Below are 57,671 nucleotides of genomic sequence, written 5' to 3' on the forward strand. Positions count from 1 at the left end.
TCGCCGCGCCGCTCGTCGAGTCGGTACGCAGCGACGAGGCGCTGATCGTGGGGGGCGAAAGCTGATGGCGCGCCGCGACATCGTGCTCGATGCGATCCGCTACACGATCGCCGACGACGATCCGCTGCCGTCCGACCTGGCGGCCTGGGCGGTGCTGCGCACGCGCGTCATCGACGAGCTGACGCTGGCACCGCCGGTGAATCGCATCCGGCTGACGACAAACCTGCGGCAAGCCACGGCACGGATCGCCGACGGCGGCTACTGCGGACTCGTCGCGCGGCCCCGCGACGTCGCCTCCGCACTGATCACACCGGGCGCGCTGACCGCAAGCGTCGAGGCGGCGAACTACCTGCCCCGCGATCTGACGCCGGCGATCGAGGCCGCGCGGCGCGCGCTCAACACGGCGGCGAACGCCGGCGCGGCGAGCCTCGATGTGCTGCCGCCGGACGCCGTTCCGCCGCTGCAGTTCCGCGCGGGCCGTGGGGTGCTGCTCGAGCGCACGGCGCCGGCCGAAGCCGAGCAGTTCACGAAGGTCGCTGCGCCGCCCCCGGCGCCGGCGACGGTGCCGATTGCCGAAGGGCCGAACGTGCTGCGTCCGGCCGGTACGCGCGTGGCCGGCGTGCCGCTGGTGCTGCCGACGCAGGCGCTGCATCGCGCGGCTCCGCTCACGCTGCGCATCCTGATGCGCCGGCGCAACAGTCCGACCAGCCTCGTGCCCGCGACCGCAGCCGAGATAGGCATCGTCGGAATCTGGTGGGCCTATCCGCAGACGCAGACTTCGCCTCCGCTTGCCGGCGACTTCTGCGCCGTCGCACCGGGCTTGCGCTTCGCGCATCCGGTCGGCGCCGCGATCCACCGCTGCACGCTGACACCCGTCGGCGCACCGCGCCAGCTGCGCGCGCTCGCGCCGCGCGGCGTGACTTCTCTGGTGCTGGCCCCGAATGCGGGACTCAACCCGCTCGGCGGCGACTTGCTGCGCGTCGGCGATCCCCTGCAGCCCGAGGCGGAGATCGTCGTCAGCGCGGGCTTCGACCCGGTGGCCGACCCCGCCGCGGCGGTGACGGTACGCCTGACCGCGCCCACGGCGGCGATCCACCGCGCTGCCGAGCCCGTGCGCAACCTAACCGTCGGCGCTGCGACGCCCGCGGGCAACGTCGGCCGCGAGGCCCTGCCCGGCGACCGCGTGCTATTCGCGGCCGGCGTCGGCGGGCTGCCGACCACGAGCCTGATCGCGGTCGAGCACCTGACGCCGCACGCCGCTTACTACACCGCGACGCAGTACCCGGCCTGGGACGGTGTGAATTTCACCCATCAGACCGCCCTCGACACGACCGGGCGAACGGTGTGGCCGCCCCTCGCGCGCGTCGCGCAGCTGCGGCTGTTCGCGCGCCGCCCGCCACACCCGGACCAGCAGATCGACTACGCGCTCGAGCAGATGGCCGACAACTTCGTTTCGATCGTGTTCACCTGAAGGAGAACTTCGATGCCCGAATACCTGTCCCCCGCGGTCTATGTCGAGGAAGTCGATACCGGCAGCAAGCCGATCGAGGGCGTGTCGACGAGCACCGCCGGCATGATAGGCGTGACCGAACGCGGGCCGGCGCACGTGCCGATCCTGGTCACGAGCTACGGCGAGTATCAGCGCCTGTTCGGCCAGGGCCTCAACGCGGTGCTGTACGGCGAGCACCGCTTCCTGCCGAACGGGGTCGAGGGTTTCTTCATCAACGGCGGCAAGCGCGTGTATGTCACGCGCGTGCTCGAGATCGACCAGGCGCTGCCGGCGAACCGTCAGCTCGTCGCGCCCGACCTCGTCGCGCCCTTGTCGGCGCAGCTGATCGTGCCGTCCTCACCGACCGACACGGCGATCACGATCGATGCCGACCCGGGCTTTGCGATCGGCAACACGCTGCAGATCGGGGACGGCATCAGCGCCGAGTTCGACCAGGTGGCGGCCGTGGCCGTGGCCGCCAACACCGTGACGCTGCGCCAGCCGCTGTCCTTCGACCACGCCGCTCCGCAGGCGGTGGATCAGGTGCCCATCACCGATGCGGCGCCGCCGGCCTCGCACACGTCGTCGCTGGCCGCCCCCGCCGCCGTGGGCGCGACGTCCGTGCAGTTGGGCGCAGGCGCCTTCGCGCCGGCGATCGGCGCGGGAGACGTGCTGCGTATCGACGCTGCCGACCTGGAGGAGCTGGTCGTCGCCGCCGGGCCGGTGGCCGGCAATCGCCTCAACCTGCAGGCGCCGCTGCTGCTCGCGCATGCCGCGGCGGCGCAGGTGCGCCGCCAGACGATCGGCGCCATTGCGACGCCGCGCCAGATCGCGCCCGGGGCCGGCGCCGCGCCGGGCAGCGCGGTGGTCCTGGTGAACAACAACGCTGGCCTGACTACCGTCGGCGACGGCGTGCGCTTCGCGCACCCCGATCCCGCACGCATCGAGTACCGCCGCATCGGCGCGCTGACGCACGTGACGCTGTCGCAGCCGGCCTATTCCGACTACCCGGTCGGCACGCGCGTGTCGCGGGTGACGCTCGGCGCGACCTCGCCCGCGACCGCGCTGGCCGCCGACGCGCACCCGGCGACGACGACGATCGCCCTCCTCGACCGCACGACGATGAACGTCGGCGACATGCTGGAGATCGGCACGCTCGCCGACACCGAGCTCGTCGAGATCGTCGCGCTGCCGGCGCGCCTGCCCGCACCCGACGCCGGCAACGTCGTGCTGCGTGCGCCGCTGCGCGTGCTGCACCTGGGCGGCGCGAGCGTCGCGCGACGGGCGCCGCCGACGGCACCGGCGCTCAATACCGTCGTCGCGCTGACCGCCTCCGCCGGGGCGCCTGCAATCGTCGCTGCCCTTGGCGGCTATGCCGCGGGCAACGCGCTGCGCATCGAGCCGCCGGCCGGCGGACCGTTCTACCACCTCGTCGCCGGCGCGCCCGCGGTGGTGGCGCCGCAGACGCTGGCGCTAGTGAACCCGCTGACGCAGCCGCATGCGGCCGGCGACGCCGTCGCCCGCCGCAACCCGATGATCCTCGTGCGGGCGCTCGACGCGGGCGCCTGGGGCAACCGCCTACGCGTCGCGATGGAAGCGATGAACCCGCCGCGGGACGCGCCGCTGCTGACGACGCGCGTGCGCCAGGTGCTGCCCGGCAACCGCCTGCGCCTCAATTCGGCAGCCGGCGTGGAGACCGGCAGCGAGCTGCTCGTCACCGATTCGACGAACACGACGACGCCGCTCAAGGTGCTGTCGATCGACCGCCAGAACGACTTCCTGATCACGCTCGAAGCCTCCACGCCGCTGCCGGGGATCGTGATCGCCGGCGACGCGGTGCGAAGCCGCGAATACCGCCTGGTGGTCGAGCTGCTGCGCCAGCCCGACGCGGCCTACCCGGCGCGCGACACCGCCGCGATCGACCGCGAAGTGTTCGCCGGCCTGTCGCTCGACCCGCGCCATTCGCGCTACTTCCAGCGCGTCGTCGGGACGACGTGGAACATGGCGACGACGGCCACCGCCTTCGACGACGCCGGCCGTCCGCTGCGCCGCGCCGACCGCCGCTCCGAAGGCGAGTCGGACTACATCCGCGTGTTCGACCTGGCACCCGCGACGGGCCTGCGCCCCGGCCCGGTCGCCACCTACGACATCCGCCCCGGCGTGCCGCCGCGCCTCGTGCTGCTGCCGCTGGGCAACGGCACCGACATGGTGCCGGGCATCACCGACGCGACCTACATCGGCACGGACAGCGTCGATCCCGAGCAGCGCACGGGTCTCTTCACGCTGCGCAACGTCGAGGAGATCAGCATCGTCGCCGCGCCCGGCCGCACCAGCGTGCAGATGCAGAGCGCGCTGATCAACCACTGCGAGCTGATGCGCTACCGCTTCGTCGCGCTCGACGGCGCGCCGCCGCCGGCCGACTCGATGAGCGACATCCAGGCGCAGCGCCAGCAGTTCGACACCAAGTACGCGGCGCTGTACCACCCCTGGCTGCTGGTCCCCGACCCCTACCCGACCAACCTCGCGGCCGTGGCCGACTACCCGATCCCGCCCAGCGGCCACGTGCTGGGCATCTACGCGCGCACCGACATCGAGCGCGGCGTGCACAAAGCGCCCGCCAACGAGGTGGTGCGCGGCGTCGTCGGCCTGCAGCGCCTGCTCAACAAGGAGCAGCACGACATCCTCAACCCCTACCCGGTCAACATCAACGTCATCCGCGACTTCCGCCCCAACAACCGCGGCATCCGCGTCTATGGCGGACGCGTGATCACCAGCGATTCCGACTGGAAGTACGTCAATGTCAGGCGGCTGCTGATCTTTATCGAGGCGTCGATCGACCGCGGCCTGCAGTGGGTGGTCTTCGAGCCCAACGCCGAGCCGCTGTGGGCGCGCGTGCGCCGCGCGATCAGCAACTTCCTGACGCTGGTGTGGCGCAACGGCGGCCTCGAGGGGACGAAGGTCGAGGAGGCCTACTTCGTGAAGTGCGACCGCACGACGATGACGCAGACCGACATCGACCAGGGTCGGCTGATCGTCCTCGTCGGCGTCGCACCGGTGAAGCCCGCCGAGTTCGTCATCGTCCGCATCGGCCTGTGGACGGCCCACGCCGAAGACTAGGAGAACCGACATGCCAGCGACTGACCAGCGCAACGACCCCGTCCGCGGCTACAACTTCTCGCTCGAGATCGACAACGTCTCGCGCGGCGCCTTCTCCGAGGTCGGCGGGCTGACCGCCGACGGCGACAGCGTGGACTACCGCGAAGGCACCGACCTGCAGTCGAACGTGCGCAAGCTGATGGGCCTCAGGAAATACACCAACATCACGCTCAAGCGCGGCTACACGCAGGACAAGGAGCTGTGGCAGTGGTACGTCAACATCATGAACGGCATCCCCGACCGGAGGAACGTGACGATCGTGCTGATGAACGAGGCGCGCCAGCCCGTGCTGCGCTGGCACGCCGAGAACGCATGGATCAACAAGATCGAGGGCCCGGCGCTGAAAGCCTCGTCGAACGACGTCGCGATGGAGTCGCTCGAGCTGGTGCATGAAGGGCTGACGCTCGAGATGTGACCCGGCCACGGCCATGCGCGTGTACGAAACTCCTGGTGTCCATTACGAGCGCGCCGACGCTTCCGGCGGCGGCATCGCCGCCTTGCGCACGGATATCGCCGGCTTCGTCGGCCTCGCCCGGCGCGGGCCGCCGGGAATCGCCGTGCCGGTGGAGTCGGCGCGCCAGTTCGAGGCGTGGTTCGGCGCGCCGATCGACAACGGCTATCTCGCCTACTCGGCGCGCGCCTTCTTCGAGAACGGCGGGCGGCGCATGTGGGCGGTGCGCGTGACTTCGGACGCGGCGTCGACGGCGGCAGTCACGCTGCAGGACGCGGCCGGGCCGGCGTGGCGCATCGAAGCGTCGAGCCCCGGCGTGTGGGGCAACGCGCTGGCGCTGCGCGTGACCGAGCAGCGGCGGGCGCAGACGCGCGCGGTCGTCGACGCGGTGGACCTCACGCGCCTGCACGTCGCCGACAGCGCCGGCTTCGCCGTGGCCGCGCTGGTCGAATGCCGCGCCGGGGCGCTCACCGAGACGGCGCGCATCGCCGCGGTCGAGGCCGCGTCCAGTACCCTCGTGCTGGGCGCGCCGCTGGCGCTGCTGCCGGCCAACGCGGCGCTGCGCGTGGAGACCATCACTTATGCGCTGGAGGTGTTCGACGGCGGCCGCCTGGTCGCGCTGCACGAGGGTCTGGCGCTGATCCCTGAGGCCGGGCGCTACGGGCCGCTGGTGCTCCGCCAGCCGTGGCAGGCGCCCGATACGCGCCGCCCCGACGAGGACACGGCGCGCGCCGCGGAGGCCGACCTCGCGCTCGACTATTTCCGCGTCGCGCGGAACCGTGGCGCGGTCGCCCCGCCGGTGGTGGTGATCCGCGAGCTGCGCAGCCAGCCGCGGCGCGACGCGCTGCGCCCGCTCGTGGGCGTGGGCGGGGCGGCGCCGGCCGCGCCGGTGCCGTTGAGCGGCGGCGCCGACGGGCTCGCCGCGCTGACGGCCGACGACTTCATCGGCTCGATTGCGCCTGCCGGGACCGCCACCGACATTGCCGCCGCGATGCGCCGCGGCATCGCCTGCCTTGAGGCGATCGACGAGATCGCGCTCGTCGCCGTGCCCGACATCCACATCCAGCCGCGCGAGCCGCACGGCACCCTGCCGCCGCCCGAATGCGCGCCCGACCGCTGCCTGCCCGCGCCGCCGCCGGTGCCGAGCCCGCTGCCGCCGCCGCTCGGCGACCTGCCGCCGCGCTTCCCGCTCGCGGACATCTACCGCGTGCAGGCGGCGATGGTGGCGCACTGCGAGCGCAAGCGCGACCGCGTGGCACTGCTCGACGCGCCTTTCGACGCATGCGCGAAACTGAGCTACTCGGTCAACGAGCTGCGCGCCTGGCGCAGCCGCTTCGAGACGAAATTCGCAGCGCTCTACGCGCCGTGGGTCGCGGTCGTGGATCCGCTGCGCTCGCGCGGCGCCCGCGCGCTGACCCGGCCGATTCCTCCGAGCGGCCACGTCGCCGGGCAATGCGCGGCGATCGACCTGCGCTCCGGCGTGCACGTCGCACCCGCCAACGTCGCGCTGCAATGGGTACAGGACACGACGCTCGCCTTCGACGAGGAACGGCACGGCCTCCTCAACACGCTCGGCATCAACGTCGTGCGGGCGCTGCCGGGGCGCGGCGTGCGCGTGCTCGGCGCGCGCTCGCTGTCGTCGGACAGCGATTGGCGCTTCATCAACGTGCGCCGCCTCATGTCGATGATCGAGAAGGCCATCGACGTCTCCATCCAGTGGGCGGTGTTCGAGCCCAACGACTGGCGCACGCGCGCCAAGCTGCAGCTGGTCATCGGCTCCTTCCTGCGCGAGCTGTGGGCGCGCGGCGCGCTCGCCGGCAATTCCACCGACGAGGCCTACTTCGTGCGCTGCGACGACGGCAACAACCCGGCCGCCGCGCGCGACCGCGGCCAACTGCTGATCGAGGTCGGCGTCGCGGCGACGGTGCCGTTCGAGTTCATCGTGCTGCGCATCGGCCGCGACGCGAGCGGCTTCGCGGTGAGCGGCGAAGGCCTTGCCGCGACGGAGGGCGCATGAACCGCGATCCCGTTCCCGTTTTCCGCGCCGCCGCCATCCTGCAGAGGAGGCCCTGAGCCATGGCCCTGCTGTCCCAGACCGCGCTGCGCGCCGACCCGGTGCTCAACCACAACTTCGTCGTCAGCCTGCTCGACACCAGCAGCGTGCTGGCGACGATCGGCTCAGCGGCGCTGTCGGCCGCGCTCGATGTCGCGGTCGGCGGCTTTTCCGAGTGCTCGGGCATCGAGATGACGATGAAGCCCGAGCCCTACAAGGAAGGCGGCGCCAACGGCTTCACGCGCCAGTTCCCCAGCCGCGTCGAGTGGGCGGCGATCACGCTGAAGAAGGGCGTCGGGTCGGGCAGCACGCTGTGGGACTGGCATTACGGCTTCGTCGTTGGCAAGGGCAAGCGCCGCGACGGCCTGATCGTGCTGCTGAGCGACCTGCACGTGCCGAACAACGTGTGGTTCTTCCGCCGCGGTCTGCCGAGCAAATACACCGGGCCGCAGATGAACGCGATGCAGAACGGCGTGGCGATCGAGTCGATCGAGATCACGCACGAAGGGATCTTCCAGCTGCCTTTCGTCGGCGCGGCGACGGCGCTCGCCTCGGCAGTGGCCGGGAGCAGCTTCGGCGCGGGCGTCGCGGCGGCGGGCAGCGCGCCGGGCGCAATCGGCAACCTGTTGTGAGGCGACGACGATGGCGCCACCGCAAATCCGGATTCGCGAAGTGACGGGCACGATGCGCGTCGTGGACGGCGACTCGCTGCTGACGCCGCCCATCCTGGAACGCATCGTCGCCGCGGTGATGGCGGCGATGGAGGGCGAGCAGCGCGACCGCGAGGCGCGCCGGCGCGACACGCACATCGGCGGCGGCTGCGACGCCTGCGAGGAGAAGCACAAATGAACGAGCCGGCCAAAGCGGTGTTCCGCGTGTACTGGTTCGGCCTCGACCAACCGCAGGACATCCCGGTGCAGTACAACCCCACCGAGTATTCGTTCGACAAGTCGGCGCAGATCGGCGAAGTACAGATCCCGGGCCTCGACTCGCCGCTGCAGCAGTTCGTGCGCGGCAACGCCGAGAAGCTCACGCTCGATCTCTTCTTCGACACGACCGAGCTGGGCATGGGGGCCGGCGCGACCAGCGTGACCACCGAGACCGACAAGATCTACCAGCTGATCAAGATCGAGCCGAAGCGGCACGCGCCGCCCATCGTCGAGTTCATCTGGAGCCATGAGATGGCCGGCACGCACATCGGCGGCGCGCCGGGGAGCGTGGCGGGGGCGCTGACGCAGGCGGTGAGCGGCGCCGCCCAAGCGGCCGGGGCCGCCATCGGTGCGGCGGTGCAGGCGGCGGGCAGTGTCGGGGCGGCGGCGCAGTCGGTGGTCGGACCCCCGCTGGGCAGCCAGCGGCGCAACGGCTTCCGCTGCATCATCGAGAGCATCAAGCAGAAGTTCACGCTGTTCTCGCCGGAAGGCATTCCGCTGCGCGCGACGCTGACGGTGAGCCTGCGCGAATACAAGCGGCTGCGCGACCAGCTGCTGGAACTGCACTTGAGTTCGCCCGACCGCACGCACGTCCATCCGCTGCAGCAGGGCGAGGTGCTGGCGAGCGTCGCCAACCGCTACTACGACCGCCCTGCCGAGTGGCGGCCGATCGCCGAGAAGAACGGCATCGACGACCCGCGCCGGCTCACGCCCGGCGTGTTCCTCACGATCCCGCCCCTGACCTAGGACATCGCCATGCCCGCGACGACGCTGCAGGACGCCTCCGCGACCTTCGAGGACTTCTATGTCCCGCGCTTCGAGATCCACGCCGGCGGCAAGGCGCTGCCGCCGGCCGTGCTGCGCGACGTCATCCAGGTCAGCTACAACGACTCGACGACCGAGATCGACAGCTTCGACATCACCGTCAATAACTGGGACGACATGACGAGGCGCTTCAAGTACGTCGGCAGCGAAACGCAGGCGAAGCTCACCGGCGCCAGTCCCGAAGAGCAGGTGCAGCGCCTGTTCGAGCCCTGCCTCGCGGACTTCGAGCTGAAGCTGGGCTACGGCTCGAACCTGCTCAGCATCGTCAAGGGCACGTCGACCAGCCTGGAGCCGAGTTTCCCCGCGGGCGGCGCGTCGACGCTCACGGTGCGCGCGCTCAACGTGCTGTTCAAGCTGCGCACCAAGCAGTACCGCGACCACTGGGAGAAGAAGAAGATCAGCGAAGTCGCCGAGGACATCGGCCGGCGCACCGACAACGGCAAGAAGCGCTTCCCGCTGCCGATCCGCACCGACGCGCAGGCAAAGCGGCGCGAGCCCCGGCTCGACTACATCGCCCAGGACAACCAGTACGACATCGATTTCCTGCTGCTCGAAGCGAGGAAAGTCGGCTACGTGATCTACGTCGACCTCGAACCGCAGGGCAAGGGCAAGCCGCCGCGCGAAGTGCTGCACTTCGGCCCCTCCACCGCGAAGAATCCGCGCGTGCCCGACGTCACCTACGAGCTGAAGTGGGGCATCTCGCTGATCGACTTCACGCCCAAGCTATCGACGGCGAACCAGGTGAAGTCGATCGAGGTGCGCAGCTGGAACCGGCAGACCAACAAGGCGGTGCGCAAGAAGGCGGACCTGAAGCACCCCGACCTGCGCGTCAATACCGACCTCATCCACCTGCTCGAACCGCCCGGCTGCACACCGCGCGAGGAAGTGGTCGTCAACGAGCCGCAGTACACGCCCGAGCAGGCCGATCACCGCGCCGTGGCGCTGCTGTCGGAACGCCTCAAGCAGATGGTGGAAGCGACCGGCACGACGGTGGGCCTGCCCGACCTGCGCGCCGGCCAGCGCGTGCGCATCCGCGGCCTCGGGGCGCGCTTCTCGGGCGTCTATTTCGTCACCAAGACGACGCACACGATCAACGACAGCGGCTACCTGACCAAATTCACCGCGCGCCGCGAGAACAACGACGAGGGGGCGGTATGACCACGGGAACCGGTGTCGTCACGGCCTTCGTCGAGGAGATCGACGCCCGCCAGGGGCGCGTCAAGGTCAAGTACAAGAGCATGGATGACCGGCTCAAGTCGCCGTGGGCGTACATCGCCGCGCCGATGTCGGGCAAGGGGCGCGGCGCGCTGTTCATGCCGGAAAAGGGCGACGAGGTGCTGGTGTGCTTCGGCGAGGGCAAGTTCGGCTTTCCCTACATCGTCGGATTCCTGTGGAACGGCGAACAGGTGTCGCCGGAAACGGAAGCGCACCAGCGCGTCATCGTCACGCCTGGCGGCCACCAGCTGCGCTTCGAGGACAAGAAGGACGACACGCGCGTGGTGCTGAAATCGCACGGCAAGCATTCGCTGACCTTCGAGGACAAGGCGAGCGGCCCGCAGGTGCTGATCAGGAGCAACGGCGGGCGCGAGGTGCTGCTCGACGACCTGCAGGGCCTCGGCAAGGTGCGCATCAAGTCGGGCGGCAATGAAGTGCTCATGGACGACAACCCGGCAGCGACGAAGATCGAGCTGAAGGCGGGTTCCGGCGTCGGTGTGACGATCACCATGAACGCGACGCCGCAGCCTTCGCTGTCGATTGCCGTCGGCGCGGGCAACACCATCGACGTCAGCGCCGCGGGCGTGACGCTCAACGCCACCGGCGCGCTGTCGATCACGACCGCGGGCGCGGCCAACGTGACGGTCGGCGCCGCGGCGAACATCAGCGTCGGCGGGGCCGCGACGATCACCGCGGGGGGCGCCGTGGCGCTCACGGCGGGCGGGGCGGCGAGCATCACCGCGACTGCGCTGTCGGTCACCAGCGGCATCGCGACCTTCTCGGGTGTGCTGCAGGCTCCCACCATCGTCACCGGCTCGGTGGTCAGCCCGATCTACACGCCGGGACTCGGCAACCTGATCTAGCCGCCGCCATGTTCCCGCTCCCGCTTCCCGCGCCGCAGTTCCAGCCCGATCCGCCCGGTGGCCCGCTCGCGCTCGAGAAGGCCGTCAAGCTGCGCCTCGCGCCGCTCGCCTTCGCCGACGGCACGCCGCTCACGGGCGATGCGATCGACCGGATCGGCGTGCATCTGTATCGCGCGGCCGCCGGCGCGGACGAGATCTGGAACGAAGCCGAGCAGCGCTGGGCGCCCGCGCCGCCCGATCCCGGTGCGCTCACGCCGCTGCCGCTACAGTTCCAGGCCGGCGAGGCGCTGCCGTGGCAGGGCCTCCTCGTCGCCGCGGGCCAGAAGGACCGCAACGGCGCACCGAAGATCGTCGCGGCGGCGGGCGGCCAGCCGCGCTACCGGCTGCGCGCCTTCGTCAAGGCCCACCGCGACGGCGGCCTCTACCAGGGCCTGAGCGACGCGTCCGCCGACCTCGTGTTCGTCAGCCTCGCCGACACGCAGCGCTTCGCCGTGAGCCTGGACAGCGGCGACGCGCAGACCTGCACGCGTGTGCGCCTGCTGCTCAAGGACGGCGCGCTGACGCCGGCGGGCTACGTCGAGATCCGCAGCGATGGCGGGCGCGAAGTCGAGATCGCCAATTGCGCGCCCGGCGGCGCCGTGCGCGCGCGCATCGTGCTGCTCGACAGCGGCGACATCCGTCTGGAACCGGCCACCGGGCGCAGCATCGTGCTCGCCGGCCCGCTCGACGCCGGAATCATCCGCTTCCAGCCACATCTCGGCGGGCCGAAACAGGAACTGTGATGGACAGCGAACGCACCCCGAATCGCGAATTCCTCGGCGTCGGCTGGCGCTTCCCGCTGCAGGTGACGCCCGGCGGCCGCATCGCGCAGGCGCGCTACGAGCAGCGCATCGAGGAGGCCATCGTCATCATCCTGTCGACCGTGCCGGGCGAGCTGCCGATGCTGCCGGAATTCGGCTGCGGCATCCACAACACGCTGTTCGCGCCCAACGACTCGCGCACCGTGGCCCTCGTCGTGCATGACGTGCGCCAGGCGCTGACGCGCTACGAGCCGCGCATCGACGTGCTCGACGTGCACGCCGAGACCACCCTCGACGCGCCCAACCTGCTGCTCATCCGCATCAACTACCGGGTGCGCGAGACGAACTCGATCGGCAACCTGGTCTATCCGTTCTACATCCGGGAGTCGCGCTAAATGCCGCTGAAGGACGCCCTGCCCGTCATCGACGACCGCCGCTACGGCGACATCCTCGCCGAGATCCGTTCGCGCATCGCGCGCTACACGCCGGAGTGGAAGCCCGAGTGGAGCGACGTCAACGACAACGATCCCGGGATGATCCTGGCGCAGGTCTTCGCGTGGCTGTCGGAGATGCTGATCTTCCGCATGGCGCGGGTGCCGCAGCTCAACTACGTGAAGTTCCTCGAACTGATCGGCATCGAGCTGATGCCGGCGCTGCCGGCGCGCGCCGACGTCAGCTTCGCCGTCGACGAGACGTGGCCGCTGCCGACGGTGATCGTTCCGGCGCGCACCCAGGTCAGCGCCGCGGCCGACGAGGGCCCACCCATCGTATTCGAGACCGAGCGCCCGCTGACCGCGGTCGCCTGCCGGCTGCTCGCGGTGCAGGCCTACGACGGCGCCGTCTACGACGACGTCAGCGCGGCCAACGTCGACGTCTCGCCGACACCCGCGCGGCCCGCGCCACCCGGATTCGCGCCTTTCGGCGATGCGCCGCGCGACGACGCCGCGCTCGTCCTCGGCTTCGGTTTCCCGCCGGCCTACCCGACGCCCGACCAGTTTCCGACGCTCAGCCTCGACCTCGCGTTCTGGGCCTTCGAGCAGCCGCAGGACGCGCTGACCGTGCAGTGCGCACCGGCGACGCGCGCCTACGCGCCGGCCCGGCTCGAATGGGAAGGCTGGGACGGCGCCGCGTGGCAGCGCGTCGACGCGCTCAACGACGAGACCCTCGCCTTCACGCGCAGCGGCCACGTCGTGCTGCGCCTCGACAGCGCGCTCCAGCTCGCACGCAGCTTCCTCGGCGAGTACGACACCACCGACCCCGTCACCAAGCAGCCGCGCGAGCCGCTGTTCTGGCTGCGCGCGCGCCTCACCCGCAACCAGTATGAGCGCGCACCACGCCTCGCCGCGGTGCGCACGAACACCGTGCCCGCGCTGCAGGCGCAGACGGTGCAGCGCGAGATCCTGGGCGGCACGACCGGCGCGCGCAACCAGACTTTCCAGATCGAGAACACGCCCCTCGTGCAAGGCAGCCTCGTCATCGAGATCGACGAAGGCATCGCCGACGACGCGGCCGCGGCGCTCGGCGCCACCGCGCGCCGCTGGGCCGTCGCCGAGGACCTGTTCGGGGCGGGACCCACCGACGAAGTGCTGGCGGTGAATTGGACCAGCGGCGAAGTGCGCGCGGGCGACGGCGAGCACGGCCAGATCCCGGTCGCCAACGCCGACAACCCGGACACCAACGTCGTCGCGGTGGAATACCGCTTCGGCGGCGGCAAGCGCGGCAATGTCGCCGCCGCGGCCATCGCGACGCTGGTGTCGCCGATCGACGGCCTCGACGGCGACAAGACGACGAACATCTTCGCCGCCTACGGGGGGCGCGACGAGGAGCGCTTCGAGGAGGCGCAGGTCCGGGCACGTCGCACGCTCCGGGCGCGCGAGCGCGCGGTGAGCGTGGACGACTTCGAGCTGCTCGCGCAGCAGGCCGGCAACGTCAAGCGCGCGAAGGCGCTGCCGCTCGCGCACCCGCGCTTTCCCGGCGTGGCCGTGCCCGGCGCGGTGACGGTGATCGTCGTCCCCGACGCCGAGGGCCCGAATCCGCTGCCGAGCGACGGTCTGCTGCGCACGGTGTGCGAGTACCTCGACGCGCGGCGGCTGCTGACCACGGAGCTCTTCGTCGTCGCGCCGCGCTACGTCGCGGTCGCGGTCGATGCGCAGGTGGTCGTCGACGACCGGGCCGACCCTGCCGCGGTGAAGCAGGCCGTCGAGAACACGCTGGCGAGCTACCTGCACCCCTTACGCGGCGGCGACGACGGTAGCGGCTGGCCGTTCGGCGGCGCCTTGCGCTACTCGAAGATCGTGCAGCAGGTGTTTGCCGTCGCCGGCGTGGACAGCGTGCCGCGCCTGGTGCTGACGGTGGAAGGGGATGAGCAGCCGGAGTGCCGCGACGTGGCGATCTCGGCGTTCGCGGCGAATGCGCTGGTGACGGTGGCGGGCTTGCGGGTCGAGGTGCTGACGGCGTTCGAGTTCGAAGGAGCGCAGCGATGAGCACCGACGTTTCGCGCGCTGCCCCGGTGCCGGCGCCGCCCCACGACCCTTATTCGCTGCTCCTCGCCGGCCGCATCGGCCCGCGCCCGGCGCTCGGCTGGCGCCTGCGCCGCAGCGAGCGCGTGGACATCGACGGCGGCACGCGCGCCCTCGTGCTCGCCCCCTCGCCCGCGGCCGCACGCTGGCTCAGCGAGGCCGACGGCAGCTTCGGCGGGCTCAGGCCGCCCCCCAACGTCGCGCGGACGCCCGGCGGCGATGTCCTCCTGCTCGATCCGGCGACCGGCGAGCTCGAGCGCTTCGACCCCTGCTGCGGGCGCTTCAAGCCGCTGCCGTGCACGACGCAGAGGGTCCCCGATCCGACCGGCTGCCTCGACCGCGGCGCGGCGGGCGTCCCATCCGCCCCGCCGGTCCCGCTCAACCGCCTGCTCGACGCGCGAGCCATTGCGGTATGTGCCGGCGAGCTGTTCATCGCCGACCGCGGGCATGGCCGCGTGGTCCGCCTGAGTCTCGCCGGCTGGGTGCCGCGCGGCGCGCTGCGCCTGCCGCCCGCCCAGCAGGCGGCGCTGACGAGCCCGCCGTGGCAGCCGGCCGGCCTCGCCGTCGACGGTCACGGCATCCTTTACGTGTCCGACCCGGCCAACGGCCGCGTCGACCGCTTCGGACCGCGCGGTCAGTGGCTGAGCGCGGTCGCTGCGGGCCTCGGCGTCACCCACCTCGCGCTCGACTGCCGCGACCGGCTGCACGCGGTCATTTTCGAAACGACGGTACTGTCGACGGCGGTCGGCGCGACCACCGTCGCGCTGCAGCTCGACGCGCTCGCCGCCGGTTTCCACTGGCACACGCTGAAGCTGAGCGTCCCGCTTCCCGGCGCGCGCTTCGCGGTCGCGCTGGACGCGGGCGATGCGCCGTGGACCCTCGCCGAACTGCACAACCCCGCGAACCCGCGCTGGACGCCGTGGCTCGGCGCCGCCGAGCTGCCGCGGCTCGCCGATCCGCTGCCGCTCGCCGGAGTCGTCGGCCGCTATCTGCGCCTGAGGCTCGCGCCCGCACCGGGCCATGCCGCGACCCCGCCGTTCGACGTGATCGCCGCCGGCGCGCGTGTCGTGCGTATCGTCGGCGAGGCCGTCGAGCCCCTGCCCGCGGCGCGCGCCGATCTCGTCACGTGCTTCCCGCCGAACCCGATCCACATCGATGCGCGCGGCCACCTGCACCTGTGCGGCGTCTGCGGCCCGGAGGTCTTCGACAGTCACGGCCGCCCGGTGCCGGCGGAGGAGCGCCTCAACGGAGAGCGCTATGAGCGCGCCGGCCATTACCTCTCGCACGCGCTGGATGCGGGCATCGACGGCTGCCAGTGGCACCGTGTCGAGCTCTCCGGCGCCATTCCGCCGGGCGCCGCGGTCGAAGTGCGCACGACCACGGCGGCGATCGAGCTGTCGTCGGCGGAAGTCGATGCGCTGCCCGAATCAGCGTGGGCGACGCGCCTCGTGGCGACCACGATGGCGCCGCCCGACAAGGCCGCGCCGTCGTCGTGCACCTGGGACTGCCTGGTCATGAGCCCGCCGGGGCGCTTCCTGTGGATCGACCTCAAACTCGCCGGCGACGGCCGCGTCACACCCTGCCTCTCGTCCGCGCTGGTGGAATACCCGCGCATCAGCCTGCGCCGCTACCTGCCGGGCATGTTCGGCTTCGATCCGGTCGGCGCCGACTTCACCGACCGGCTGACGGCGATCTTCGACGCCACGCTGCGCTCGATCGAGGCCCACGTCGACCGCGAGGCGATGCTGTTCGACCCGCTGTCGGCCCCGGCCGACGCGCTGCCGGGCCGGATCGACTTCCTGTCGTGGATCGCCGACTGGATCGGCGTGACGCTGTCGCACGACTGGCCGCTCGAACGCCGCCGCCATTTCGTCAAGCAGGCAGCGAAGCTCTACTGCCGCCGCGGCACCCCCGACGGCCTGCGTAGCCAACTCCTGCTGCTGCTCGGCTTCGACCGCGCCTATGCGGAACATTGCCTCGCCGAACGCCGGCAGACGCGCTGCGTTCCGCTGCCGAGAAACTGCGGCCCGTGCCCGCCGTGCACACCCGCCGAACCGCCTCCGCTGATCCTCGAACACTTCAAGCTCCGACGCTGGCTCTATGCATGCCACGGCCGGCTGGGCGACGACTCGGTGCTGTGGGGCAAACGCATCCTCGACCGTTCGCAGCTCTCGGGAAGCGCCGCCTCCGCCAGCCCCGAACATGGGAATGCGCAGGTCGGCGTCACGCGTCTCGACAGCGTTCCCGACCCGCTGCGCGATCCCTTCCACGTCGGCGCGTACAAATTCAGCGTCTTTGTGCCGGCGCGCATCCGCGACTCGGCGAGTGAGAAGCGCGCGCTCGACGACCTGCTCGCGCGCGAGGCGCCGGCGCACACGGCAGTCGACGTGCGCTACGTGGAGCCGCGCTTTCGCGTCGGCGTGCAGGCGACGATCGGACTCGACGCCGTCATCGCGCGCACCCCGTGCGGCGTGCGGCTCGACGAGGCGCGGCTGCGCCAGGGCACGGTGTTGTCGGGCGTCCCCGGGTCGCCGGCCGGCGCGCGCCCGCCGTCGCTCGAAGTCGGCCGCTCGCGGGTCGGCACATCGACCCGGCTGGCATAGCGACCGGCATAGGCACTCTCTGGAGAGGACCCGACCATGGCTCATCACAACCACGCGCACCCGGAACCACTATCCGGCCCGTTGGGCTGTCCGCAGTGCGAGTTCGAGCCTTTCGTGCGCAACCATTTCTTCACCGGGAAGATGATGGGCGCGGGCGAATTCGTCACCGAGTCGCAGTACCACGCCGAGAAGATGCGCCACCACAACGTGCGCCTGCACGGCTGGGGGGTGGTTTGCGGGCTCGCGGTGCACCAGCACCCCTCGCCCGAATGCCGCAAGCGCTACGTGATCGTCGAGCCGGGCACGGCGATCGACTGCTGCGGTCACGAGATCCTCGTGCCGCAGCGCAAGATCGTCGACGTCGCGCAACATCCGGCGGTGCAGAAGATCGCCGGCGACGGCAAGCTGCATACGCTGCAGCTGGCGATCTGCTACCGCGACTGCCCGACCGAGGACGTGCCGGTGCTGTACGACGAGTGCGGCTGCGACGACACGCAGTGCGCGCCGAACCGCATCCTCGAGTCGTTTGCCTTCGACGTGCTGGTCGATCCGCCGCTGTCCGCGAACCCCGGCGCCGCGGCGGCGCTCGCGGCCTTCGTCGCCACCGACCTGCACGGCGCGGTCGGCGCGATGGGGGCGACGGCCGCGGGCAAGCTCGCCGTCGTCGACCCGGGCAACGCCACGCGCGCCTTCGTCCTCGACCCCGCGCATCGCAGCCTGATCAGCGTCGCCTTGCCGGCCGCGGCCAAGGCGATCGCGCTCGCGGGCGACGGCGCGCGCTTCTTCGTCGTCACCGCGCCGAAGGCCGGGCCGGAATGCGAAGTGCATGTCTACGCGCTCGCCGACGGCGCCGAGGTGGCGACCGTCGTCGCCGGCGCCACGCGCACGATCCCCGGAACCACGGCGGCGAGCGTGCTCTTCGCGGCGGCGAGCGCGGCCGCGGCGAGCGCGCTGCTCGTGCTCGACCAAGGCAGCGGCAAGCTCTTCCGCTTTGCCGCGGACGCGACGCACGGCATCGCCGACGCCGACGACGGTGCACCGATCGCGACCCCCGCCGGCAGCGGCGTGCTCGCCGCCAACACGGACGGCAGCTTCGCGTACGTCGTCGACCCGGCGGGCAAGGTGCAGGCCGTCAACCTGACGACGCCCGGCGTCGCGCCGCTCGGCGGAGTGCCGGCAAGCGCGAAACCGGTCGCGCTGGCGCCGTTCGTGCTCGGAACGAGCGGCATGGTCGGCATCGCGAGCGGCAGCGAAAAGCGCGTGTATGTCGTCGACCAGGGGGCCGGCACGCTCAAGGCCACGATCGACGTCGCACACACGCCGCGTTTCCTCGCCGCCAGCGGCGGCGCTGCCGCGCCGTGGCTCACCGTCTACGAGGAGGACGCCGGGCACGCCCGCGTGCAGTCGCTCGACCTCGCCCCGCTCGCGAGCGGCAACCCACCGCTCGTCGCGGCGCCGCGCGCGCTCGGGCCTGGCGTCCGCCACATCGTGCTGATCCTCGCCAACGGCCAGCTCGCGACGCTCGACGTCACGACGCTCGCCGACAGCGACTGCGCGGATCACCTCGTGCACCAGATCGACGGCTGCGCCGGCTGCGACGTCGCCGACTGCGTCGTGCTCGCCACCCTCGCCAACTACATGCCCGACATGTCGCTGCTGGATCTGCCGGCCGCCGCCGACGACATCGCCCAGGCCATCGCCCGCATCGACAACCTCGCCGGGCGACGGCTGCTGGCGACCACGGCGACGCTGCAGGCGTGGCTGGAATGCCTGCAGGTGAAGGGCGGCGTGCCCGGCCCGGCCGGCCCGCCGGGGCCGCCCGGAAAGGATGGCGCCGACGGCCAGGACGGCGCGGACGGTCAGGATGGGCAGGACGGCGGCCCGGGCGTCATCGACGTCGCGCTGGAGGTCGGCGACTGCTCGACCCCGCCCTCGCTGACGCTCGCCAACCAGGTGCTCACGCTGACGCTGCCCAAGTGCTGCGACGGCGAGCTCGTGCACATCTGCCGCATCAACTGGAAGCACGCCGACGTCGTCGCCGAACAGGACATCCCGTTCATCGAGATCGCCTTCGACGGCGACCTCGAGCCGACCGACCTGAAGCAGACGATGCTCGAGCAGTCCTTCGTCGTCGAGACCCGCCACGGTGCGCCCGACGAGCGCGAGCGGCAGCTCGACTGCTGGTGCCAGCTGAGGGGCAAGTACGAGCGGCTGCGGCTCGACAAGCCGTGCGAAGGCGGCGAGGAGATCCACGGCGTGCCCAACACGCTGCGCTTCCACCCCGAGCCGCCGCTCGTCCCCGGCAACACCTACCGCGTCCGCCTGCACGGCGACCTCCTCCGCGACGCCAAGTGGCAGCGCGGCATCGACGCCAACCACCTGCCGCCGTGGGTATCGGGCGGCCGCAGGAGCGGCGACTGCATCGAGGGCGGCACCTTCCTCAGCTGGTTCGAGGTCGCCAGGCGCGGCTAATTCTCGCCACGTCCGGTCCCACTTTTCGTCCGGAGATTCGTCATGTCGCACGACTTCCTGTACGACGCCACGCAGCGTCTCGACGCGGCCGACCCGTGGGCGCCGGCGCGCCAGCGCCCCGACCCCTGCGCCGAGGACTGCACGCCGCGCTGCCCGGCCTGCGGCGGGCTCAAATGCCTGTGCCGGCCGCGTTTCTTCCCCGGCCAACTACTGACCGACGACGATCTCAACCGCCTCGAGCAGTACGTGATCGACAAGAACCGCCTGCACAACCGCTACCTGCACGGCTGGGGCGTGGCCTGCGGCCTCGAGGTCGGCTGCGACCCCTGCGCGCCCGGGCATGTGATCGTGCGCACCGGCTACGCCGTCTCGCCCTGCGGCGACGACATCGTCGTCTGCGCCGACCAGTCCGTCGACATCTGCGCGCTGATCAACACCTGCGCCCCGACGCGCCAGCCGGTGTGCGACCCGCCCTACGACACGCCGCCGCAGGACTGCAGCGGCAAGGCGCGCGAGTGGGTGCTGGCGATCTGCTACGACGAGCGGCCGGTGCGCGGCATCACCGCCCAGCTGGGCATGAGCGACACCCCCTGCGGCACGCGTTGCGCCTGCGGCGGCTCGGGGAGCTGCGGCTGCGCCGGCTGCAACGGGACCGCGACGGGCCAAAGCGGCGACTGCAGCTGCGCGCCCAAGACGGCAGCGACGCCGCCGCCCCGGCGCAAGACCTACGCGCCGCAATGCGAGCCGACGCAGGTCTGCGAAGGCTACCGCTTCGTCGCCTACCCCGCGCCGAAGCCCGCGAAGATGCCCGACCCTGCCGGCGGCCGCTCGGGCGAGCTGATCTGGGCGTGGCTGTACGCCAACCGCGCGCGCTTCGGCCCACTGCTCGAACGGCTGCTGTGCTGCGTCACACGCGCGATGGAGCTGCGCGCGGCGATCCGCGAAGGCCAGGCGCTCGACGTCACCGCCTCGCTTTCCGTGTACACGGACTACGCCGCCGCGCTGCAGGAATTCGCCGCCGACTTTTCGCTGCACCGCTGCACCTTCGTGTCCCGCGTGCAGCGCCAGTACGACGACGCGCGCGACTTCGTGCACCGCGTCGGCCAACCGAGGGCGCTCACCAAGAACCAGGTGCAGCAGCTCAAGGGCCACGTCCTCGCGCTCGACAGCACCTGGCTCGACATCCTCTCCGAGTGTTTCTGCTCCGCGCTGCTACCGGCGTGCCCGCCGCCTGCGCCCGACAACTGCGTGCCGCTCGCCGTCGTCACCGTCGGCGGCGACACCTGCCGCGTGGTCGAGATATGCAACTGGGAGGCGCGCAAGATCCTCGTCACCTGGCGCACGGTGATGTACTGGCTGTCATGGCTGCCGTGGCAGCGGCTGCGCAAGTGGATTGCCGACCTGTGCTGCGGCGACGAGCGCGAGCGCAGCGTCTACCGCCTGCTGATGCTGATGATCGGCGTCGCCTTCTCCGGCCAGCAGGCCGCGGCCGCGCCGCGCATGGCGCGGATGGCGAGGATGGCAGGGCCGAGGGGGGCGGCCGGAGCGGCCGCGGAAACGGGCGGCGACCCGCTCGCCGACGCGCTCGGCGCCGACCATCTGCTGGACTTCATGCTCAAGGACTACGCGTCGCTACGCAGCGAAGGCGCCGCCTCGACGCAGCACCCGCTGTGGGCCGCGCTGCTCGCTCGCGCCTCGGACGCCTCCGCGCTGGCCCCGCTCGCGGGGGCGCCCCCCGAGGTCGGCGACCTGTCGCGCAAGCTCGCCGAGCTGGAGCGCCTCGTCGCCGCGCAGCAGAAGCAGATCAACGAGCTGAGCAAGCGATAACCGCGGCGCTCGCAGCCGGCGCGCGCGCCATTCCCGAGCCACCCCCAGGAGCACGCCATGGGCGCCCAGGACCAACGACCCCGCTTCTTCGAAGGCCAATACCTCGGCGCCGACGACCTGACCGCGATCGTCGACGCGCAGCGCATCGGCGACGCGCGCCATGCGCTCGGCGCGCATACCTGGGGCATCGCCGTGGGCCTGACGCTGGGCGAGCGCGCCGCGCCGGGCGCGCCCAACCGCGTCGACGTGACGCTGCAGCCGGGGTTCGGCTGGGACGGCTTCGGTCGCCCGATCGCCGTGTCGCGGCCGACGCGCCTGCCGGAAACGCTGTTCGCGCAGATTCCGTTCAGCCCCGCGCTCGACGACCCGAACAACGGCCCGGGGCGGCTCGTGCCGGTTTGGATCGCCTACGACGAGATCGCGACCGGCAATCCGCAGCCCGGTTTCGAGACCTGCGCAACCGACGACCAGAGCGCGCGCATCGGCGAAACCTTCCGCTTCGTCGTCGGCCAGCAGCCCCCCGCGCAGCAGCGCTCGCCGATTACGATCGGCACCGCGACCGTGGACGCGCTCGACGCGCTGACGCAGTTCGACCCGACGGCGGCGAAACTGTGGGACACCTCGGTGCCCCACCAGAGCTTTCCCGCGGGCAAGCCGCCACGCTGGCTCGTCCCGCTCGGCTTCGTGCGCTGGATCGCACGCGACAACGCGCTCGGTTACTTCGCCAAACGCGACCTCGTCGCCGCCGACGAAGTGGGCGGGCGCATCGCGGGCTTGCGCCGTTATGCCGGCGTCGTCGCCGAACGCATCGAATCGGCCGGGCGCGTGATCGTGCTGCACGCGCGCGGCGAGGACCCGAACGCGCTGCACCGCTACGCGCGGCTGCTCGGCGACCCCGCCAAGGCGCTCGCGCTGCAGGACGACCTGGTGTGGGTCGAAGGCAACCTGCGCGTCGGCGGCGACGCCAAGCTCAACGGCGGCAAGCTGCATTTTCGCGACGGCGACGGCGAGGAGCGCAAGACGCCGCTGTACATCGCGCGCTTCGGCGACGACGCGGGCGGCGACGGCAAGCGCGAGCTGCGCGTCGCGATCGGCGACACCAGCCAGATCGACAACCGGCTGGTCGTCGGCCCCGTCGAAGCGGCCGGCACGCTCGCGCCGCGGCTCGTCGTCGTCAGCGGCGCCGCGGCCAACGCCGCCGAGGGCCGCGTCGGCGTGAACACGGCGACCCCTGCTGCGGCGCTCGAAGTCAAGGGCGACTGGGCCGGCAACGAGGACGGCGCGCTGCGCCTGTCGGGCGCGCAGGCGACGCTGCGCTTCGACGGCGGCGTGGGCGGCGAGACCTGGATCGCCCAGCTCGCCGCCGCGCCGGCCGGGGCGCTGCGCCTCGCCCACCGCACCGGGCCGGGCACTTGGCGCAACGTCGTCCTCCTCACGCCGGACCACCGCGTCGGCATCGGCGCCGACGCGCCGCGCAATCCGCTCGCGGTGCGCGCCCAGCCGGGCGCCGCAGCCGATTTCGACGAACTGGTGAGCTTCGAGGACAGCGGCGGCGCGGGCAAGTGGCACCTCAATCTGCACAAGGATGCGGCCGGCAAGGCGCTCAACTTCGCCGAAACCGACGTCGCCGACGGCCGCCTGTACCTGCAGCAGGGCGGCAACGTCGGCATCGGCACGCTGCAGCCGGCGGCGCGGCTGCACGTGCAGGGCAATCGCGTGCGCGTCGAGAACGTCACCGGCGCGCCCGGCTCGCGCGTGCTCGAACTGCGCACCGACGGCAGCGCGGTCGACGTGCAGTCGAACACCAGCCACCTGTACCTGCGCAGCACGCACCCGGGCGGCCCCGCCGACCGCCACATCGTCATGAACCCGAGCCCCGGGGGCGAGCCCGACGGCCTCGTCGGCATCGGCCTGGTGCCGAACGCCGAGAAGCTCGAAGTCAAGGGCAACATCCTCTTCGGCGCCGTGCCCGACCTCTTCGCGGTGGGCGCCGGCGCGGCGATGCGCATGGTGTTCGGGCGGATCGAGGCGAACGGCAGCTTCACCGGCAGCGGCTTCGTCGCCGCCCGCAACGGCGTCGGCTCGGGCGACTACACGGTGGGCTTCGCACCTGCCTTCAGCGGCGTGCCCATCGTCGTCGCCACGCCGATCGACTCGCTCAACGACGACAACGTCCTGACGCTGGGGGGCATCACCGCGGCCGGCTTCGCCGTACGCGTGCGCGACGTCGTCGATGCAGCGGCACCGTTGCCACAGGACACCGCGTTCAGCTTCATCGCGATCGGCGCGCCGTGAAAATGCCGACGACCTGCATCATCGACCGCCTGCACCTGTCGGTCGTCGCCAGCGCCGCACCGGCGCGCGCCGACGCGCTGCTCGCCCGCCTGCGCGAAGTCGCGGCGCGCAAGCTGGGGGAGGCGATCGCCGCGGGCCTGCCCGATGTCGCCGACGAAAGCGTCGTCTTCATCGACCGCCTCGACTTCGACTGCGCGCTGAACGCCGCGTGGGACGACGAGCAGCTTGCACGCGCCTGCGCCCGCGACTTCGTGCACGCGCTGACGGCGCAGGCCGACGCTGCCGGCGTCCGCCGCTTCGCCGACCGCGCCGAGTTCGTCGCCAGCTTCGCCATCGCGCTCGCCGACGGCGACGCCGAGCGGTGCTGGTGGTTCGACGAGTTCGAGGGACTGCGCCTGTTGCCGCGCTCGTCGGCGCTGCGCACGGTGCTCGGCGGCGAGGGTGCGGCCGCATGGGCGGCGCTCGCACGGCTGACCGACGCCGCCGCGCAGCGCGTGCTGCAGACGCTGACACCCGCGGATGCGCGGCGCCTGATGTCCGCACTCGGTCGCGCCGACGGCGGCCTCGCGCCACCGCTCGCCGGCCTGCGCCGCGCGCTCGCCGCGCCGCTGGCCGAGCGCGTGCCCGGCGCTGCGCATCGCGTGCTCGCGGCCCTCGTCGCACTCGCCCGCGAGGAGCCAGCAAGCATCGGCGCCCGCGCCGTGGATGCGCTGCAGGCCCTCGCCGCCTTGCACACAGCAGCGGCCAGCGGCGCGCTCGCCACCCACCTCACCGCCGACGCGTCGCCCCGCGTCGCGCTCGCCCGCTGCTGCGCAGCCACGGGCATCGCGCCGGATGCGCTGGCGGCGTGGAGCGAGGCCGACGTCGACGAGCTGCTCGACACCTTGCGCCGCGCCGCGCCGTCTCCGCCAGACGTCGCGACGGCCGACGCCGAACGCAGCGCGTGGGGCGGCACGTGGCTGCTCGTCGCGCTGCTGGCGCGCCTCGGCTGGTGGCAACGCTGGCAGGACGCCGGGCGCGACGCGAGCGGCGAACACGCCGGCGACCTGGCCCACAGTCTCGTGCTCGCAGTCGCGGCGCGGGCGCTGCTCGGCGATGCGCATGCGCTGCTCACCGAGGATCCGCTGCTGCGCCGCATCTTCGGCGACCCCCATCCGGCGCCCGCCGCCGGGTGGCTGCGGCACGTGCTGCGGCTGCCGCTCGCACCTCCGCGCGCCTCGGCGTTCGCGACGACGCCGCTCGGCGCCGGCCGTCGCCGCCGCGTGGCGTTGATCGAGGCGGACCGCGGCAGCATCGTCGGCCTCTTCCGGCCGGCGCAGGCGGCGGCAGCGGTTGCCGCCGCGCTGCCCGCGGATGCGGTGCTCGTCTCCACCGGCGAGCCTTCGTCCGAGGCGCCGGACGATCTCGCCGCCGCAATCGCGTGGTGGCAAGCCCACGGCCCGGCAGCATCGCACGGCGCACTCGACGACCTCGACGACCTCGACGACCTTCTCGCCATCGTCGCCCTGAACCTGCTGCGCGAATTCGCGTCGCGCCTTCCCGGCTGCCGCGAATCGAGCCCGGCCTATCTGCGCAGCCAATGCCTGTCGATGAGCGCGCATGTCACGCTGGACGACGCGTGCATCGGCGTGCGCCTCGGCCGTGCCCCGCTCGACGTGCTGCTGACGCTCGCCGGCATCAACCGCGGCACCACGGTGCTGCCGGACGGGCGCGCGCTGCGGATCGAGACCGACCGGTGAAGGACAGGCAATGGGACGGCGATCCACCGTGACGATGGCATTTACATGATCACCGAATCCCTCGCCGCGCTCGCTCCCGAACTCGTCCGCCTCGACGCCCGGGTCGCGCGCGCGATCGCGCGTCTGCGGGCGCGCTACGAGCTGTCGCTCGACGAATTCCGCGGCCTCTACATCAGCGACGAACAGGTCGACGCCCTGCTGTGCGGCAAGGCTGCCATCGACGTCGATATGCCCGACGATCCGGCGGGTGACGCGCGCCGCGTCGCTGCACCGCTGTCGCCCTGGTCGCACGTCACCGCTGCACTCGGCCTGAGCGACGACGAACGGGACCTGCTGCTCGTCTGCCTCGCGCCCGAACTCGACGGCAAGTACGAAACCTTGTACGCCTATCTCAACAACGACGTGACGCGGCGGCTACCGACCGCGGAACTCGCGGCACGGCTGCTGGCCGCCGACCCGGCCCACGCGGTTGCGCTGAAAGGCCTGTTGGCGCCGCAAGCACCGCTGCTCGCCTGCGGTGCGATCGAAGTCGTCGGCGGCCAGCGTGAGCTCGCTCGCGCGCGCCGCGCGCTGCGCGTCGCGCCGGCGCTCGCCGGCTGGCTGCAAGGCCTGCCGTGGGTCGACGAACGCCTGGCCGACGTGGTCCGGCCGCAGGACCCGGACGCCGCCTGGGCCGTCGAGTTGCCCGACGAACTAGCGCACGCGCAGCGCCTGCTCGACGACGGCGCGGCGCTGCCGCTGCTCGTCGTCACCGCCCCTGCCGCCGCCGACGCGGCCCTCGCGGCACAGTCCGTCTTCGCCCGCGCCGCCTGCCCGGCGCTGGTCCTCGACCTCGCCGCGCTCGCCGCCGCACCGTCGCCCGCCGATGCCATCTCTGCCGCCGAACTGATGCAAAAAGTGCTCGGCGTCGCCATCGTCGCATCGCCGCTCGACGCGCTGCTCGACGCCGACGGCCGAAGCATCGAGACCATCGCGGCGCAGTTGCGCGGACTGGCGCAGCGCTCGCCCACGCTGATCCTCGCCGCGTCCGACGGCAGCCGCTGGCACCCGGCGCTGGGCGAAGCGCACGCGCTCGAAATCAGGCTCCCCGAACCGGACGCCCGAGCCCGCCGCCGCCTCTGGCGCAGCGCCCTCGGCGTGCACGGCGAAGCAGCACCCGTCGATGCGCTCGCGGACCGCTTCGTCCTCGGCGCCGAGCGCATCCGCAGCGCCGCCACCACCGCAGCCCAGGCCGCGCTCCTCGCCGGCGCAGCGGCGGCGTCGCCGCGGCAGCTGTTCGCGGCCGCGCGCGCCGCTTCGGTCGACCCCGGCGCCGGCACGACCAGCACCGTCCCCACGCCGTTCGAGTGGGGCGACCTGATGGTGCCGGGCGAAGTCCGCGCGCGCCTGCACGACCTCGTCGCCGCCATCGAGTTGCGCGGGCGCGTCCTCGACGACTGGGGCTTCGCCGCGCGCCTCGGCGCCGCCCGAGGCGTCAAGGCGCTCTTCGCCGGACCGTCGGGCACCGGCAAAACGATGGCCGCCGGCATCATCGCGCGCACGCTCGAGCTCGACCTGCAGCGCATCGAGCTCGCGCAGGTGACGTCGAAATACATCGGCGAAACCGAGAAGAACCTCGACCGCGCCTTCGCCGCCGCGCGCCGCGCCAATGCCGTGCTGTTCATCGACGAGGCCGACGCGCTGCTCGGCAAGCGCTCCGAAGTCAAGGACGCGCACGACCGCTACGCCAACATCGAAACCGCCTATCTGCTGCAGAAGATGGAGGACCACGACGGCATCGTGATCCTCGCCACCAACCTCGCGAAGAACATCGACGAGGCCTTTTCGCGCCGCATGCAGTTCGTCGTCGAGTTCCCGATGCCCGACGTCGCAAGCCGCGAAGCGCTGTGGCGCCGCATGCTCCCGCCGCAGGCGCCGCTCGCCGCCGACGTCGATTTCGCCTTTCTCGCCCGCCAGTTCACCCTCGCCGGCGGCGACATCCGCAACATCGTCCTCGACGCGGCCTACCAGGCGGCGCGCGCAGACCGTGCCATCGCCATGCCCGATCTGCTGCGCGCGGTGTCCAGGCAGAACGCGAAGCGCGGCCGCGTGTCCACCGTCGCCGAGTTCCGCGAGTACTTCCCGCTGCTCGCAGAAAGCGCGGGCAGCGACGGGCTCGCCGAACCATCTCCCGCCGGAGAGCGGATGCGATGAAGGCGCGGGACTTCGAAGCGGCCCCGCCCCGCCGCACGCCCGTGCCGACGCCGCGCTCGCGCCCCGCCTCCCAGGCCGTCGTGCCGCCCGTGCCGCAGACGCCTCAGCCGGCCGGCAACCAGGACGTTCTCCATGAACTCGGCATTCGCGCCCGGCTCACGCTCAGCCAGCCCGGCGACGCCGACGAGCGCGAGGCGGACCGCCAGGCCGACGCGTTCGCGACCACCCGCCCCCTCGCCCGCGCGTGTGCCGGCTGCGTGCCCGACAACAACCACACGCTGGCACGGAAGGCGGACGGCGCCGGCCCGGCGCCCGTCGCGACGCGTGCGCTCCCCGGCCTCGACGGCAGCCGCGGCGAGGCGATGACGCCGGCCGAGCGACGTCCCTTCGAACGTTTCTTCGCCACCGACCTTCGCCACGTCCGCGTGCACGACAACTCCGTCGCCGCGCACGCCGCCCGCACGATCGGCGCCCAGGCTTTCACGCGCGGAGCCGACATCTATTTCGGCGCCGGCCGCTTCGCGCCCGCGTCGGACAATGGCCGTCACCTGCTCGCGCATGAACTCGCCCACACCCTGCAGACGGGCCCCGACCAGGTGCGTCGCAAGACCGAGCATTGCAAGGAGGCGCTGCCGGAAAACCCGCCCGCGCCCAGCTGCCAGCCCTCGCCCGGCCTCGCCGACAGCAGCGTCACGAAGCCCGTCGTGGATGCAGTCGGGCGCGGCGACTTCGACGCCGTCACCGGCGGCCTCGACAAGCGCACGGTTCCCGAACTCAAGGCGATCCGCCGCGTCGTCCATGACGAGAACAAGGTTCTCCTCGAGCGCTGGCTGATTTCGCCGGTGCAGGCGGCGGCCTGGAAGCGTGCCGCGGCGACCGCCCTGCCGCTCCTCGGCCCGCTCGTGCCGGGCGCCGGCCTGGCAGCGCCGCTGCTCGCGCAGTCGCTGCGCACCAGCGGACGCGCCGCCGCTGCCAGCGCCAACAAGGGCCTGAGCCTGTTGTGGCCGGCGATCCCGCTGCTCGAACGCCTCGCCTTGTACGACGAGGGATACCGCGTGGTCGAGCAGGCGCAGATCGAGGTCATCTGCTCGACGCCGATGGCCGAGCGGCGCGAAGCCCTGTGCGATGTCGCGCGTCTCGACACCGTCTACAAGAAGATGGACCCGCCCGAGGAATACGAGGCGCGGCTGCTGATCAAGCCGGACGACCGCTACGAGGCGGTCGACCATTTCGTGCTGCGCGCGCAGGGCATCGTCAGCGACGACGAGGATCCGCTGTTCACCGCCCTGCTGCAGCTGTCGCCGGCCGATCGCAAGCGCCTGTGGACGGCGCGCGAGCAGAAGCTGCGCGCGCTCGTCCTGGACGACGTGTTCCCCGACCTGCGCCTGAAACGCTTGCAGGAGCTGGTCCAGGGCGGCGAAGTGCAGGCCCTGATCGCGCGCCTGCAGCTCGCCACCGAGCGGCGCAAGGACGACCCCGCCGGCGTGCAGGCGGTCGTGGACCGCGTCGTCGTGCTGTTCCGCGAGCGCCGCACGCTGCAGCTCAAGCTCAAGACGCCGGGGCTGTCCGCCGAGGAACGCAAGAAGGCCGAAGCGCGGATCGAGGAGCTCAAAGAGCTCGACAAGCTGCTCGACTTCCAGCGCAGCGAGACCGGCGTGCTGCCACCTCACACCTTCATGGCGATGCTCGCCGAGGCGCGCGGCGCCGAAGGCTTCGGCGGCGACGTGGCGCGCCTCGCCGAGTTCGTGGATCCGAAGGACGCCGAGAAGTTCGCTATCGACGCCGCCCGCCAGCGCATCCTCCTGTCCGCCGGAGACGCCGACGCGATCGCCCTGATCATCAAGACGCTGCACGCACCCCCGGTCGATCTCGCGCCGGGCACCGAAGCGCAGGAGCGCGAACATCGCCAGCACCTCGCGAACATCGCTTTCCGCCAGAAGGTGCTCGACAACGGCCCGGTGCAGGGGGTGATCGCCGGCCTGAAGGGCAGCGAGCAGGCGCGGGTGAAGGACGCCATCGCCGCCGACCGTTACGACGAGGTCTACGCGCAGGCCCATGCCGCCCTCAACGGCGCGCGCTGGGGCGAGTTTTTCCAGGCCGTCTTCAAGATCGCGCAGAACCCGGCGTGGAAGAAGAAGTTCGAGGAGGAAGCGACCCAGCACGTCGGCGCCGCAAGCGTGTTCGCACGCGCCGACGCCGCCGGCGAGCCGGGCAAGGTCATGCGCAAGATCCTGGCCGACCCGCAGCATCTGCCGCTGGCCGCGATCCTCGCCTACAGCGGCGACGTCGAGCTGATCCGCGCCGCGTTCGAAGACATCGGCGAGACACAGCGTGCGCAGCTGCGGCTCGGCTACTTCCTGACGCGCCAGCCGCCGGTCGGCCCGCCGACGAAGGCGCAGGACGACGCGCTGCAGGCCTACCGCAAGCTCGAAGGCGAAGTGCGCGCCTCCCAGACCACCGCCGGCATCTTCAGCCGCAGCGGTTTCACCGCGGTGCTCATCGCGGTGCTCGGCGCCGAACCCACGGCCGCAGAGCTGGCGACCGATGAGGGGCGCTACCAGGCGGCGGCGATCATGTACGAGCAGCAGCTCGCGCGCCTCGCGCTCGGTCGCGGCGTCGTCCAGCACTTCACCGAGACCGACGAAACGATGGACGCCGCCGCGCGCGAGTTCGAGGCGCTGTGGCTGCGCGTGCGCGACCGGAAAGCGCTGTCGATGATCGACTACTCGACGCTGGTCGCGCTGCACCTGCGCTTCGAGTCGCGCACGCAGGAGTTCGTCGATACCGGCAACATGATCGGCGAGATGGCCGGCATGGTAGCGGCCACCGTTGCGGGCATCGTCATCGTCGCCGCCACAGGGGGCGTCGCGACGCCCGCCGTCATCGCCGTCGCCGCCGCGGCCGGCGCGGGCAGCCGCGTTGTGACGCGCGAGATGTTCGGCGGTGACTACTACAAGGCCCTGAGCGACGAGGGCGCGCGCGACGCGCTGCTCGGCGCGGTAGACGCGGCGCTCGCCGTCGTCGGCGGCCAGCTCGCGTCGCGCGGCAGCGAGTTGCTTGGTTTCGGCGGCCACGCGCTGACCCGCAACGCCGCACGCCTGGCCGGCGAAGTGACCGAACAGGCGACGCAGAAATTCGCCCGCAAGGTCGCCGCCAGCGCCGTCGAGGGCGCGCTCGATGGCGCTTTCTCAGGCAGCATCAGCGAAGCCTTCGGCGCGATGACCGATGCCCGCACGTGGCGGCGCGGGATCGTCAACGGCCTCGCGCAGGTCGGCCAGGCGGCGCTCGTCGGCGGACTCGCCGGCCTCGGCGGCGGCGCGCTCGCCGGTGCCGCGCTGGTCACGCTCGGGCACGGCGCCTCGTTGCTGCGCAACGCGATCGCGATGCAGGGATTGGAGAGCACGCTCAGGCAGGCGGGAGTCGAGCCGACACTGAAAGCCGCGCGCGAAGCGGCGCTGCGCGGCGACCTGAAGGCGATGAACGAACTCGCCGACAAGCTCGAAGCGCACCTGACGCAGGACCAGGCGCGCGTGCTGCGCGAACAGCTTTATGCCGACTTCCGCGGCGTCGCCCGCCACCCGCCCGGGACGGTCGTCGGCAAGGAACAGGAAGCGGTCCTCGCGAAGAGTGCCGGCAAGTCCGACGGCCGAGCCCTGACCGCGGCCGAGCGGCAGGCCGAAATCGACGTCGTCGCCGCCAGCCAACCGCAGCCCAGCACCGTCGCGGGCTACGTCGACGAGGTCGACCTCGGCAACCAGCACGTCTGGCGCCGGCGCCCCGACGGCACGTGGTGCCGGTTCAGCCGCAAGACCTTGTGCGGAACCCCTATCCCCGGCGCCAAACCGCCGAATCCCGAGCAGCTGCAGAAACTGCAGAAGCTCGAATCGGCGCAGGCGCGGGTCGTCGAGGCGCAGGAAAAAGTCGTCTCCATCCGCGAGGAATACGACCTCCTGCGCAAGCTGGAAACGCAGCAGCCGCCGATGCGCGTCGGCAACCTCAGTCCCTCCGAGCGCGAAACCCTGGCGGCCGTTTTCGGCGAGCGTGACCCCGCCAGCCTGACGCTGGCCGACGTCCAGGCCGCGCGCGCGGATCGGGCGCGCGAGCTGGCGAAGACGACCCAGATCGAGATCCCGAACCTGCTCAAGGCCGCGGACAAGGCGCGCCGCGAAACCGCTGAAGGGGTTTACGCGCAGCTGCGCGCCCGCTCGCCCACGGACGTGCGCGATCAGATCATCGCCCGCGCCCGCAACGCCGAAGGCAAGACCATCGACGAGATCAGCAACGCGCCCCTCGCCACGTCGGACATGTGGGTCGATCACGTGGTCCCGCTGCGCGAAATGATCGACATGGATGGCTTCCTCCGGCTCCTCCCCGACGAGCAGCTTGCCTTGGCCAATGAGCTCGGCAACCTGAAAGCCATGAAGGCAGCGGCCAACCGCTCGCGCAACACGCGTCCGTTCGCCGCATGGCCGCAAGGCCTGGAGCACTACACCAAGGAGCAACTCGCTGCGATGGCGCAGGCCGAGGCCAAACTGCGCGAGACGCTGCAGGCCAGGATCAATGAAATGCTGGCGCGGCGAGGAGTCGGCCCATGACGACGACCACGGTGTCACGCACGATCGGCGGACGTCGCGTCGCGCTCGCCTGCGCGCCGTCGCGCCAGCCGCTGGCCGAAGACCTCCTCGCGACGCTCGCCCGCATCGCCGATGACGACCCGCTGCGCGCCGGCATGACGGTCCGCTTCGGCTGGTCGATCCTGACCCTGCGCGACGACGGCGACGGCCTCGTCGTGTGCGAGCCGGACTTCGCCGGCGATCCGCTGCACGACCAGCATCCGGGCGCAGACACGACCCTCGACGTGCTCGCCGGGCAAGCCGCGCTCGTGCGCCGCGTCGGCGCAACGCCGGTGGACACGGGCTTCGAGCAGTTCGTCGTGGTCGCCCGCGGGGCGCTGGAGTCGCACACGCTGCAGCTCTTGCGCTCCCCGCCCGGCGGCGGCGACGACAGCGGCTGGACGGTCTCGTCGCCCGAGCGACCGGGATCGCCGCAGGACGCGGACGCGTTCGACGCGCTGCGCGCCTTCACCCTCCTCGCGCGGCGACCGGTCGTGTTGTCCGCGCTCGCGCTGCCCCCCGGGTACGCGGTGATCATCGACGACGATGCGATCTCGGCGGTGTTCGACGCGAACGGACACCGGCGACTGTGAGCGCCGGGGGGAAGCAACGATGACGCACCTGTCCCGCTTCGCACCACGCGACCGCTCTCCGCACGCACGCCGGCCGCCACCATCTGCCGCGCCGGTCCCGGAACAGCGGGGCGGCGACAACATGGCGACACAGCGCGCCGTCCGCTCCACCCAGCCGCCTGCGCGCGCGACGACAACCGAAATCGCCGCCGAGGAAACCGCCGCCCGTGCCGCCGGCGAACGCGCCATCCCCGGCTCGCTGCCCGCGCTACCGGACGACGTGCGCCTGCACACCGACGCCGCCGCGGCACAGCGAGCGCAAGCCTTGCAGGCGCGCGCCTTCACGTTCGGCGATGACGTCTACTTCGCCGCCGGCCGCTTCGCCCCCGACACGCCTGCCGGCCGCGCGCTGCTCGCGCACGAACTGGAACACGTGCAGCAGCAACGCCGCAGCGGCGACAAGCGCATCGCGCGCGACCCGGACACGCCGCCCGACCCGCAGCAGCAGAAGGAGCGCCGCTACGCCGGATGGGTGCGCGACGTGCTGATCGACGCGATGGCGGACCAGCGCCTGACGGTGAACGACTTCGTCGCCAAGCTCGTCGAGCAGGCCACACTGCACATCGGCGACGCCAGCGAACTGGCGGCTTTCCAGGCGCGCGCTGCGAATCTGCCGGATGTCATCAGCCCGCCGTGGGACCTCGTCACCGCGCCGCGCCTGATCGCTGCCGTGTCCGGCCTGCCCAGCGAGCTCGAATCCGGCTTGCCCTCGGTCGGCACCGAGTCCTTCCTCGGCAGCTGGACCCTGACCATCGCGCGCTACCTCGCCGCCCCCGACGACCTCCAGGCGCAGGAGCGCTTCGGCGAGCTGATCGACGCGGTCGCCGGCACGGCTGTGCGCTTCGGCTCGGTCGCGTCGCTGCTGTGGTTCGAACTGCACGATACGCTGATGCACCTCGTCGAGCTGCGCCAGCGGCTCGCCGACCTGCACGACGACCCGGCCGCAACCGCCACTGCCAACCTCGCGAAGCGGCGCGCGGTCGGCGACGAAATCAACCGCACGGCGCGCCACGCGCTGCTCCTCGACCAGGCGATGAAGGACCAGGCGCTGGTCGGAACGCCGCTCGACCCGTCATCGCCCACGCCGCTCGAACGGCAGCTCGGCCCGCTGTCCGGCCGCCTCGCAGGAATGCGCGAGACCGAGAAAACCGAAGCCGCCACCCAGCAGGCCCTGGGGGCCAAATCCGACCTCCTCGCAGCGACGATGCCGGGCGGAATGGCCATCGAAGTCGCGCCGGAAGAAGCCTTCCCGCGCACCGCCGACGAAGCCGCCGAAAAATGGTCGGTCGCGCTCGCCAATCGCGCCGACGAAGTGTTCAAGGACCTCGAGACCACGCGCAGCAAGATCGTCCCGGCGACGCCGCCGCAAACGCTCGAGGACTTCATCAAGGTCTTCGACAGCTGGTTCACCTTCCTGCCCTCACGCGCCATCGCCAACGACCCGACCATCAACGACGCCATGCGCGGCTGGCGCAGCGCCTCGCAGGGCCTGATGCAGCTCGGCTTCGAAGGCTGGATGGCGAACCAGCTGCTGAAGCCGGTCGGCTACTCCAACTACGCGATGCTGGCGCTGCCCAATCTGTGGGGACCGCTCGGCGCGCCGCGCCTGCGCGATTTCACCGGCGCCGGCCTCGTGCCCGACTACGAATTCGTGCACGAATTCGTCCCCGAATACGGCGCCATCGAAACCCACGCGGAGGATCGCCAGATCGCGCTCGAACAGGGCATCGGCGTGTCGGCCGCGGCCTTCCGTGCCTTGTGGGCGATGCAGCAGGCCGGCGTGCCGGTGCTGTCCGCTGCGCGCGCGATGCAGCTCGCCCCGCCCGCCGCGACCTACCTCTTCCTGCGCGATCCGACGGCCGCCGAAGGCTGGCACTACCTCGTCTATTACGAAAGCATCCTCGACGACAGCTACAAGGTCGCCGAGCAGAAGACGATGGCCGCCCCGCTCGCCGAGTACAGCGGCGCTTCGGCGCAGGCGGGCGCGCTGCTCGCGCAGACGCACCATCCGAAATCGGCCCGCGGCGCCCCGCTCGGCGAAAAGGCGATCCGCGAGCACGGCATCGAAGGCGCCGAAGGCCGCAGCCAGGCGCGCTACGGCCTCACCGCGGCACCGACCAACGTCACCGTCGACACCGCCCGCGCGCGCATCGAAGATCTGCGCAAGCGCTTCGACAGCAGCCAGCTGTCGGCCGGGCACATCATCGCGTCGCTCGAACGCTCGATGAGCGAAGGGCTCGCGCGCAACGACTCGCCGGTGTTCCGCGTCGGCGCAACCCTCTACGTCGCTTACCGCGAGCACGATCTCAAGGACGTCGTGCTGCAGTACTTCGAGCCCAAGGTGCTGGCCGAAGCGGTCGCGCAGGCGGTCGCCATCTCGCTGCTGCTCGAGGCGCTCGCCCTCCTCGGGCCGATCGGCCGGCTCCTCTCCGGCATCATCGGCAAGATCATGGCGAAAGGCGGCGGCTCGCCGCTCGGCACAGTGCTCGCGCTGGTGAGCTGGATCTTCGACGCGATGCACGTCAACCACTTCGCCGGCGCGCGCGCCCAGGCCTACTTCGCCGTCGACGTCGTCGACGCGCTGGCCGCCTTCGTCCAGGACAAGGTGGTCGGCGGCCTCGCCAAGAACGTGCGCAAATGGGGCAGCCCGTCGCGCTGGGCGCCGAAGACGACGCGCGAAGTCAGCGAAGCGGTCAAGGCGTGGCTCGAACCCAGCCAGCTGCCGATCGCGCACGCCGAAGTCAAGGCCGCGCGCGAGCGGCTGGAAAAATCCAAGGGCGCCAACGACCCGCAAGTGCAGGCGCTCAAGGCCCTGGAAGCCGACCTCGGCGCCCCGCCGCCGGGCGAGCCGCATCCGGCGCCGGTGCCGGTCGAAAAGCCGACGCTCGCCACGCGCATCGCCGCGGCCACCGAAACCGCGAAACAGGCGGGGCTGCCCGAGGCCGACGTCAAGCGCATGGCCGACCAGGCCCGCAGCCAGCACCACGCCGACCTGAAATCCGCGGTCGAAGCCGGCATGGGGCCGGTGAAGCCCGGCGACGTCGCGCCGCCGGTAGAGATCGTCAGCGCCGACCAGATCGGGCCGGCCGGCAGCAAGCGAACCGCCAAGGTCGTCATCGAGAACGGCAAGGTCACCAAGATCCTCGTCTCCGAGGACGCCTCTCCCGGCGCGGTGTACGAGGAAGGCGTGCACGCCGCGCAGTCGCTCGACCCGCGCATGAAGAAGCTCTTCGCCCAGCTCGACCCCGGCAAACCGTGGGCCGAGCTCACGCCCAAGGAAAAGCTCGCGGCGACCAAAGCCGCGATCCAGATCGAGATCGACGCCAAGAAACGCATCGCCGAACGGCTGCAGCAGTCGAACGACCCGCTGTCGGCCGACGAACTGATCCGCGCCTACGAAGACATCAGCAACCTGCGCGCGAAGCAGCTCGAACTCGCGCAGATCAAGCCGCGCAAGCTCGGCGAAGCCAATCTGCCGGACATCCTCAGCGAGCCAGCGACCCTATACGCGAAGAAGACGATCGACGGTTTCAGCATCGATACGGCATGGAGCCAGGGAACGCTGAGCGAATTCAACTCGGCCTTCGAAAAGGCGCACCCCAACGCGAACCTGACGAAGGCCGAGATCGACGCCATGTACACCAAGGCCAAGCGCGCGGACAACCCGAACCGCGTGCCGCGCACCGTCGAGAAGTACGACGAGCCGGCAAAGCCCGGCAAGACCGAGGAGCTGTCGTTCAGGACCAGCGGCAAGCGCGCCGAGAGCGATCTCCTGCTCACGCCGGGCCAGCGGGCATCGATCGACAAGCTGATCGCCGCCCGCGACCGCGCCCGCCGCGAACGCACTGACGCGCTGGCGAAGAACAACGACGCCGCCGCCCGACGGTGGGACCAGGCGGTGCGTGACGCCAGTCAGAAGCTCGGCGAGCAGGCCGCCGACGCCTGGGCGAAACAGCGCGCGTGGCTGGCCGACGCGCGGCCGACCAAGGTCTACGGCGGCGAAGGCTCGCGCTCGGGCGACTTCGACCGCGTCGATAAATGGACCGACGCCAAGGGCAAGGTCCACTACCTCGTCATCGAAGCCAAGGGCGGCGCGAGTCCGCTGGGCGGCAAGTGGTACAAGGGCAAGTATGTGCAGCAGGGAAGCCTGGCGTACTTCGAGGCGATCCTCGAGGACATGAGCCGGCCCACGTCATCGAAGGAATCGCAGCAGGCGGCGAAGGAGCTGCGCGCGGCACTGAGCACCGGCAAGGACCTGAGCGGCAAAGCCGCGGAAATCCATTACGAGAAGGTGCAGATCCCGGTCGACATCGTCGACGCCCCGCGCACGATCCTCAAGGAGAAAAGCGTCGCTTCCAAGATCGAGATCACCCCCTTCGATCTCAAGTAGGCCGCGGCCCGATCCCGGCCCCCCCTAGCGCGCGGCAAGGCACACGGGGCACGTCCCGGCGAGCAGGGGATAACGGTGTGCGCACTGGCGGCAGGCGTCGCGGTCCAGCGCCAGCCATTCGTCGAATTCGAAGCGCAACTCGTCGTCGGCGGCCAGGTGGCCGCAGGCATGACACTCGCGCTCGCCGTCGCCGCTGGGCGTCGCGCACATTGCGCAGGCGACGACCTCCGGGAGATCGAGGTCGAGCAGCGCCTGCGGCAGGTAAGGCGAGGAGACCGGCACGTCGAACCCCAGCGCCTTTGCCCAGGCGACGAGACCGGTCCCCTCCTCCGACAGATGCTGCACGCTATCCATGCCCCGCGCCCGGCCACCCGAAAAATAGTCGCGCCGCAGCTCGAGCAGCTTCACCAGCGCCGCGGTGAAACGCCCTTCGTCACGGTCGATGAGCGGAGTCAGGCATCCGAAGACCGGAACGAAGATGTCGAGCAGCCAGTCGCGGTCGGTGCGTCGCACGCGCTCCGGGTCGGCCAACTCCAGCGCCTCGACGAGACGCTCCCCGGTGGCCGGGGAGCCCGTCATCGCACCCTGCAGCGCCTGCACGAGCGGGCGCTCGAAGGCCTCGTCCTCCACGATCAGCGTCGCCGGCACCTGGGTCAGCAAGGCCAGCGAGCACGCGTCCCGGCTCGCCCACGCCAGCCAGAAACCGGTGAGCCAGCTCGAAGCCTCCAAGGACTCGCGCCTCACCTCCTCGCTCAGCGTGCGGTCGATGTCGAGCAGGCGCCACTGCGCGCGCTCCGGCCGGCGCGCGAACGTGAACAACGCAGCGGTCGCGCGCGCGATGAAGCCGCACCACTCGGGGAGCTCCCGCGAAGCGGGCGCGAGACGGGCGATGACGTCCACCGACCGGCGGGCATCCGTCATCGCCGAATGCAGCAGGCGCACCGACAAGGTCGCGTCGAGGTAACGGCGCTTATGCTCCAGGAGTTCCCGTTCATCGTCGAGCGTGGCGCCCAACTGCGCGAGATTCACGTCGTGGGCCGTGACGAAGTCCATGATGGTCGACCTGTCTGCAAAGTTTGGGGACGCGCTAACCGTCGTGCCTTTCCGGCGCGCGGTAGCGTTCGGCGTCGATGCCATGCTTGCGGATGAGCTGCCAGAAGGCGCGACGGTCCTTCCCCGCAGCCTCGGCCGCATGGGTGATGTTACCGTCGCACATCAGCAGCAGGCGCTCAATGTACGAGCGTTCGAAGGCTTTCACCGCATGGTCCTTGGCGGCGCGGAAGTTCTGGCACACCGGGGCTTCCACGGCCGGCAACTCGAGGTCGCCGGCGTCGATGAATTCTCCGCCGCAAAACAGCACCGCGCGCTGGATCGAATGCTCGAGCTCCCGCACATTGCCCGGCCAGCGGTAGGCCGCCAGGCGCGCCAAGGCCGCGCGCGTCAGCCCGCGCACCGGACGATCGAACTCGCCGGCGAAGCGGCAGATGAAATGATCGATCAGCGGCATCAGATCCTCGAGACGCTCGCGCAAGGGCGGCAGGTGCAGCGACAGGATGTTCAGCCGGTGGTACAGATCCCGGCGCAGGCGCCCCGCCTCGACCAGCGCATCGGGATCGCTGTTGGTGGCGGCGATCACGCGCACGTTCGCCCGGCGCGGCCGCGCGTCCCCGACCAGCCGGTACTCCTTGTCCTGCAGGAATCGCAGCAGCTTCGCCTGTGCCGCCAGCGGCAGGCTGTCGATCTCGTCGAGGAAGACCGTACCTCCCTCCGCTTCACCGATCAGTCCGATGCGCGACTCGTTGGCGCTCGTATAGGCGCCCCGCGCATGTCCGAACAGCTCGGATTCCACCAGATCTTCCGGCAACGCACCGCAATTCACCGCCACCCAGGGCCGCGCGGCCCGTCCGCTGAGCTCATGGATCGCCCGCGCGCACAGCTCCTTGCCCGTTCCCGTCTCGCCGAGAACGAGCACCCCCGCATCGCACGCCGCGATCACCGGAATGCGTTCGATCTGGGTGAGGAACGGCCCGTTCGACCCGATCAGATGCAGGAGCAAGGGGTGACACACCGCCCCCGCGCTATCCGTCCCCGGGTGGCGCCGAGCCGTAATGCGCAGGCGCCACAGCCGCAGATGCAGTTCCTCGGGATCGCAGTCACTCGCAACGAAATCCCGTGCCCCCAGCTGCAGCAACGAGCGAATCGCGGCGGTGCGCAGCCCCCTGTTGAGGACGACGACCGGCATATCCCCCTGCACCCCTGCCCCCAGCCAGCGCCTCGCCGCCGCCAGATTACTGCCCGCAACCAGCATCAGGATGGCATCGAATGGCGCGGCAGGATGGCGGTGCAGGATCTTCGAGACGAGACCTTCGTCGACCTCATCCAGGGGATGCACGATCATCCCGTCGAGGGGCCGATAGCGCGCCATCCAGCCGGCGACTGCCCCACCGTCATGCGGGGGAGCCATTATCGCGCACCGAAGTTCAAGCTTCGTGACCACGGGCAACGCCACTCGAGGTTATGGCGATTCAATGATCATTCCGGCGGATTCCCGGACCTGCGGAAGCCCCTGAATGCGTTGGAGGATCGCGTCGGATTCCTTATGGAATATGAAGATTAGGCCAGCCGCTGCAACGACCCAAACTGGGCTCTGTAAGCAAAGTTTTCTTTCGTGGACCTCGTGCGTGGCCCGGCCGAATCACAGCGCCTTCTTACTGACTTTCGACACGGCCTATGCGATTCAGACCGAAGCGGAGGCGCTGCTTTCCCGGAGGACTACGACCCCGACTCCACGAGGCGTTACCCCTCGTGGAGTCGAGCGACCGCGCTGCGTACAACAGCGAATTCGTCGCACCTGCGAAGACATTGGATGCGCGTTTCCGGGAATCCCGATTCCGCGCACCGCCGCACCGCACTAACGGAATATCGAGTCTGGTACCACGATCACGGAACGATCACGAAATCGGGATTGGCGACCGCGAAAGCTGCCTCACGATCCGCGGCCGGCGGGTAAATCCATTTGGTCGTGATTTCCCGCTTGAGCGACTTGGCGTCCTCCCGCACCAGGGAGACTTGCTGGTCCCAACCCTCGGTGTAGAGCGCGCCCCAGGGACCCAGGTCCAGGCACGTCACATACTTCGGCTGGCTATAGGAGTGCAGCGGCAAACCGACCAGTTCCGCTGCCGCGTTATGACCGGCGACACGGCCCAGACTCATCGCGTGCTGGCAGGACATCAGTGCAAAGTTGCCGTGATCGTCGGTGGCCGCGCGGGCGACATCGCCGGTCACGAAAATATCGGCCGTGCCCTGCGCACGCAAGCAGGCGTCGGCGACCAGACGGCCAAGTCGATCATGTTCTCCGGGTATCTGGGCGGCCAGGACATGCGCCCTCGCACCGGCAGTCCAGACAATGGTGCTGCTCTCGACCCGTTCCCCCGACGACAGCTCGATGCCATCCGCGTCGACCGACACGACGGCAGCACCGACCTTGAACTCGACGCCGCACTCGGCAAGCGCCTCCTCCACCACGACACGGGCGGCGGCGCTCAGGTGCGGGGCGATGGTCGCTGCCTGTTCGACGATGATGACCCGGATCCCCACATCGTCACCCAGCACAGCCTGCAATCGTCCCCGCATGCCCGCAGCGGTCTCGATGCCGGTCAACCCGCTTCCTGCGATCACCACGGTGTTGCGCGCCTGGGTCGGCGTGCGGGCCGACAGCGATTTGACGTGGGCTTCCAGCCTTCGCGCATTTTCCAGTTGGTCCACGTTGAACGAATTTTCCGTCAGTCCCGGAATCGGCGGCGTGAACAGCTGGCTGCCCGCGGCAAGGACGAACTTGTCGTAGTGCATCACCGCCGCGTTGCCATCGGCCTTGGCAACGGTGACCTGGTGCTCGTCAGGCCTGATTTCCGTCACGGTGCCCGCCACGTGCTGCACGCCGACCGCGTCGAGCAAGGGCTTGATGTCGGGGTTCATGTCCTCGATCACTGCTTCATAGAGACGGGGGCGGATCACGAGGTTCGCGGAAGGTGAAACGATCGTGATGGCGACTTCCGCTTCCTTGCCGGCCAAGGAGACGGCGCGCGCAGCCGAGATCGCGGCCCAGGTGCCGGCGAAGCCCGCGCCAGCGATAAGGATGTGTTTTCGCATTGGGTGTTTTCCTTTTTTACGAATTCCGGACGAAGGAATCCCTGCCGAAGAGGCGCGGCAGCACACTCCCGGCCCGTCCGGCGAAGGACCGGGAGTTGGATCCGAGTTGTAAGGGGGCAGACCTGAGTGAGGTCAGGAAGGCGGCTTGGAAGCCTTGGGAGGACGTCCCGGTTTTCGGCTGTCGATACGGTCGCTGACCCAGTCGTGGAGCTGGACAATGAATTCGGCCGGCGCCTTGCGCTCGAAGGTGCCGGCGACATCGGCCAGGGTATTCGCGGCCAACTCCGCACGCATCGCCTGTTCGGCCTTCAGCATGACGGCGTGGATTGCGCAGACGCCTGTGACGGCCCACTGCGGCGGCTCATCGTCGAAGACAGCGCAGCGGTCCCGGATTTCCTGGCAATCGAACAGCGGCTTTTCGCCTTCGATGGCATCGACGATCTGAAGAAAGCTGATCTGCTCGGGCGGGCGCGAAAGGCGATACCCGCCACGAACGCCTTCGTTCGCGACGACAACGCCCGCCTTTTCCAGCTTCGGCAGAATCTTTGCGAGGAAGCTGGGGGAGATCCCCTGCAAGTCCGCGAGATCCCGGCTGCTCAGAGCTCTGCCATCCGAGCTGACGAGCCACAGGAGGCAATGGATCGCGTATTCGACGCTGGTTGTGATGTGTGCCATAACCAGGACTGTATAACTCCGCGTTTAACTGCGCAAGAAAAACGTGGAGTTATCTAGTCTCCATTTAGCGGCGGTCAGGAAACACCGTACGGACGAGGCCTTCGGTCACCAACGCAGCATGACCGCCCCACTCTCGAAAACAGTGACCGGCTCGCCGCCGTCACTGACCCTGCCCATCAAGACTCGTGGCCCGACCACCAGATCTCCGCTGCTTTCTGTGAGTGTGTCGAGCTGGCGGGCGTCGAGCGTTCGTTCCCCAACACGGGCCGTTGCCCTGCCCGCACTACAGCCCTGGCATCGAGGGGTCGCACGGGGCGATGCGCCAGTCTGCCGTGCTCCGGCGGCTCCGGCCGAATTCCCTCTTCTCCTGCCTACGCCTCCAGCCAATCCGCGAGTTCGGTGAGGGTGACGAACTCCAGGTCCGGTTGCAAGTCCTCGCGCTCCCAGCGTCCGCCGACGCGGTTGAGCCAGCATGCACGCAGGCCCGCGCGTGCGGCGCCAGCCACGTCCATCTCGACGTGGTCGCCGACATGCAGCACCTCGCCCGGCATGCAGCCCAGGCGCATGCACGCGGCCAGGAAAATGCCCGCATCCGGCTTGGCCGCGCCGTGCTCGCGCGCGCCCAGCTGGAAGACGAAGTGCTCGCCCAGACCGATCCGTTGCAGGTCTGCGTTGCCGTTGGTGATCGCCGCTACCGGCATCCGCGCGGCGATTCGTTGCAGAGCATCGAGACTGTCCGGATAGCACTCCACCTCGTTGCGCGCGGCGTAGAAGGCCTCGAACGCCGGCTCCACGAGCGACGGATCGGCACCGCTCTCATGCAGCGCCTGCGCCAGCGTCATCCGGCGCAGCGCGCTCAGGTCGTGCGCGAGATGCGGGTTTTCGGTGAAGGTGCGCTCGCGCAGCGCCCGCATCGCCGGGATCGGAAACATCCCCGCAGTGCGCGGGCTGTGCCGCAGCATCCAATCGTGGATCGCCTGCTCGATCCGTGCGCCGATCGGGGCAAACGGCCACAGGGTGTCGTCGAGGTCGAGGGTGATGGCGCGGACGGCGAAGCTCATCGCGACATTCTAAGCCATGGATCGCGCCAACGATGTGGGCTGCCCGCCTGCCACCGCCCCCTCGACGGTTCGTGCCTGTTGCAGACAGGAGCGGCGACTGCAGCAGCACGGGACGTCCCTCACCCGGCGGACCTTGGCCACAGAGGTCGAAATGTTGCTCCTGCAAGACAATCGAAGCTGTCGGAGAAATCCGTCGCCAGAGCGACCGGATGAAGGCGTGCTTGGACTATTAACCCGGCAAATTAATACAACCGTTCGCCCTGAGCTTGTCGAAGGGCGTTGGCAGGGCTTCGACAAGCTCAGCCCGAACGGTACTTAGCTGCCGGGTTAATAATGCAGCAGTGTGCCCGCAGCGGGTCATGACCAGCGAATACAGCGGCAAAGAACATGTTCGCGGCCTGCATGGCCGACGACGCCGGGCGCGTGGTCGAGATGCGAGAGCTCAACGACGCGGGTTCCTGGAGTGGGTGGCTGTCGACACTGCCATGCGGCACGCTCATGGGCATGGCAGCGCGCGGAGCGCACGATGCAGGCGCTCGGTCTGGAGCCACGCCTGATGGCCACCGAGTTCGTGAAGATCGCTCCGATGGAAAAGCTCATGTGCGCAGCGGATGGCCGGCCAAGCTCGATTCCCCGTGCTGGACGAGCGCGCGGCCGGACAGCTTGCGCAGCGCGACGTAGAACACCGGGGTCAGGAACAGGCCGAACAGGGTCACGCCCAGCATTCCCGCGAACACCGTGACGCCGGTGGCCGAGCGCACCTCCGCGCCGGCGCCGGTGGACAGCATCAGCGGCACTACGCCTGCGATGAACGCGATCGAGGTCATCACAATCGGGCGCAGCCGCAGGCGGCAGGCTTCGAGCGCCGATTCGGCAATGCCCTTGCCCTGCATCTCGAGTTCACGGGCGAACTCGACGATCAGGATCGCGTTCTTGCATGCCAAGCCCATCAGCACCACCAGGCCGACCTGCACGAACACGTTGTTGTCGCCGCCGCTCAGCCACACGCCGACCTGCGCGGACAGCAGGCACATCGGCACGATCAGGATCACCGCCAACGGGAGGGTCCAGCTCTCGTACAGGGCGGCCAGCACCAGGAACACCAGCATCACCGCCAGCGGGAACACGAGAAGCGCTGCGCGGCCCTGCGTGGCCTGCTGGTAGCTGAGGTCCGTCCACTCGATCTCCATGCCGGGTGGAAGCACCTGCCGCGCCAACTCGGCGACCTTGGCCATCGCCTCGCTCGAAGACAGCATGCGCGGGTTGGCTTCGCCGGCCAGATCGGCGGCGACGTAACCGTTGTAGCGCAGCACCGGGTCGGGGCCGTAACTTTGCTTGATCTTCACGACGGAGCCGATCGGTACCATCTCGCCGCGGTCGTTGCGGGTGCGCAGGTTGCCGATGTCCTCGACACTGTCGCGGAACCGGGCGTCGGCCTGGGCGATCACCTGCCAGGTGCGGCCGAATTGGTTGAAGTCGTTGACGTAGGCCGAACCCAGGTAGGTCTGAAGGGTGTCGAACACGTTGGTCAGCGGCACGCCCTGGGCCTTGGCTTTGACGCGGTCGACTTCCGCGTCGAGTTGCGGCACGTTGGCTTGGTAGCTGGTGATCGGATAACTGAGTCCGGGAGTCTGGACGGCCATGCCCTGCAAGGCCATCACCGCGTCCTGAAGCGCGCCGTAGCCGAGGCCGGCGCGGTCCTCGATGAACAACGAATAGCCGGCGCCGTTGCCCAGGCCCAGGATCGGCGGCGGCATGATCGAAAAGGCGATGCCCTCCTGCAGGCCGGCGATCTTCTGGTTGATCTCGGCGTTGATCTCCGCTGCACTGCGGCTGCGCTCGTCGAACGGCTTCAAGGGCAGGAAAGTCATGCCCGCATTCGGCGTGTTCGTGAACTGCAACGCGTTCAAGCCCGGGAAGACCGCGGCGTGGGCAACGCCGTCGGTGTGCAGCGCGATGTCCACGACCTTGGTCAGCAGCGCATCGGTGCGCTCGAGCGACGATCCTTCGGGCAGCTTGACCCCTGCGATCAGGTACATCTTGTCCTGCATCGGGATGAAACCTCCCGGCACGGCCTTGAACATCAGCCCCGTACCGACCAGCAGCAGCGCGTAGACCGCGAACACCACGCCGCGACGATCCAGCATGCGCGACATGGCACCCTGGTAACGTTCGGCGCCGGCGCTGAAAGAGCGGTTGAATCGGACAAACACCCAGCCGAACAGCCGCTCGATCACACGAGTGGGGCCGTCCTGGGGGGCGTTGCGGGATTTGAGCAGACGCGCGGCCAGCGCCGGCGACAGGGTCAGGGAGTTGATCGCCGAGATCACCGTGGAGATCGCGATGGTGGTTGCGAACTGCTTGTAGAACTGGCCTGTCACCCCGGACAGGAAGGCCATCGGCACGAATACCGCGCACAGCACCAGGGCAATCGCGACGATCGGACCCGAGACCTCCTTCATCGCCTGGTGCGCGGCGTCGAGGGGCGACAGCCCTTCCTCGATGTTTCGCTCAACGTTCTCGACCACGACGATCGCGTCGTCGACGACGATGCCGATCGCCAGCACCAGGCCGAACAGGCTCAGCGTGTTGATCGAGAACCCCAACAGGTGCAGTCCGGCAAAGGTGCCGACTATCGACACCGGCACCGCGATCAGCGGAATGATCGAAGCGCGCCAGGTCTGCAGGAACAGGATCACCACCAGCACCACCAGCAGCACCGCTTCCAGCAGCGTGTGCACCACCGCGTTGATCGATTCGCGAACGAATACGGTCGTGTCATACACCGTCTCGTACTTGATCCCCGGCGGAAAGTTCCTTTGCATCGCGTCCATCGCCGCGATCACCTGGTCGCGGATTTCGAGCGCGTTCGCGCCTGGCGCCTGGAATACCGCGATGCCGACGACGTCATTGTTGCGGTCGAGCTTGGCGCGCAGGGTGTAGTCGCCGGCGCCGAGTTCGAGCCGTGCCACGTCGCGCAGGCGCACGATCTCGCCGCTCGCGCCCGTTTTGAGCACGATGTCGCCGAACTCCTGCTCGGTACGAAGCCGGCCCTGGGCGTTGATCAGCTTCAGGAATTGGCTGCCATGCATCGGCTCCGCGCCGAGTTGGCCGGCGGAGACCTGCACGTTCTGCTCGCGCATCGCCGCAAGCACGTCGCCGGCAGTCAGACCGCGAGCTGCGATGGCATCGGGATCGAGCCACGCGCGCATCGCATAGTCGCCACCGCCGAAGACATTGACGTCACCCACGCCGGGGATACGCGCGAGCGCGTCCTTCACGTGCAGTCGCGCGTAGTTGCGCAGGTACAGCGTGTCGTACTTTTCGTCCGGCGAGGTCAGGTGCACGACCATCAAGAAGGTCGGCGACTGCTTCTGCACCGTCACGCCCTGGCGGCGTACGTCCTCGGGCAGGCGAGCGTTGGCCTGGGCGACGCGATTCTGCACCCGCACTGCGGCATCGTCGGCGTCGATGCCGGGCCGGAAGGTCACGGTCATCTGGAGCACGCCGTCCGAACCGGCGACCGACTTCAGATACATCATGCCTTCGACGCCGTTGATCGCTTCTTCCAAGGGCGAAGCGACTGTCTCGGCGATCACCTTGGGGTTGGCACCGGGGTACACGGTGCGCACCACCACCGAGGGCGGAACAACCTCGGGGTATTCGCTGATCGGCAGGATCGGGATCGCGATCAGGCCGGCGGCGAAGATCACGATCGACAAGACCGCGGCGAAGATCGGCCGCTCTATGAAGAACTTGGAAAAGTCCATGGGGAATCGTCAGTTCGAGGCGGTGGCCGGCACGGCTGCCGCCTGCATCGGCACCGACGTCGCATCGACCGGCATACCCGGCATGAATACCTTCTGCCAACCGTTGACGATCACGCGGTCGCCTTCGGCCAGGCCCTTGTCGACAATGCGCAGCCCGTCCGCGCTACCGCCCAGCTGCACGTCGCGACGCTGCGTTTTGCCGTCCTTGTCGACCACGTAGACGTATTTGCGGTCCTGGTCGGTCAGTACCGCCTTGTCGTCGATCAGCACCGCATTCAACTCGCTGCTGCCGAGCAGGCGCACTCGCGCGTACAGGCCCGGAGTTAACATGCGGCCCTGGTTGTCCAAAACGGCACGCATGCGGATCGTGCCACTGCCGCTGTCGAGCCGGTTGTCGACGAATTCGACCTGACCGGCGTGCGGGAAGTCGTCCTCGTTGGCCAGGCCGACTTGAACCGGCACCTTGCCGTCGCGCTCGCTGACGCGCAGGCCTTTGCGCGCCAGTTGGCCGTAGCGCAAAAACGCGTTCTCATCGACGTCGAAGTAGGCATAGACCTTGTCGAGCGACATCAGCGTGGTGAGTACGCTGGCCGCATCGCCGGCGGCGACGAGATTGCCCGCGGTGAACTGCGCGCGCCCGGCACGACCGGAGATCGGTGCCCGGACCTGAGTCCATTCCACATTCAGCCTCGCGGTTTCCACCGCCGCTTGCGCGGCCAGGACCTCGGCCTGCGCGGACTCGTCCGCGGCGCGGCGCTGTTCCCAGACCTCGGTGGAGATGGCCTGCTGTCCGACCAGCATCTTCGCGCGCTCAGCCTCGCTGCGGCTGTTCGCAGCCTGGCTGCGGGCACGTGCCAGCTGAGCTTCGGCGCGTGCCAGTTCGGCACGATAGGTGCGTGCGTCGATGACGAACAGCACGTCGCCCTTCTTCACTTCCTGGCCTTCGCGGTAGACGACGCGCTCGATGTAGCCCGACACGCGCGGGCGCAGGTCGACACTTTCGGTCGCCTCGATGCGACCGCTGTATTCATCCCACTGACTCACCGCCTTGACCACCACCTGCGCGACGCTGACCTGCGGTAGCGGTGGCGCCGATGCCGCGCCGGCGTCGTCGCCCCTGCAAGCTGCGAGCGACAAGGCACTAAAGGCCGACACGATCATTAGCGCCCAAGCGCTGCGTGGATTAGAGCCGGGAGGGTTCATTTGACGGGCTTCTGGGAGAGGATATGAAGCGAAACGGGGCGCAGACGGGGTCGAGATTACGCCTGGGCATGCCAAGAGTATGTAAGCGCGGTCGTTCAGTCAAAAGAACCAGAAACGTATATTTTGGATATACCAGGACGCGTGTAGAGACCGGGCCTTACGTCGGCGCCTCCCAAATCCACCGGCTACGAGGTCGCACCGCGCGCTCCATCCTCGCTTGGAGGCCGAGAGCCGAATGCGCACGTCCTCGTCATGCGCAGTCGCCGCCTTCCAATTTGATGCAGTTGCCGATCACGAGCAAGACGACATCGCCGTGCCGTTCGATGGATGCAGCTTGTGATACTTCGATCCCCCGTTTTCTCGTTCGCCGCCGGTCAGCAATGCGTGAAGCTTGCGCGGCGCTTGGCGACGAAGGCCGCCATGCCTTCCTTCTGGTCCTGCAGGCCGAAGCTCGCGTGGAAGGTGCGTCGCTCGAACAGCAGTCCCTCCGACAAGCCCGACTCGAAGGCGCGGTTCACCGATTCCTTGATCATGATCGCGACCGGCAGCGAGAACGCCGCGATCCGCTCGGCCGCTTCGAGCGCCTCGTCGAGCAGGCGCTCGCCGGGAACGATCCGCGACACGAGCCCCGCGCGCTCGGCTTCCTGCGCGTCCATCATGCGCGCGGTCAGGCACAGGTCCATCGCCTTCGCCTTGCCTAGCGCCCGCGGCAGTCGCTGAGTGCCCCCCGCGCCCGGAAGCACGCCGAGACGGATTTCGGGCTGGCCGAAGCGTGCGTCTTCGGCGGCGATGATCATGTCGCAGGTCATCGCCAACTCGCAGCCGCCCCCGAGCGCGAAGCCGCGAACCGCCGCGATCAAGGGTTTGCGGACGCGGGCGAGGCGGTCCCAGTTTCGCGACACGTAGTTCGTCTTGTAGACGTCCATGTAGCTCCATTCCGCCATCGCGCCGATGTCGGCGCCGGCCGCGAAAGCCTTGCCGGCACCGACGATGACGATCGCGCCGATCGACTCGTCGGCGTCCATCGCCTCGAGCTCGTCGCCGAGCAGGTCGATGAGGGTGTCGCTCAAGGCGTTGAGATGGTCGGGGCGGTTCAGCGTGAGCAGCGCGACGCGGCCCCGGCGCTCGGCCAGGACCAGCGGTTCGGCAAGTTTGTCCTTCGAATCGTGGAGATTGGCCACGGCATGTCTCCCGCTCAAACCCGTTCGATGATTAGCGCGATGCCCTGCCCCACGCCGATGCACATCGTGCACAGCGCGTAGCGGCCGCCGGTGCGTTCGAGCTGGTTCAACGCCGTGGTGACGAGGCGTGCGCCGGAGGCGCCGAGCGGGTGGCCCATCGCGATCGCGCCGCCGTTCGGATTGACGTGCGCGGCGTCGTCCGGCAGGCCGAGATCGCGCGTCACCGCGAGCGCCTGCGCGGCGAAGGCTTCGTTGAGCTCGATGACGTCCATGTCGGCGAGCGTCAGGCCGGCCTTCGCGAGCACCTTCTTCGACGCCGGCGAGGGGCCGAAGCCCATGATGCGCGGCGCGAGTCCGGCAGCGGCCATCGCGACGACCCGGGCGCGCGGCTTGAGGCGGTAGCGATCGACGGCGGCTTCCGACGCGAGCAGCACCGCGCAGGCGCCGTCATTGACGCCCGACGCGTTGCCCGCCGTGACCGTACCGTCCGGACGCACGACGCCTTTCAGCTTGGCGAGCGTCTCCAGCGTCGTCTCGGGGCGCGGATGCTCGTCGGTCGTGAAGAGCTTCGGCTCGCCTTTCTTCTGCGGGATCGCCACCGGCACGATCTCGCTCGCGAAGAGCCCCGCCTCGTTGGCGACCGCCCAGCGCTGCTGCGAGCGCAGCGCCAGCGCGTCCTGATCGGCGCGGCTGATGTTGAACTCGGTCGCCACGTTCTCGGCGGTCTCGGGCATCGAGTCGATGCCGTACTTCGCCTTCATCAGGGGATTCACGAAGCGCCAGCCGATCGTCGTGTCCTCGATCTTCGCACTGCGCGAGAAGGCGCTGTCGGCCTTGCCCATCACGAAGGGCGCGCGGCTCATGCTCTCGACGCCGCCGGCGATCAGCAGGTCGGCCTCGCCGGACTTGATCGCCCGCGCGGCCATCCCGACCGTATCGAGACTGGAACCGCACAGGCGATTCACCGTCGTGCCGGGCACGTCCTGCGGCAGGCCCGCGAGCAGCGCGGCCATGCGTGCGACGTTGCGGTTGTCCTCGCCGGCCTGGTTGGCGCAGCCGTAGATGACGTCATCGACCGCGGCCCAGTCGACGTCGGGATTGCGTTCGACCAGCGCACGGATCGGCAGCGCCGCGAGGTCGTCGGCGCGCACCGCGGACAGCGCTCCGCCGTAGCGGCCGAAGGGGGTACGGATGGCGTCGCAGATATAGGCGTTGTTCATCGTCCCTTCCCTCCTCAGGCCGTCACGTTGCGCTTGTCGATCAGGCGCTTGGCCTTGCCGACCGAGCGGAACAGCGATCCCGGCTGCGCCATCGTCGTCTTCGTGCTGATGCCGATGTAGGACTTGATGTTGTGCTGCAAGAGCTTCGCAATCTCCTGCTGGCGCAGCGGGCCGAGCTCGGCCGCTTCGGTCGAGAGTTCGACGACGACTTCCATCTTGTCCATGTGGCCGTCGCGGGTCAGCTCGATCTGGTAGTGCGGCGACAGCTCCTTCTGCTTCAGGATCAGCTCCTCGATCTGGCTCGGGAAGACGTTCACGCCGCGGATGATCAGCATGTCGTCCGAGCGGCCGGTGATCTTGCCGATGCGGCGCATCGAGCGCGAAGTCGGCGGCAGCAGGCGCGTGAGATCGCGGGTGCGGTAGCGGATGACCGGCAGCGCTTCCTTCGACAGCGACGTGAAGACGAGCTCGCCCTCCTCTCCGTCGGGCAGCACTTCGCCGGTCTCGGGGTCGATGATCTCGGGGTAGAAGTGGTCTTCCCAGATCACCGGGCCGTCCTTGCTTTCGATGCACTCGCTCGCCACGCCCGGCCCCATCACTTCGGACAGGCCGTAGATGTCGACCGCGTCGATGCCGGCACGCGCTTCGATCTCGTGGCGCATCGCCTCGGTCCAGGGTTCGGCGCCGAAGATGCCGATCTTCAGCGACGACTCGGCCGGGTCGAGCCCCTGGCGCACGAACTGCTCGAGGATGTTGAGCATGTAGGACGGCGTCACCATGATGGCCTTCGGCTTGAAGTCCTGGATCAGCTGGACCTGGCGCTCGGTCTGGCCGCCGGACATCGGCACGACGGTGCAGCCGAGGCGCTCGGCGCCGTAATGCGCGCCCATGCCGCCGGTGAAGAGGCCGTAGCCGTACGAGATATGCACGACGTCACCCCTGCGCACGCCCGCGGCGTAGATCGAGCGCGCGACGAGGTCGGCCCAGTTATTGATGTCGTTCTGCGTGTAGCCGACGACGGTCGGCTTGCCGGTCGTGCCGCTGGAGGCATGCACACGGACGACTTCCTCACGCGGCACGGCGAAGAGGCCGAAGGGGTAGTTGTCGCGGAAGTCCTTCTTCACCGTGAAGGGGAATTTCGACAGGTCGGCCAGCGTCTTCAGGTCCGACGGATGGACGCCGGCGGCCTCGAAGCTGCGGCGATAGTGCGGCACGTTGTCGTAGGCGTGCTGAACGGTCTTCTTCAGGCGCGCGAGCTGCAGCGCGCTCAGTTCGTCGCGGCTCGCGGTCTCGATCGGGTCGAAGCCGATGCCATATTCCATGCGTGCGTTCATTCCTGTACTCCTCTCTCTTGGGGTTGGAACGGCGGCGGACCTTCTGGGCGGGTACGCTTCACCGTTCTTGATGCTGGGGTGTTTCTTTTGATCTTTACTGGTCCGGCTCTCCCGCACCGTTCGGGCTGAGCCCTTCGACTTCGCTCAGGACAGGCCTGTCGAAGCGTCCGAGCGCAGCCGTTCGCCCTGAGCCTGTCGAAGGGCGCTGCCAGGGCTTCGACAGGCTCAGCCCGAACGGTCTCGGGCGGGCGTTCCCGCCGCTCAGACCGCAAACCGATGCTGGATCACCCGGAAGCGGTTCGCGACGAAGGCGCTGTCCGAGTAGCTCGCGTTGGCCGACGGGTTCGCGCCCGTGCCGTGGTAATCCGAGAACGCCGCCGACTGGTTCACATAGACGGCGCCGGTCAGGTTCAACGACAGCGCAACGCCGGCTCGCTGGGTCGCGGCGGTCACCTGCTGCACGAACTCGGGTTTGCTGCTGTAGGCGCCGACCGTGAGGGCGCCGTGCTCCGTCGTGATGCGCTCCGACAGCGCGAGGGCTGCCGCCGCGTCGGCGGTGCGCACGACGAAGGCGATCGGGCCGAAACGCTCTTCCATGTAGGCGGCCTCGTCGGCAGCGTCGCTCTTCAGCAGCACCGGCGTGCGCACCGTCGCTTCGGCGTATTCGGGGTGCGCGACCGGCTTCGACGCCAGCACGACTTCGCCCCAGCGCGAGGCTTCGTCGAGGCGGCCCAGCGTGTCGGACGACTGGATGCAGCCCAGCACAGCGGCGGCGACCGCCGGATCGCCCAGCAGCTTGTCGATCGAACGCCCCAGATCGGCCGCAACCTCGTCGAAGCTCTTGTGGCCCTGGTCGGTGTCGATGCCGTTCGCCGGCACGAGGATCGCCTGCGTCGTCGTGCACATCTGGCCCGAGTACAGCGACAGGGTGAAGGCGAGGTTCCGCAGCATGCCCTTGTAGTCGTCTGTCGATTCGATGACGACGTTGTTCACGCCGGCGAGCTCGGCATACACCTGCGCCTGGCGGCAGTTCTCGATCAGCCAGTTGCCGAAGCTGTTGCTGCCGGTGAAGTCGATCGACTTCACGGCCTTGTGCGTCGCGAGGAAGCGCGTCAGTTCGCGCGAATCATCGACCGCGAGCAGCACGGCGTTGGGATCCGCGCCGGCTTCGACGAGCACTTCGCGCAGCACGCGCACGGTGATCGCTGCGGGCAGGATCGCGTTGCGGTGCGGCTTCACGATGACCGGATTGCCGGTGGCGAGTGCCGCGAAGAGGCCCGGATAGGTGTTCCAGGTCGGGAAGGTGCCGCAGCCGATCACCAGGGCCGTGCCGCGGCCGACGATCTCGTAGCGCTTCTTCATGACCAGCGCCGGGTTCTTGCCCTGCGGCTTTTCCCAGACGGTCTCCGCGGGAATGACGGACATCTCGCGCCAGGCGTAGGCGACGGCTTCCAGCGCGCGGTCCTGGGCATGGGCGGCGCCGGCCTGGAAGGCCATCATCCAGCCCTGGCCGGTCGTGAACATCACGGCGTGAGCGATTTCGAAGCTGCGCTTGTTCAGGCGCACCAGCGCTTCGAGCAGCGCGCCGATGCGACCTTCGGCGCCGAGGGCCTGCAGCGATCCGCGCGCGGCCTGCGAGGCCTCGATCAGCGCCTCGCCGCTGCAGCGCGGGTAACGGATGTTCATCGGCACGCCGTAGGGCGAGCGCTCGGCGCCGGCGGTGCCGGTGCAGCCGGGCTGATCGAGCTGGAAGTCGGTGCCGCAATAGGCGTCGAAAGCGGCGCGGCCTTCGGCCATCGCGTTCTCGCCATACACCTTGGGACTGGGCATCTCGGAGAACGGGCTCCAGTAGCCGCGGTCGGCGACGGCCTGGACGGCGCGGTCGAGCATCGCCTGATGGCGAGCAAACATGGGGTGGGTCATTTCGATCTCTCTATAGGGGGCATTGGAGCCGGCGCGATCTCTTTCGGATCGCTGCCGGCGGTGCGTCAGGCGGTGGCTCAGGTTTCCTGGTCGAAATCCAGCACCAGTTTGTCCGTGACCGGATAGCTCTGGCACGACAGACGGAAGCCGCGCGCGATCTCGTAGTCTTCGAGCGCGAAGTTGGTGTCGTGGTCCACCTCGCCGTCGATCACCTTGCAGCGGCAGGTCGAGCACACGCCGCCCTTGCACGAGTACGGCATCTCGATGCCCTGCGCGAGGCCGGCGTCGAGCACGGAGTCACGGTTCTTCGGCATCGTGAATTGACGCACACGGCCGTCCTGGATCACGGTGACCTCGCAGTCCTCGGTGCCCTTCACCGGATGCGAATGCGCGGGGCGCGGGCCCTTCGGCAGGCTGGTCGCGAAAAGCTCCATTTTGATCGCCGGCTTCTCGATGCCGTGCGCCTGCAGCGACGCGGACACCGCTTCCATCATGTCCATCGGTCCGCAGATGAAAGCCATGTCGATGCGCTTCGGATCGATCCACCGCGCCAGCAGCGCGTCGCAGCGCTCACGGTCGATGCGGCCGTTGAAGAGGTCGATGTCCTGCTGCTCGCGGGACAGCACGTGCACCAGGTTCAGGCGCTCGCCGTACTGGTCCTTCAGGTCGGCGAGTTCTTCGCGGAACATGACGCTCGACGACGAACGATTGCCATACACGAGCGTGAAGCGGCTGCCAGGCTCGCCGGCGAGCAGCGTCTTCACCAGCGACAGGATCGGCGTGATGCCGCTACCCGCTGCGAAGCAGACGTAGCGTCGCGCGACGTGCGCATCGGACGCGATGCCGAAGTGGCCGGAAGGCGGCATCACCTGCACGCTCACGCCCGGCTTCAGGAAGTCGTTCGCCCAGTTCGAGAACAGGCCGCCATGCACGCGCTTGATCGCCACGCGCAGTTCGCGCTCGCCGGTGCCCGAACAGATCGAATACGAGCGGCGCACGTCCTCGCCACCGATCTCGGTGCGCAGGGTCAGGTGCTGGCCCGGGGTGTAGTGGAACGACTCCGCAAGGGAAGGCGGCACGTCGAAGCTGACGACGATCGCGTCGCGCGTTTCGGGGCGCACGCTGGCGACCCGGATATCGTGGAACTTGCTCATGTCTCTTGCTCCTCTCGGAGTGCCTTTCTCAGTGGCACTTGAAGTAGTCGAACGGCTCGCGGCAGTCGAGGCAACGATGAAGCGCCTTGCACGGGGTCGAACCATGACGGCTGATCGGCTCGGTATGCGTCGAGCCGCAGTGCGGACATGCCGCGGGCGCATCGTCGACGGTGCGCCGACGCAGCCCGCTGATGTCGATCACCTGGCGGCCATCGGCACGTCGGGCAGGAGGAGCGATCCCGTATTCGCTCAACTTCCGGCGTCCCTCGCTGGTCAGCCAGTCCGTCGTCCAAGCGGGCGCGATCCGGCTTTCCAGCCGCACACGCTCCACGCCCCGCTCACGCAGCGCCTCCTCGATGGAGCGGCCGATCACCTCGGTCGCCGGGCATCCCGAATAGGTCGGCGTGATCACCACCTCGCACACCGCCCCGGCCGGCTCGTCGTGCCAGTTCACCTCCCTCACGATCCCCAGATCGACGATGGAAATGACCGGAATTTCAGGATCAGGCACGTCGGCCAGCCAGCCCCAAACTCTCTCGCTGCGTTCGCGCAAGTCGCCCATCGCTGCCTCACTTACCACGTTGTCACCACGTCGCGCCGGGATAGGCGCGCTGCAGGAACTGCATCTCGGCCAGCAGCAGGCCCAGGTGTTCCCCGTGCCGCCCCTGCTTGCCGCCCTTCTGCATCCATTCGCCTTCCGGCAGCGTCAGCGTCGCCTCGGCGAAGACTTCGCTCACCATCGCGAGCCACGCGTCCTTCAGCGTCGAGGGATCGCACGCCAGGCCCTGCGCGCCGAGCAGCTCCTCGGTCTCGTCGGCGTTGAACATCTCGCCGGTGTACATCCACAGCTCATCCACCGCGTCCTGCATGCGGCGGCGGCTTTCGGCGCTGCCGTCGCCCAGGCGCACAACCAGGTCGCTGCTGCGGCGCAGGTGGTAGGCCACTTCCTTGATCGCCTTCGCCGCGATGTCGGCGATGCGGTCGTCGGACGAGCGCATCAGCGCGTCCAGCACCAGCTGGTGCCACACGTCGAAGAAGAACTGGCGCACCAGCGTGTGGGCGTAGTCGCCGTTCGGCTGCTCGACCAGCAGCAGGTTGGTGAACTCGTGCGAATCACGGCGGAAGGCCAGCGCGTCCTCGTCGCGGCCGCGCCCTTCCACCTCGCCGGCGTAGGACAGCCACATCCGCGCCTGGCCGATCAGGTCGAGCGCGGTGTTGGTCAGCGCCATGTCCTCCTCGAACGCCGGGCCCTTGCCGCACCATTCGGACAGGCGCTGCGACAGCACCAGCGCGTTGTCGCCGAGGCGCATCAGATAAACGGACTTGTCATCGAGCAGCATGTCTGTTTCCGTCCCGCCGATCACATGTGCTTCACTTCTTCCGGCACCGGGAAGAAGGTCGGGTGGCGGTAGATCTTGTTGTTCGCGGGCTCGAACAGCGCTTCCTTGTCAGCCGGGCTGCTCGCGGTCATTTCAGCGGCGGGCACCACCCAGATCGACAGGCCTTCATTGCGGCGCGTGTAGACGTCGCGGGCGTTGTTGATCGCCATCTCCGCGTCCGGTGCGTGCAGGCTGCCGACGTGCTTGTGGGCGAGGCCGTGCTGGCTGCGGATGAACACTTCCCAAAGGGGCCATTCCTTCATTTCTCTTCTCCTCTCAATCTCGTTATCACTTCAGCGACCAAACAAACCCGTTCGGGCTAAGCCTGTCGAAGCCCTGCCTGCCCTTCGACGAGCTCAGGGCGAACGGGGGTATCCGGTGGCTGTGTTGTCGTCAGGCGGCCTTCGCGGTCGCGACTTGTCTTTCGGATTTCTTCTCGGCGTGCGCGAGCAGCGCGTCGCGGAACCACTTGCCATCGTCCCAAGCCTTCACGCGGGTGCGCAGGCGGTCGCGGTTGCAGGGGCCGTTGCCGGCGACGACCTGGCGGAATTCCTCCCAGTCGATCTCACCGAAGTCGTAGTGGCCGGTGTCCTCGTTCCACTTCAGCTCGGGATCGGGGATCGTCAGGCCCAGGTATTCGGCCTGCGGCACGGTCTGGTCGACGAACTTCTGGCGCAGCTCGTCGTTCGACAGGATCTTGATCTTCCACTGCATCGACTGCGCGCTATGCACGGACTCGCCGTCCGGGGGCCCGAACATCATCAGCGCCGGCCACCACCAGCGGTTCAACGCGTCCTGCGCCATCGCCTTCTGTTCGGGCGTGCCCTTGGCCATCGACATCACGAGGTCGTAGCCCTGGCGCTGGTGGAAGGATTCCTCCTTGCACACGCGCACCATCGCCCGCGAGTACGGGCCATAGGAGCAGCGGCAGAGCGGGATCTGGTTCATGATCGCCGCGCCGTCCACCAGCCACCCGACCGTGCCGATGTCGGCCCAGTTCGTCGTCGGGTAGTTGAAGATGCTGGAATATTTGACCTTGCCCGACAGCAGGTCCGCATAGACCTGGTCGCGCGTCACGCCGAGCGTCTCGGCGGCGCTGTAGAGGTAGAGCCCGTGACCCGCCTCGTCCTGGATCTTGGCCAGCAGGATTGCCTTGCGCTTCAGCGTCGGCGCGCGCGTCACCCAGTTGCCTTCGGGCAGCTGGCCGACGATTTCGGAGTGCGCGTGCTGCGAGATCTGGCGAATCAGGGTGCGGCGGTAGCCTTCCGGCATCCAGTCCTTCGCCTCGATCTTGATGCCCGCGTCGATCTTTTCCTGAAATGCGCGCTCCTCGGCCGACATCTCGTCGAGCCCCTGCACCCGCTTCATTCCTGTGTCCACCATCTGGGCGTACATGCTGTTCCTCCTCTCTCGGGGTTCGTTCATCCGTCTTGCAACGTGATACGTTTCTTCGCGCTGCATTTGGTTGCCGCGACTCATGACAATCGCGCGTTGGAACGAATCCTATGGCAGCAGCCCGGGCCGGACTGTCGGCATGTTCCCGACCTCTTGTAGGAAT

Annotated in this window: 38 protein-coding genes (1 of these 38 only partly in view); 22 read left to right on the forward strand and 16 right to left on the reverse strand. The window is 69.6% G+C overall.

Annotation, left to right across the window (positions count from 1 at the left end; all coding sequences use genetic code 11):
• The 22 genes from ROZ37_RS13195 to ROZ37_RS13300 all read left to right on the forward strand — a co-directional run.
• Window positions 1-65 carry the 3' end of a DUF4255 domain-containing protein gene (locus ROZ37_RS13195; protein ID WP_312659965.1) on the forward strand. 568 nt of this gene lie to the left of the window's left edge, so only the last 65 of its 633 coding nucleotides appear in the window; its start codon lies off the left edge, out of view; the stop codon is at window positions 63-65.
• Window positions 65-1,471 (forward strand): hypothetical protein, encoded by a 1,407-nt coding sequence (locus tag ROZ37_RS13200; protein ID WP_312659966.1) that lies wholly within the window; start codon window positions 65-67, stop codon window positions 1,469-1,471. The genes ROZ37_RS13195 and ROZ37_RS13200 overlap by 1 nt, the downstream gene beginning before the upstream one ends.
• Before the next feature lie 12 nt (window positions 1,472-1,483).
• Complete coding sequence (locus ROZ37_RS13205) at window positions 1,484-4,606, forward strand: phage tail sheath C-terminal domain-containing protein (protein WP_312659968.1); 3,123 nt, start codon at window positions 1,484-1,486, stop codon at window positions 4,604-4,606.
• 10 nt (window positions 4,607-4,616) lie between these two features.
• Window positions 4,617-5,060 (forward strand): phage tail protein, encoded by a 444-nt coding sequence (locus ROZ37_RS13210; RefSeq protein WP_312659970.1) that lies wholly within the window; start codon window positions 4,617-4,619, stop codon window positions 5,058-5,060.
• A gap of 13 nt (window positions 5,061-5,073) precedes the next feature.
• The gene (locus ROZ37_RS13215; RefSeq protein ID WP_312659971.1) at window positions 5,074-7,113 is read left to right on the forward strand and encodes a phage tail sheath C-terminal domain-containing protein; all 2,040 of its coding nucleotides are present in this window, start codon (window positions 5,074-5,076) and stop codon (window positions 7,111-7,113) included.
• A 59-nt stretch (window positions 7,114-7,172) separates the two neighbouring features.
• Window positions 7,173-7,781: a phage tail protein gene (locus ROZ37_RS13220; RefSeq protein ID WP_312659973.1), complete on the forward strand. Its 609-nt coding sequence runs from the start codon at window positions 7,173-7,175 to the stop codon at window positions 7,779-7,781.
• A 10-nt stretch (window positions 7,782-7,791) separates the two neighbouring features.
• Window positions 7,792-7,998, forward strand: a complete 207-nt coding sequence (locus ROZ37_RS13225; RefSeq protein ID WP_312659975.1) for a hypothetical protein — start codon at window positions 7,792-7,794, stop codon at window positions 7,996-7,998.
• The gene (locus ROZ37_RS13230; protein ID WP_312659976.1) at window positions 7,995-8,825 is read left to right on the forward strand and encodes a hypothetical protein; all 831 of its coding nucleotides are present in this window, start codon (window positions 7,995-7,997) and stop codon (window positions 8,823-8,825) included. Before ROZ37_RS13225 ends, ROZ37_RS13230 begins: the two co-directional genes overlap by 4 nt.
• A gap of 9 nt (window positions 8,826-8,834) precedes the next feature.
• Window positions 8,835-10,061, forward strand: coding sequence for a contractile injection system protein, VgrG/Pvc8 family (locus ROZ37_RS13235; RefSeq protein ID WP_312659978.1), 1,227 nt, complete (start codon window positions 8,835-8,837; stop codon window positions 10,059-10,061).
• Window positions 10,058-10,981 (forward strand): phage baseplate assembly protein V, encoded by a 924-nt coding sequence (locus tag ROZ37_RS13240; RefSeq protein WP_312659980.1) that lies wholly within the window; start codon window positions 10,058-10,060, stop codon window positions 10,979-10,981. The genes ROZ37_RS13235 and ROZ37_RS13240 overlap by 4 nt, the downstream gene beginning before the upstream one ends.
• Before the next feature lie 8 nt (window positions 10,982-10,989).
• Window positions 10,990-11,763, forward strand: a complete 774-nt coding sequence (locus tag ROZ37_RS13245) for a hypothetical protein (RefSeq protein WP_312659982.1) — start codon at window positions 10,990-10,992, stop codon at window positions 11,761-11,763.
• Window positions 11,763-12,176, forward strand: coding sequence for a GPW/gp25 family protein (locus tag ROZ37_RS13250; protein WP_312659984.1), 414 nt, complete (start codon window positions 11,763-11,765; stop codon window positions 12,174-12,176). Before ROZ37_RS13245 ends, ROZ37_RS13250 begins: the two co-directional genes overlap by 1 nt.
• A complete protein-coding gene (locus ROZ37_RS13255) occupies window positions 12,177-14,264 on the forward strand; it encodes a putative baseplate assembly protein (RefSeq protein WP_312659987.1) in 2,088 nt (695 codons plus the stop codon). It abuts the gene before it with no gap.
• Window positions 14,261-16,903, forward strand: a complete 2,643-nt coding sequence (locus ROZ37_RS13260) for a phage tail protein (protein ID WP_312659989.1) — start codon at window positions 14,261-14,263, stop codon at window positions 16,901-16,903. Before ROZ37_RS13255 ends, ROZ37_RS13260 begins: the two co-directional genes overlap by 4 nt.
• Before the next feature lie 36 nt (window positions 16,904-16,939).
• Window positions 16,940-19,375 carry a hypothetical protein gene (locus ROZ37_RS13265; RefSeq protein ID WP_312659990.1) on the forward strand — a complete coding sequence of 812 codons (2,436 nt, stop codon included), beginning with the start codon at window positions 16,940-16,942 and terminating at the stop codon, window positions 19,373-19,375.
• A 42-nt stretch (window positions 19,376-19,417) separates the two neighbouring features.
• A complete protein-coding gene (locus ROZ37_RS13270; RefSeq protein ID WP_312659991.1) occupies window positions 19,418-21,202 on the forward strand; it encodes a hypothetical protein in 1,785 nt (594 codons plus the stop codon).
• A 57-nt stretch (window positions 21,203-21,259) separates the two neighbouring features.
• Window positions 21,260-23,497: a hypothetical protein gene (locus tag ROZ37_RS13275; RefSeq protein ID WP_312659992.1), complete on the forward strand. Its 2,238-nt coding sequence runs from the start codon at window positions 21,260-21,262 to the stop codon at window positions 23,495-23,497.
• Window positions 23,494-25,236: a hypothetical protein gene (locus tag ROZ37_RS13280; RefSeq protein WP_312659994.1), complete on the forward strand. Its 1,743-nt coding sequence runs from the start codon at window positions 23,494-23,496 to the stop codon at window positions 25,234-25,236. Before ROZ37_RS13275 ends, ROZ37_RS13280 begins: the two co-directional genes overlap by 4 nt.
• A gap of 45 nt (window positions 25,237-25,281) precedes the next feature.
• The gene (locus tag ROZ37_RS13285) at window positions 25,282-27,429 is read left to right on the forward strand and encodes an ATP-binding protein (protein ID WP_312659996.1); all 2,148 of its coding nucleotides are present in this window, start codon (window positions 25,282-25,284) and stop codon (window positions 27,427-27,429) included.
• Complete coding sequence (locus ROZ37_RS13290) at window positions 27,426-32,024, forward strand: DUF4157 domain-containing protein (RefSeq protein WP_312659997.1); 4,599 nt, start codon at window positions 27,426-27,428, stop codon at window positions 32,022-32,024. Before ROZ37_RS13285 ends, ROZ37_RS13290 begins: the two co-directional genes overlap by 4 nt.
• Window positions 32,021-32,635 carry a hypothetical protein gene (locus ROZ37_RS13295; protein ID WP_312659999.1) on the forward strand — a complete coding sequence of 205 codons (615 nt, stop codon included), beginning with the start codon at window positions 32,021-32,023 and terminating at the stop codon, window positions 32,633-32,635. The genes ROZ37_RS13290 and ROZ37_RS13295 overlap by 4 nt, the downstream gene beginning before the upstream one ends.
• Window positions 32,636-32,756: 121 nt before the next feature.
• Window positions 32,757-37,064 (forward strand): DUF4157 domain-containing protein, encoded by a 4,308-nt coding sequence (locus tag ROZ37_RS13300; protein WP_312660000.1) that lies wholly within the window; start codon window positions 32,757-32,759, stop codon window positions 37,062-37,064.
• Window positions 37,065-37,088: 24 nt separating this feature from the next.
• Here the strand turns inward: ROZ37_RS13300 and ROZ37_RS13305 are convergent, their stop codons facing one another.
• The 16 genes from ROZ37_RS13305 to paaA form a co-directional block, all read right to left on the reverse strand.
• Window positions 37,089-38,117 (reverse strand): immunity 49 family protein, encoded by a 1,029-nt coding sequence (locus ROZ37_RS13305; protein WP_312660001.1) that lies wholly within the window; start codon window positions 38,115-38,117, stop codon window positions 37,089-37,091.
• A gap of 34 nt (window positions 38,118-38,151) precedes the next feature.
• Complete coding sequence (locus tag ROZ37_RS13310) at window positions 38,152-39,489, reverse strand: sigma-54 dependent transcriptional regulator (protein ID WP_312660002.1); 1,338 nt, start codon at window positions 39,487-39,489, stop codon at window positions 38,152-38,154.
• Window positions 39,490-40,004: 515 nt separating this feature from the next.
• The gene (locus ROZ37_RS13315; RefSeq protein ID WP_312660003.1) at window positions 40,005-41,213 is read right to left on the reverse strand and encodes an FAD-dependent oxidoreductase; all 1,209 of its coding nucleotides are present in this window, start codon (window positions 41,211-41,213) and stop codon (window positions 40,005-40,007) included.
• A 132-nt stretch (window positions 41,214-41,345) separates the two neighbouring features.
• A complete protein-coding gene (locus ROZ37_RS13320; protein ID WP_312660004.1) occupies window positions 41,346-41,888 on the reverse strand; it encodes an Rrf2 family transcriptional regulator in 543 nt (180 codons plus the stop codon).
• Between the two features lie 371 nt (window positions 41,889-42,259).
• The gene (locus ROZ37_RS13325) at window positions 42,260-42,949 is read right to left on the reverse strand and encodes an HAD-IA family hydrolase (RefSeq protein WP_312660006.1); all 690 of its coding nucleotides are present in this window, start codon (window positions 42,947-42,949) and stop codon (window positions 42,260-42,262) included.
• Window positions 42,950-43,545: 596 nt separating this feature from the next.
• On the reverse strand, window positions 43,546-46,719 hold the full coding sequence (locus ROZ37_RS13330) for a multidrug efflux RND transporter permease subunit (protein WP_312660007.1): 3,174 nt from the start codon (window positions 46,717-46,719) through the stop codon (window positions 43,546-43,548).
• A gap of 9 nt (window positions 46,720-46,728) precedes the next feature.
• Entirely contained in the window at window positions 46,729-47,922 is a 1,194-nt protein-coding gene (locus ROZ37_RS13335; protein WP_409449961.1) for an efflux RND transporter periplasmic adaptor subunit, read from the reverse strand.
• 374 nt (window positions 47,923-48,296) lie between these two features.
• Entirely contained in the window at window positions 48,297-49,103 is an 807-nt protein-coding gene (locus ROZ37_RS13340) for an enoyl-CoA hydratase (protein ID WP_312660011.1), read from the reverse strand.
• A gap of 14 nt (window positions 49,104-49,117) precedes the next feature.
• On the reverse strand, window positions 49,118-50,323 hold the full coding sequence (pcaF, locus tag ROZ37_RS13345) for a 3-oxoadipyl-CoA thiolase (protein WP_312660014.1): 1,206 nt from the start codon (window positions 50,321-50,323) through the stop codon (window positions 49,118-49,120).
• A gap of 14 nt (window positions 50,324-50,337) precedes the next feature.
• Window positions 50,338-51,657 carry a phenylacetate--CoA ligase PaaK gene (gene paaK, locus ROZ37_RS13350; RefSeq protein WP_312660016.1) on the reverse strand — a complete coding sequence of 440 codons (1,320 nt, stop codon included), beginning with the start codon at window positions 51,655-51,657 and terminating at the stop codon, window positions 50,338-50,340.
• 261 nt (window positions 51,658-51,918) lie between these two features.
• On the reverse strand, window positions 51,919-53,580 hold the full coding sequence (gene paaN / locus ROZ37_RS13355) for a phenylacetic acid degradation protein PaaN (RefSeq protein WP_312660018.1): 1,662 nt from the start codon (window positions 53,578-53,580) through the stop codon (window positions 51,919-51,921).
• Between the two features lie 77 nt (window positions 53,581-53,657).
• Entirely contained in the window at window positions 53,658-54,734 is a 1,077-nt protein-coding gene (gene paaE, locus ROZ37_RS13360; protein ID WP_312660019.1) for a 1,2-phenylacetyl-CoA epoxidase subunit PaaE, read from the reverse strand.
• 28 nt (window positions 54,735-54,762) lie between these two features.
• Window positions 54,763-55,296 carry a 1,2-phenylacetyl-CoA epoxidase subunit PaaD gene (gene paaD / locus ROZ37_RS13365; protein ID WP_312660022.1) on the reverse strand — a complete coding sequence of 178 codons (534 nt, stop codon included), beginning with the start codon at window positions 55,294-55,296 and terminating at the stop codon, window positions 54,763-54,765.
• 22 nt (window positions 55,297-55,318) lie between these two features.
• Complete coding sequence (gene paaC / locus ROZ37_RS13370; protein WP_312660023.1) at window positions 55,319-56,074, reverse strand: 1,2-phenylacetyl-CoA epoxidase subunit PaaC; 756 nt, start codon at window positions 56,072-56,074, stop codon at window positions 55,319-55,321.
• A 20-nt stretch (window positions 56,075-56,094) separates the two neighbouring features.
• Window positions 56,095-56,376 (reverse strand): 1,2-phenylacetyl-CoA epoxidase subunit PaaB, encoded by a 282-nt coding sequence (paaB, locus tag ROZ37_RS13375; RefSeq protein ID WP_312660025.1) that lies wholly within the window; start codon window positions 56,374-56,376, stop codon window positions 56,095-56,097.
• Between the two features lie 130 nt (window positions 56,377-56,506).
• Complete coding sequence (gene paaA, locus ROZ37_RS13380) at window positions 56,507-57,508, reverse strand: 1,2-phenylacetyl-CoA epoxidase subunit PaaA (RefSeq protein ID WP_312660026.1); 1,002 nt, start codon at window positions 57,506-57,508, stop codon at window positions 56,507-56,509.
• Window positions 57,509-57,671: the final 163 nt, after the last annotated feature.

Source organism: Aromatoleum sp. (genome assembly GCF_032027225.1).
GTDB lineage: Bacteria > Pseudomonadota > Gammaproteobacteria > Burkholderiales > Rhodocyclaceae > Aromatoleum.

Bases quoted from the DNA above. Each gene is read 5' to 3' on its own strand.
- ROZ37_RS13310 (WP_312660002.1), bottom strand. From the start codon at position 39,489: ATGGCGCGCTATCGGCCCCTCGACGGGATGATCGTGCATCCCCTGGAT.
- ROZ37_RS13325 (WP_312660006.1), bottom strand. From the start codon at position 42,949: ATGAGCTTCGCCGTCCGCGCCATCACCCTCGACCTCGACGACACCCTG.
- ROZ37_RS13255 (WP_312659987.1), top strand. From the start codon at position 12,177: ATGCCGCTGAAGGACGCCCTGCCCGTCATCGACGACCGCCGCTACGGC.
- ROZ37_RS13250 (WP_312659984.1), top strand. From the start codon at position 11,763: ATGGACAGCGAACGCACCCCGAATCGCGAATTCCTCGGCGTCGGCTGG.
- ROZ37_RS13275 (WP_312659992.1), top strand. From the start codon at position 21,260: ATGGGCGCCCAGGACCAACGACCCCGCTTCTTCGAAGGCCAATACCTC.
- pcaF (WP_312660014.1), bottom strand. From the start codon at position 50,323: ATGAACAACGCCTATATCTGCGACGCCATCCGTACCCCCTTCGGCCGC.
- ROZ37_RS13290 (WP_312659997.1), top strand. From the start codon at position 27,426: ATGAAGGCGCGGGACTTCGAAGCGGCCCCGCCCCGCCGCACGCCCGTG.
- ROZ37_RS13295 (WP_312659999.1), top strand. From the start codon at position 32,021: ATGACGACGACCACGGTGTCACGCACGATCGGCGGACGTCGCGTCGCG.
- ROZ37_RS13225 (WP_312659975.1), top strand. From the start codon at position 7,792: ATGGCGCCACCGCAAATCCGGATTCGCGAAGTGACGGGCACGATGCGC.
- paaN (WP_312660018.1), bottom strand. From the start codon at position 53,580: ATGACCCACCCCATGTTTGCTCGCCATCAGGCGATGCTCGACCGCGCC.
- paaC (WP_312660023.1), bottom strand. From the start codon at position 56,074: ATGCTGCTCGATGACAAGTCCGTTTATCTGATGCGCCTCGGCGACAAC.
- paaB (WP_312660025.1), bottom strand. From the start codon at position 56,376: ATGAAGGAATGGCCCCTTTGGGAAGTGTTCATCCGCAGCCAGCACGGC.
- ROZ37_RS13230 (WP_312659976.1), top strand. From the start codon at position 7,995: ATGAACGAGCCGGCCAAAGCGGTGTTCCGCGTGTACTGGTTCGGCCTC.
- ROZ37_RS13305 (WP_312660001.1), bottom strand. From the start codon at position 38,117: ATGGACTTCGTCACGGCCCACGACGTGAATCTCGCGCAGTTGGGCGCC.
- ROZ37_RS13215 (WP_312659971.1), top strand. From the start codon at position 5,074: ATGCGCGTGTACGAAACTCCTGGTGTCCATTACGAGCGCGCCGACGCT.
- ROZ37_RS13265 (WP_312659990.1), top strand. From the start codon at position 16,940: ATGGCTCATCACAACCACGCGCACCCGGAACCACTATCCGGCCCGTTG.
- ROZ37_RS13315 (WP_312660003.1), bottom strand. From the start codon at position 41,213: ATGCGAAAACACATCCTTATCGCTGGCGCGGGCTTCGCCGGCACCTGG.
- ROZ37_RS13205 (WP_312659968.1), top strand. From the start codon at position 1,484: ATGCCCGAATACCTGTCCCCCGCGGTCTATGTCGAGGAAGTCGATACC.
- ROZ37_RS13240 (WP_312659980.1), top strand. From the start codon at position 10,058: ATGACCACGGGAACCGGTGTCGTCACGGCCTTCGTCGAGGAGATCGAC.
- ROZ37_RS13300 (WP_312660000.1), top strand. From the start codon at position 32,757: ATGGCGACACAGCGCGCCGTCCGCTCCACCCAGCCGCCTGCGCGCGCG.
- ROZ37_RS13330 (WP_312660007.1), bottom strand. From the start codon at position 46,719: ATGGACTTTTCCAAGTTCTTCATAGAGCGGCCGATCTTCGCCGCGGTC.
- ROZ37_RS13245 (WP_312659982.1), top strand. From the start codon at position 10,990: ATGTTCCCGCTCCCGCTTCCCGCGCCGCAGTTCCAGCCCGATCCGCCC.
- ROZ37_RS13220 (WP_312659973.1), top strand. From the start codon at position 7,173: ATGGCCCTGCTGTCCCAGACCGCGCTGCGCGCCGACCCGGTGCTCAAC.
- paaE (WP_312660019.1), bottom strand. From the start codon at position 54,734: ATGAGCAAGTTCCACGATATCCGGGTCGCCAGCGTGCGCCCCGAAACG.
- ROZ37_RS13235 (WP_312659978.1), top strand. From the start codon at position 8,835: ATGCCCGCGACGACGCTGCAGGACGCCTCCGCGACCTTCGAGGACTTC.
- ROZ37_RS13270 (WP_312659991.1), top strand. From the start codon at position 19,418: ATGTCGCACGACTTCCTGTACGACGCCACGCAGCGTCTCGACGCGGCC.
- ROZ37_RS13200 (WP_312659966.1), top strand. From the start codon at position 65: ATGGCGCGCCGCGACATCGTGCTCGATGCGATCCGCTACACGATCGCC.
- ROZ37_RS13210 (WP_312659970.1), top strand. From the start codon at position 4,617: ATGCCAGCGACTGACCAGCGCAACGACCCCGTCCGCGGCTACAACTTC.
- ROZ37_RS13335 (WP_409449961.1), bottom strand. From the start codon at position 47,922: ATGAACCCTCCCGGCTCTAATCCACGCAGCGCTTGGGCGCTAATGATC.
- ROZ37_RS13260 (WP_312659989.1), top strand. From the start codon at position 14,261: ATGAGCACCGACGTTTCGCGCGCTGCCCCGGTGCCGGCGCCGCCCCAC.
- ROZ37_RS13320 (WP_312660004.1), bottom strand. From the start codon at position 41,888: ATGGCACACATCACAACCAGCGTCGAATACGCGATCCATTGCCTCCTG.
- paaA (WP_312660026.1), bottom strand. From the start codon at position 57,508: ATGTACGCCCAGATGGTGGACACAGGAATGAAGCGGGTGCAGGGGCTC.
- paaK (WP_312660016.1), bottom strand. From the start codon at position 51,657: ATGAACGCACGCATGGAATATGGCATCGGCTTCGACCCGATCGAGACC.
- ROZ37_RS13285 (WP_312659996.1), top strand. From the start codon at position 25,282: ATGATCACCGAATCCCTCGCCGCGCTCGCTCCCGAACTCGTCCGCCTC.
- paaD (WP_312660022.1), bottom strand. From the start codon at position 55,296: ATGGGCGACTTGCGCGAACGCAGCGAGAGAGTTTGGGGCTGGCTGGCC.